The sequence below is a fragment of the Pseudomonas salicis genome, assembly GCF_057128705.1.
This window is the reverse complement of record NZ_JBSKHU010000004.1, coordinates 403701-459990: the sequence shown is the minus strand read 5'-3', so window position 1 is coordinate 459990 and position 56290 is coordinate 403701. Positions and strand designations below refer to the sequence as shown.

Genomic DNA, 56290 nt, shown 5'->3' with positions numbered 1-56290 from the left:
AAAAGTATGACCAGGAATCTCAAATCGGCCCTGTTCAGCGCTGTACTGGTGCTGCTGGTTGCCTACCCGATCCTCGGGCTCAAACTGGACATCGTCGGTGTCAATCTGGCGGTTGTCGGCGCCAGCACCACGACCGTGCTGGTGATCTTCGCCGCTGCATTGCTGATGTTCCTGCGCGTGCTGTTCAACGAACAGATCAGTGCCATGTGGCGTTCGCGCCCTCAAACCCAACTGGTGTCGGACAAGGCCAGCAATTTCCTGACCCTGCCATCGACCCAGCGCTGGTTCCTCGGTGCCATCGTGGTCGTCGCCCTGATCTGGCCGTTTTTCGGCTCGCGCGGCGCGGTGGACATCGCGACCCTGATCCTGATCTACGTGATGCTGGGCCTGGGCCTGAACATCGTGGTCGGTCTGGCGGGCCTGCTTGACCTGGGTTACGTCGGCTTCTACGCCGTCGGCGCCTACACCTACGCGCTGCTGCAACACTACTTCGGCTTCGGTTTCTGGATCTGCCTGCCCCTGGCCGGTCTGGCCTCGGCGACCTTCGGCTTCTTGCTGGGCTTCCCGGTGCTAAGACTGCGTGGTGACTACCTGGCGATCGTGACCCTCGGTTTCGGGGAAATCATTCGTCTGTTCCTGCGTAACCTGACCGACATCACCGGCGGTCCGAACGGCATCAGCAACATCGAAAAACCGACCTTGTTCGGCCTGAGCTTTGAGCGTAAAGCCGCTGAAGGCATGCAGACGTTCCACGAGTTCTTCGGCCTGGAATACAACTCCATCAACAAGGTGATCTTCCTCTACCTGATCGCCCTGCTGCTGGCGCTGTTGGCGCTGTTCGTCATCAACCGCCTGCTGCGCATGCCGATCGGCCGTGCGTGGGAAGCACTGCGTGAAGACGAAATCGCCTGTCGCGCGCTGGGCCTGAACCCGACCGTGATCAAGCTTTCCGCGTTCACCCTGGGTGCTGCGTTCGCCGGTTTCGCCGGCAGCTTCTTCGCCGCGCGCCAAGGGCTGATCACCCCGGAATCGTTCACCTTCCTGGAATCGGCGATCATCCTCGCCATCGTGGTATTGGGCGGCATGGGATCTCAGCTGGGCGTGATTCTCGCGGCGGTCGTGATGATCCTGCTGCCTGAACTGCTTCGCGAATTCAGCGAATACCGCATGCTGGGCTTCGGCGCCTTGATGGTGCTGATGATGATCTGGCGTCCTCAGGGTTTCCTGCCAATGCAGCGTCCCGTCATGAAACTCAAGGGGGAACGCTGATGAGCCGCCCACTTCTGCAAGCCTCGGGCTTGAGCATGCGCTTTGGCGGCCTGTTGGCGGTCAATGGCGTGGGTCTGACCGTCAACGAGAAACAGGTCGTGTCGATGATCGGCCCGAACGGCGCCGGCAAGACCACGGTATTCAACTGCCTGACCGGTTTTTACAAACCGACGGCGGGCACCATCCTGCTGGACGGCGAGCCGATTCAAGGCCTGGCCGGTCACGAAATCGCCCGCAAAGGCGTGGTGCGAACCTTCCAGAACGTGCGCCTGTTCAAGGAAATGACGGCCGTCGAGAACCTGTTGGTGGCCCAGCACCGTCACCTGAACACCAACTTCCTGTCCGGGCTGTTCAAGACCCCGGCCTACCGTCGCAGCGAGCGCGAGGCCATGGAATACGCCGAGCACTGGCTCGAAGCCGTCGACCTGAAAGCCTTCGCCAACCGCCCTGCCGGTACGTTGGCCTACGGTCAGCAACGCCGCCTGGAAATCGCCCGCTGCATGATGACGCGCCCGCGCATCCTCATGCTCGACGAACCGGCCGCCGGTCTGAACCCCAAGGAAACCGAAGACCTGAAAGCGCTGATCGGCGTGCTGCGCAACGAACACAACGCCACGGTGTTGCTGATCGAGCACGACATGAAGCTGGTCATGAGCATTTCCGACCACATCGTGGTGATCAACCAGGGCACGCCTCTGGCCGACGGTACGCCTGAGCAGATCCGTGACAATCCTGAAGTGATCAAAGCCTACCTGGGGGAAGCGTAAATGCTGCAGTTCGACAACGTTTCCACCTTCTACGGCAAGATTCAGGCGCTGCATGGCGTCAGCATCGATGTGCAACAGGGTGAGATCGTCACCCTGATCGGCGCCAACGGTGCGGGCAAATCCACCCTGCTGATGACCCTGTGCGGTTCGCCCCGCGCCCACAGCGGCAGCATTCGCTACATGGGTGAAGAGCTGGTCGGTCTGGAGTCGTCGGTGATCATGCGCAAGAGCATCGCGGTGGTGCCGGAAGGCCGTCGTGTGTTCGCCCGCCTGACCGTCGAAGAGAACCTGGCCATGGGGGGATTCTTCACCGACAAGGGCGATTATCAGGAGCAGATGGACAAAGTCCTGGAACTGTTCCCGCGCCTGAAGGAACGCTTCAACCAGCGCGGCGGCACCATGTCCGGCGGCGAACAGCAAATGCTCGCCATTGGCCGTGCGTTGATGAGCAAGCCAAAAATGCTGCTGCTCGACGAGCCGTCACTGGGTCTGGCGCCGATCATCATTCAGCAGATTTTCGAGATCGTCGAACAGCTGCGACGTGAAGGCGTGACCGTGTTCCTGGTCGAGCAAAATGCCAACCAGGCCCTGAAAATCGCCGACCGCGCCTACGTGCTGGAAAACGGCCGGGTGGTAATGCAGGGCACGGGCGCCGAGCTGCTGGTCGATCCGAAAGTGCGGGATGCGTATCTGGGCGGGTGACAGAGCGCGTTTGCTTGAGAAAGCGGTGCGTCAGTTATAGAGGTATCGACTGACACACCGCGTTCGCTGCCGTCGTACCTCCGGCGGCTCCCACAGGTGATGCAGTGGATCGAAAATCTGTGGCACTTTCCGACAATGCCGTGTCGATCGCCCTCTGCGTAACGCCACAAATCTTGTGGGAGACGCCGGAGGTACGACGGCAGCGAAGCGGTTCGCCTGACACGCCTTGTCTATGAATCTCTTGCTTCAAAGCTTCTCCAACGCCACCGTGCTGCGCTCGAACCACTCCGTCAAATACTCCGCCATCACCTGAATCCGCCTCGGCAAATGCCCTTCGAACGGGTGCACCAGATACAGCGACGACACCGGCGTCTGATAATCGCGCAACAGCCACTCCAACCGCCCGTCATGCAATTCATCGTGAACCATGTACGACGGCAGGCGCGCAATCCCGGCCCCCACCAACGCCGCCCTCTTCAGCAACCCATAGTGATTACTGGCAAAGGTCCCACGTACGTTCACCCGGCTCAATTCGTGGTTCTGGTGATACACCCACGTCTCGCGACCGGCGTAGTGGCTGTTCAACAGACAGCGATGCACCCGCAGCGCTTCGGGGGATTGCGGTTTGCCGTGCTGTTCAAGGTACGCAGGGCTGGCGCAGGTCAGTTCTTGCAGCGACAACAGCGGCTTGGCCACCAGGCGCTCGTCGATGCCGACACTGGAGCGAATCCCCAGGTCAAACCCGTCCCGGCGCATGTCGCGGAACTGATTGTTGAGGTCCAGTTCGACCTGTACGTCGGGGTATTTCGCGCTGAACTCGGTCAGCAGCCCCTCGAAAAACGTCTCGCCCAGTGAGACCGGCACCGTCAGCCGCACCGTGCCTACCAGGCTCTCGCTCAGGTACGCCATCGCGTCACGCACACGATCCCGCTGGGCCAACAACGCCCGCGCTTCGGGCAGCAGAATCGCCCCTGCCGAGGTCAGCGTCAGGCTCCGGGTGGTGCGATGCAACAGCGTCACGCCGAAGCTCTTTTCCAGCTTGCTGATGCGCTTGGACAGCTGGCTGGTGCTGGTGTCCAGCCATTGGGCCGCCAGGGTGAAGCTGTTGGCTTCGACCAGCAGGGCAAACGCCGCCAGATCGTCCATTTCGCTCATGATTGTTTCCTTTCTGACAAACCGGGAATGCCGTTTAGCCCATTTATCTGTGGGAAAAGGCAGCTCACACTGAGCGCCTGATCCATTAACGGAAGGACTGCACTGTGAAAATTCTACTGATTGGCGCTGGCGGAACCATTGGCACGGCCATTGAGAAAGAACTGGCGCCACGCCACGACATCGTTCGCATCGGCCGAAACAGCGGTGACGAGCACGTCGATATTAGTGACAGCGCGTCGATCCGCAAACTGTTCGAACGGGTAGGTCCTTTCGACGCATTGATCTGCGCGGCCGGGAACGTCACCTTCGCACCACTGGCCGACATGACCGAAGACTCGTTCGCGCTGGGGCTGCGCGACAAGCTGATGGGTCAGGTCAACCTGCTGCTGATCGGCCGCGAATTCGCCAACGACGGCGCCTCGTTCACCTTCACCACCGGCATCACCAGTCACGACCCGATCCGCACCGGCGCCTCGGCCAGCCTGGTAAACGGCGCCATCGACGCATTCGTCTGCGCAGCGGCCATCGAGATGCCACGGGGCATGCGGGTCAACTCGGTGAGTCCGAACGTGTTGGTCGAAGCCATGGGCGCCTACGCACCCTACTTCCGGGGTTTCAAACCGGTGTCGGGTGCGGACGTCGCGCTGGCCTACGCCAAAAGCGTCGAAGGCCTGCAGACTGGCCAGACGTATCACGTCGGCTAATCCCCTCTTGTGATGCGCGAGCAGCCTGAGTAACGTGGCGGCACTTGTCTGGAGACCGCCCCATGTTCGCTGCTCGTTCCGTCCTGATGTTCGCCCTCCTGCCTGTTTTTGCGGGCTGTCAGTTGCTGCCCTCGCACACCGAGCCAGCCTCGGTCTCCAAGGCCGGCATGATCCGCATGCAAGGCACTCTCAGCGGCGATAACGGCAGACTGTTTTTCGAACCCTGCAACGAACAACGTCGCTATGCCGTCACTGACAAAGGCAATACCGGCGTGCTGCAGGAAGCCGCCTCCGTGGTGGACAAAAGCGGCAAGGCGTTCGCTGATGTGCGCGGCAACTTCGTCGCGAGTCGGGCGCAGGGCAGTGACGGACAGGCCGATGTCTACCAGCTCTATCGCGTCGAGCGCCCGAACGGTGCCTGCGAAGATGCCAACTTCAAACGCCTGACCATTCATGCCAGCGGCAACGGCCCGAAATGGAACCTCAACGCCAGCGGCAAGGGTCTGGTGCTCGAACGTGAAGGCATGGAGCCATTTGCCGTGCCGTATCTGGAAGAGCAACTGCCAGAGGGCCGCTTCAATCTGGTGACCGATGCCAACGACCAGCATGTCGAGCTGTACGTCGCCCCGCAGCGCTGTGTTGACCCGGCCAACGGCTCGGTGCAGCACCTGACGGCCGAGTTGCGGGTCAATGGGCAGGTACGCCGTGGGTGTGCGTATTTCGGGGCCATGCGCAACGACTGACGCGCCAGCGATACCCAAACCTGTAGGGGTGAGCTTGCTCGCGATAGCGGTGCGTCAGTCAATGGTCATGTGGCTGAAATACTGCTATCGCGAGCAAGCTCACTCCTACAAGGACAATGTGGCTTATAATCGCCGGTTCTTGTAGCGCTGCCGGGCCGATCCTGCGGCCCGAAACCGGACCTTTCAATGTTACGAATCACCGAACTCAAACTGCCGCTGGACCACGCGGACGAAGCGCTGCGTCCTGCGCTCTTGCAACGCCTGGGCATCGACAGTGCCGAGCTGCTGAATTTCACCCTGTTCAAGCGCAGCTACGACGCGCGCAAGAAATCCAGCGAACTGCAATTCATCTACACCATCGACTTCGAAGTCCGTGACGAGGCTGCGTTGCTCACACGCCTGAGCCACGACAAACACGTCACCCCGGCCCCGGACGTCAGCTACAAAGTCGTTGGCCATGCCCCGGCTGATCTGGCCGAGCGGCCCTTGGTGGTCGGTTTCGGCCCGTGCGGCATTTTCGCCGGGCTGCTACTGGCCCAGATGGGCTTCAAGCCGATCATCCTCGAACGCGGCAAGGAAGTGCGTCAGCGCACCAAGGACACCTGGGGCTTGTGGCGCAAGAACGTGCTCAACCCCGAATCGAATGTGCAGTTCGGTGAAGGCGGCGCAGGCACGTTCTCGGACGGCAAGCTCTACAGCCAGATCAAGGACCCGAAATTCCACGGCCGCAAAGTGCTGCACGAGTTTGTGAAAGCGGGCGCGCCGGAAGAAATTCTGTACGTCAGCAAACCCCACATCGGCACCTTCCGCCTGACCGGCGTCGTGGAAAACATGCGCCAGCAGATCATCGCGCTGGGCGGTGAAGTGCGCTTCGAACAGAAGGTCACCGACCTGGTGATCGAAGACGGCCAACTGCAGGGCGTTATGCTGGGCAACGGCGAGCGTATCGACTCGAAACATGTGATCCTCGCGCTGGGTCACAGCGCCCGTGACACGTTCCGCATGCTGCACGGCCGTGGCGTGTACATGGAAGCCAAGCCGTTCTCGGTGGGCTTCCGCATTGAACACCCACAGGGCCTGATCGACCGTGCGCGACTGGGCAAATACGCCGGTCATCCGAAACTCGGCGCCGCCGATTACAAACTGGTGCACCACGCGAAGAACGGCCGTTCGGTCTACAGCTTCTGCATGTGCCCGGGTGGGACCGTGGTGGCCGCGACGTCTGAGCCGAATCGCGTCGTCACCAACGGCATGAGCCAGTATTCGCGCAACGAGCGCAACGCCAACTCGGGCATCGTGGTCGGCATCACCCCGGACGAAGATTATCCGGGCAGCCCATTGGCCGGTATCGAGCTGCAAGAGCGGCTGGAATCCCACGCCTACATCATGGGCGGCGAAAACTACGAAGCCCCTGCGCAGTTGGTCGGTGATTTCATCGCTGGCAAGGCCTCGACTCAACTGGGCGAAGTCGAGCCTTCCTACAAGCCCGGCGTGAAACTGACTGATTTGGCAGACGCCCTACCCGCCTTTGCCATCGAAGCCATCCGTGAAGCGCTGCCCGCGTTCGACAAGCAGATTAAAGGCTTTTCGCAACACGACGCAGTGTTGACGGGCATCGAAACCCGCACCTCATCTCCGCTGCGCATCACCCGTGGCGCGGACATGCAAAGCCTCAACGTAAAAGGCCTGTTCCCTGCCGGTGAAGGCGCGGGTTACGCCGGTGGGATCATGTCGGCAGGTGTCGACGGGATTCGCATTGCCGAGGCGTTGGCCAAGTGCGTGTTGGGGATTGTTGATTAACCGATAGCGCCCTGTTCCCTGAGGACGCGGTATCACCTGTAGGAGCGAATTCATTCGCGAAAAATGTGTCAGGCGATAGAGATGTACTGTCTGTACTGGCAAATCGCGAATGAATTCGCTTCCACAGAATCATGCGTGTGAGACAACTCCGAAGTTTTCGTTCAAAAATCAGAAAATTCCTACAACCCACACCGCTCAAGCCTCGCAGCATCTTGTAACTAAAATTACAGATCTGTTGTATACAGGTTTTAAATCGATTTTTAATAACAAAATCGAATATAACTTTTGTTTTCAGACATAAGAACACAGGGTACGGTGTCGCTCCTTTTGCGCATGTCCATGGAGAGTGACCTTGCCCGTCCGCAATACATTCAAACGTTTCTTCCAGCTCGAAGCGGCTGGCGGTCTGTTGTTGATCGCTGCGGCTGCCTTCGCCCTGATCATCAATAACTCGCCGTTGTCCTGGCTCTACAACGGTTTTCTGGACGTGCCCGTCGTCGCACAGATCGGCGCCTTGAAGATCGCCAAACCCTCACTGCTGTGGATCAACGACGGCCTCATGGCGCTGTTCTTTCTGTTGATAGGGCTGGAGGTCAAGCGCGAAGTGATTCAGGGGCACCTTTCTCGTCCCTCGCAGATCGTTCTGCCGGGTGCTGCCGCGATTGGCGGCATGGTAGTGCCCGCGTTGTTTTTTTGGGTGCTGAACAAAGACAACCCCGCCGCATTGGGTGGGTGGGCGATCCCCATGGCCACCGACATTGCCTTCGCCCTTGGCGTACTGGCCCTGCTCGGCAAACGCGTTCCGGTGTCGCTCAAGCTGTTCCTGATGACCCTCGCGATCATTGATGACCTGGGCGCAATCATCGTCATCGCGCTGTTCTATTCGGGTGAATTGTCCACGCTGTCCCTGACCTTGGCGGCAGCCTCCATCGCCTCATTGATCGCGATGAACCGGCTGGGTGTGGCGAAGCTTGCGCCGTATCTGCTGGTCGGATTGGTGCTGTGGGTCTGCGTGCTCAAGAGCGGCGTACACGCGACGCTGGCGGGGGTGCTCCTGGCGTTCTGCATTCCATTGAAGACCCCGAAAGACGTGCCGTCTCCCTTGCAGCAGCTGGAACACACGCTGCATCCATGGGTGGCTTACGGCATCCTGCCGTTGTTCGCGTTCGCCAATGCGGGGGTGTCGTTGAACGGCGTGACTCTTGAGAGCTTCACCCATCACGTGCCCTTGGGCATCGCGCTGGGTCTGCTGCTGGGCAAGACGCTGGGGGTGTTTGGCTTGACGTGGCTGGCCATCAAGACGGGCATGGCCGCCTTGCCCACCGGCGCAAACTGGGGTCAGGTATTGGGGGTGTCGATTCTGTGTGGAATTGGCTTCACCATGAGCCTGTTCGTGGGCTCACTGGCGTTCGTGCCAGGGCAAAGCGAGTTCGCCGGGATGGACCGCATGGGAATCCTCACCGGCTCAATACTCGCCGCGATCATCGGCTATGGCGTAACGGCCTTGGCCAGTCGAAACGTGTCAGCTGTCGGCACTCAGGCCAAGGTCTGAACGAAAAACGCCCCGACAATGCGGGGCGTTTATTTTGTTAACGGGTGTTACATAAACCCTGCTTCCAGCTGTTCAGCAGGGAAACTGCCTCAGTGGGCAACCCGGCTGGTGCCGTTGACGGTCATGATACGAACACGCTCACCGACCCGGAAAATCTCGTTTTCCTGAACCTGCTGAACATAAGCGCGCATGGTGCCGTCATCTTCACGCACGGTGATTTCAACGCCTTGGGCACGGGTCAGGCCTTCTTCCGTCATCGAACCGAGCAGGCCACCTGCCACAGCACCGATCACGGCTGTAACGATGCTGCCGCGACCGCCGCCAATGGCGCTGCCGCCTACACCGCCCACGATTGCACCGGCGCCAGCGCCGATTGGGGTCTTGGTCCCTTCGATCTTCACAGGACGCAGGGATTCGACGGTGCCCAAACGCACGGTCTGAACCTGGCGAGCTTCATCGCGCGAATACGAGTCGCCGGTCAGGCTCGAAGTACAGCCGCCCAGCGTCAGCGCCATGGCGGTGAACGAAGCAACCAACAGAACAGACTTACGCATAACATTTGCCTCCAAGGGAACAGGTAGCCATTAGACTCCCCGGCACCGAGCGGTGTCACGGGCCTGTTCCGGTAATTTACGTTTATTCAGGCGCTATACAGATTGTCGCCACGTCTATGAGTATGGACGACGGCCCGTTGGATAGATTCAAAGAGTTGCGGCCCTCGCCGCCAAACCGTCAGGGCGCCAGACGCTCGCGCGTCCACTGCCCATCGACCAGACGGTAATTCAGGCGATCGTGCAAACGGCTCGGACGACCTTGCCAGAATTCGATGCGATCCGGCACCAGTCGATAGCCTCCCCAGTGATCAGGACACTCCGGTTGCGTGTCGCTGAAGCGCGCTTCGGTGGCTTTTAGCAAACCTTCCAGTGCTTCACGATCTGCAATCACCTGGCTTTGCGGCGACGCCCAGGCACCCAGGCGACTGCCCAGTGGGCGGACCTGGAAATAGGCGTTGGATTCTTCGTGGGAGACCTTGGCAACACGACCTTCGATACGCACCTGGCGCTCCAGGGTCGGCCAGAAGAAGGTCATGGCAGAGAAAGGCCGGGCTTCCAGCTGCTGACCTTTCGCGCTTTGGTAATTGGTGAAAAAGGTGAACCCCTGGGCATCCAGCCCTTTGAGCAACAGGATTCGGCAGTGAGGGCGACCGTCTGCGTCGACAGTCGCCAGTGTCATGGCATTGGCTTCGACAGGCGCTTGCTCGGTCTTCACCGCTTCGTCGAACCATTGACGGAACAACAAAAAGGGTTCTGCCGGCGCCTGCGATTCGGTCAGACCCTCGCGAGCGTAGTTACGACGCATATCAGCCAGATGCTGGCTCATCACTGCCTTCCTTAATCGGTATCCGGAAACGGGACACCGATATTACCCTCAGTTGGCACTCGCTTGGGCGTCCGCAGCCGGTTTCTTGGCCGCTGCTTTTGCCGGTGCAGGCTTGGCCTTGGCAGGTGCTGCTTTCTTCACCGGGGCTTTTTTCGCGGCAGGCGCTTTGGCAGCGGTCGCCTTTTTCGCAGGCGTTGCGGATTTAGCCGGCGCGGCGGCCGCTGGAGCAGGCGCTACGGCAGGCTTGGCTTGTTGCTGCACGGCCACCAGCGTCGGGGACGGCGGCAGGTTGTACTTGGCCATCAGCGCGACCATGGTGTCCTGCGGCGTCATGATGATTTCGACACGGCGGTTCAGTGCACGACCCGCAGCGCTGTCATCCGCTGCACGAGGCATCACCGCCCCCATGCCGCGCAGGTTCAGACGATTACGCTCAAGACCGCTCAAGCGGAAGATCGCCGCGACCGACTGGGCGCGCTGCTGGCTGATTTTCAGGTTGGTGTCGCTGGCAACATCGCTGTGCCCCAACACCAGAATCGCGGTTTTCTGATCGCCTTCGACGACCTTGGCCATGCGGGTGATCGGGCCAAGGTTGATCGGCAGCAGCATTTCCGGACGATCCGGATTGAAGGTACTGTCCACGGGCGCAGTCACGACCAGCACGTCTTCACGGCGCTCGAACTGGAATTTGCTGTCCTTGATCGCTTCGCGAACTTTTGGCTCGTACTGGTCGAGCCAGGCCTGGGTGACTTTCGGGTCAACCTTGGGAACGGCTGGCGCTGCGTCTTTCTTCGCTTCGCTGGCGCCGAACGGCCACCACCACTTGCCACCATCGTCAGCTTTCGCGACGTCCGGCTTGGCGGCAGGCTGAGTGGCGGCCAGTGCAGGCTGCTTGTCGGTCTTGCCGTGGTCAGAGCCGAACGGCCAGTACCAATGCGAGCCACTCTCGGCTTCGGTTTTGGCCACTTCAGCGACCGCCGGGCTGGGTGCTGGCTTAACAGGTGCGGCGTCTGAGCCTTTGCTGGAGCCGAACGACCACCAGTGATCGTTGCTGGCCGATGAATCCTGAGGGATTTGTGCGCAGCCGGTAACGGCGAGGCACAAGGCAAATGCGAGACTTTTATTGGCAGACATGATGACTCACACAAATAATTGATCAGAAAATGAACGAAGCAGCGCCCATATAACACGCATAAACGCCGATTTGGAAAAGGAAACCGCTCTACGGTTCCGATATGAGCGGTTTAACTGACAGTCGGTAGAACAAGCACTTATCGCCGATAGTTATTGCAAACACTCACCAAGCGTCCGAACCAGACCTTGTGCGCGCGGGTCCATCAGCACATAGGGGCCCAATGTGTTGGTGACGAAGCCAAAGGCCACATCGCGCTCGGGGTCGGCGAACCCTACCGACCCTCCTGCGCCCGGATGACCGAAGGATTTCCCGCCCAGCCCGAACGTGGCATTGGGGACGGTTTGCTGATCGAGCATGCAGCCCAACCCAAAACGTGTCTGGGTGAGCAGGGTCTTGTCCTGACCGATGCTGTGCTCGCGGGTCAGCTCGTTGATCAGGTCGGCTTCCAGCAGGCTGCCGTCAAGCAGCGCGCTGTAAAAACCGGCCAGACTGCGAGCGTTACCGTGGCCGTTGGCAGCCGGTTGTTGCATGCGTCGCCACTCGGGTTTGTTAGTGCTGGTCATCACCGACGGCGGATTGGTGAACGCTCGGGCGGTCATTGACGTAGGTTCGCGCATCGTCGTCTGAACCAGACGCTGAGCAGCCTCGTCACCCATGTTGCCCTTGCCCCGCGCGATGTGTGCGACGCGATGGAATTCCTCGTCCGGCAGGCCCACATGGAAATCCAGGCCCAACGGTCGCGTGATGCGCGCAGCGATGGCCTCACCCGGCCCGCGTCCGTCGGCGCGACGAATCACCTCGCCCACCAGCCAGCCGTATGTGATCGCCGCATAGCCATGGCCCTGCCCCGGCGTCCACCAAGGCTCCTCGGCCGCCAACGCCTCAGTCATGGCCTGCCAGTCGTAAAGCGCTTCGGCCGGCAGCAAGTTGCGAATGGCTGGAAGCCCCGCCTGATGGCAGAGCAACTGGCGCAAGGTGATCGACTGCTTGCCCGCCGCCGCAAACTCGGGCCACAGGCGCGACACTGGTTCATCCAGATTCAGCTTGCCTTCACCCACCATCTGCAGGGCAGTGACAGCGGTAAACGTCTTGGTGCAGGAGAACAGGTTGGCAATCGTGTCGGTGTGCCAGGCCTGCGCGCCGTCCTTGTCTGCCGTGCCCGACCACAGATCGAGAACAGTCTCTCCGCCAATCTGCACGCAGAGTGCCGCGCCGCGCTCCTGAGGATCGTCGAACAGCGCCGCAAACGCGTCGCGCACGGCTTCGAATTGAAGCTCGAAATGACCTTGAATCTGCACGGTGTCACGCTCCGGCTCGGCTGCACAAAAAGGCGTGCATTGTTCCAGCGATTGGTGGATTTGGGAACCGCGCTGCACCGTCAGACGCACAGCACGGGCTGTAGGGGCTGAGGCAGGCGACACCTTTCAGACCCTTAGGAAATTTCCCGTCGAAACGGCGGCAGTGCGTTGAGGATGGCTTTGCCGTAACGCTGGGTCACGACGCGCCGGTCCAGCAGCGTGATGATGCCGCGGTCTTTCTCGGTGCGCAGCAGACGCCCGCAGGCCTGAATCAAACGCAACGAGGCATCGGGCACGGCGATTTCCATGAACGGATTGCCACCCCGCGCTTCGATCCATTCCGCCAGAGCCGCTTCGACCGGGTCGTCGGGCACCGCGAAGGGAATCTTGGCAATGACCACGTGTTCGCAGTAGGCACCGGGCAGGTCGACCCCCTCGGCGAAACTGGCGAGGCCGAACAGCACGCTCTCATCGCCGCCGTCGACCCGCGCCTTGTGCTTGTTGAGGGTCTCTTGCTTGGACAGGTTGCCCTGAATGAACACCCGCTTGCGCCAGTCGCGTTCAAGCCCGTCGAAGACTTCCTGCATCTGCTTGCGCGATGAGAACAGCACCAGCGTGCCTTTGGAGCCTTCGACCAGATCCGGCAACTCGCGAATGATCGCAGCCGTGTGTTCCGCGGCGTTGCGCGGGTCCGCCTTGAGGTCCGGGACCCGCAAGACACCGGCATCAGCGTGATGAAACGGGCTTGGCACCACGGCCGTGACTGCATCTTTGGGCAGACCGGCGCGCATGCGGTAGCGGTCGAACTTGCCCAAGGCGGTCAGCGTCGCGGACGTCACCAGCGCGCCGTAAGCGACATTCCACAGGTTGCGACGGAGCATTTCCGCCGCCAGGATCGGACTGGCATTGACTTCGATGTCGAACAGCGAACCGCTGTCGGCCAACGTCAGCCAGCGCGCCATAGGCGGGCTGTTTTCCGGGTCTTCGGCGGTGAATGCGGTCCACAGCTCCCAGTTACCATGCGCCCGCGCCAACAGGCTGCCGAACAACGGATACCACTCCTCCGCCTGATGGCTGGCTATGCCGATGTTGACCTCGCCGTCCATGCCTTCCTTGAGGAGTTCAGTGAGGCGGGTGAACAGGTCGTCGAGCCGCGCAAAACCCTTCTTCAGCTCGATGCCCATCTCGCGCATGTGCTCGGGCACCACGCCGCCAACGAAACGATGGCGAGGACGCTCACGGCCTTCCATGTCTTCGCCGGCTTTGAAATCGGCCAGTTGCTCGCAGGCGGTGAACATGAATTGTTGATGGGTTTTGATCTCGCGGGCCAGCTCCGGCACCTGCTCGATGAGCTTGCCCAGATCGCCGGGCAGCGGGTGCTGAGCCAGCAATTTGGTGAGGTTTTTGGCGGTCTGTTCAAGCCAGTCGGCGGTGGACCGCAAACGGCTGAAATGGGCGAAATGGCCGATCGCCTTGTCAGGCAGGTGGTGGCCTTCGTCGAACACGTAGAGCGTGTCGCGGGGATCGGGCAGGACGGCACCGCCACCCAGCGCCAGGTCGGCCAGCACCATGTCGTGGTTGGTCACGATCACGTCGACTTTTCCCATGCCTTCACGGGCTTTATAGAAGGCGCACTGCTGAAAGTTCGGGCAGTGCCGGTTGGTGCATTGGCTGTGATCGGTGGTCAGTCGTGCCCAGTCCTGATCCGCGAGTTCCTGGGGCCAGCTGTCGCGGTCGCCGTCCCACTTATTGCCTGCGAGCTTTTCGATCATGGTCGTGAACAGTTTCTGACTGGCCTCGTCGACCTCGATCTTGAAGCCTTCTTCCTCGAACAATTGTGCCGTGGCGCTTTGTGCGTTGCCTTCCTGCAACAACACGTCGAGCTTGGACAGGCACATGTAGCGCCCTCGCCCCTTGGCCAGAGAGAAAGTGAAGTTCAGGCCGCTGTTGCGCATCAGGTCGGGCAGGTCCTTGTGGACAATCTGCTCCTGCAGCGCGACGGTGGCGGTCGCAATGACCAGCCGTTTGCCCGCCGCCTTGGCTGTGGGAATCGCGGCGATGGCGTACGCCACCGTCTTGCCCGTACCCGTGCCGGCCTCAACCGCAACCACCGCAGGGTCACCCGTGCGGCGCCCCTCTTCATCGGTGTCGATGTCCCCCAGCACCTTGGCCACCTCGGCAATCATCAAACGCTGGCCGTAGCGAGGCTTGAGGCTTTTGGCTTCGAGGAAACGCGAATAGGCGCCCTGAATCTGGGATTTGAGTTCGGTACTGATCATGGGCTGGGTCGTTGGCTCGGCATCGCAGGGTGACAGGTGAAAAAACCGCTGGATAAATTATCAGTGGTTGCAGCGGGCGGCTATCATACCGCGCTAAATCCTTCTGCGCAGATCGGAGTTGTCGATGTCACCTGTAGCCTTTGTCTACGTACTGCACGTATTTTCTGCCGTCCTGTGGGTAGGCGGGATGTTTTTCGCCTGGATGATTCTGCGACCAGCGGTCATCGCCGCCCTGGAAGGCCCGGCTCGCCTGAAGCTGTGGGTGCAGGTATTTCCGCGTTTCTTCGTCTGGGTGTGGTGCGCGGTGATTATGCTGCCAGTCACCGGGATCGGCATGATCAACATTAACTTCAGCGGCTTTCAGACCGCGCCTCGCTACGTGCAGGTCATGATCGGGCTGTATGTGGTGATGGTGGCGTTGTTTCTGCGCATTTCAACGCTGAACCTGCCGAACCTGCGCAAAGCCGTCGCGGCGGAGCAATGGGCCGACGGTGCCGCTGCGTTGGGTGGAATTCGGCGGTTGGTGGGGATCAACCTGATCGTGGGGATTGCCGTGATTGCCATTGCGGCGGCACGGCCCGGGTTTTGACTGTCTCGCTAGCCTGCAGACGAACGGTGTGGGAGCGCATTCATTCGCAAATCGAGTTTGCTGGCGGTACATCCCGGTCGGATGTACCGCCCTCTCGCGAATCATTCGCTCCCACAATGAATTGCGGGGTGGCGTTACAGCTTGCGAACGCTGACCGAGCCCGCTGGCCCGGTGGCCCCAGTCTGGCCTTTATCGCCGTTCTTGCCTGACTTGGCGCCATCGGCACGGTAAACCACGCAACCCTTGGAGGCGCCGCCCTTGCCACCGCGACCGCCCTCGCCGCCTGCGCCACCGGCACCGCCTTGCACGTTCACCTTCACGCGGTCGTCCGGAAACGCCTGAGGCAGCTCCAGTCGCACTAAAGCGCCCGGTGCGCCGTCACGGCCATTGCCGCCGTTGTCGCCGTCATAACCCCGGCTCGCCGATCCCCATGTGCAACCAGGGTCCTGGCCATTGCCACCGTCGAGACCGACATACCCCGGAGAACCTGCGCCGCCGCGCGCATCAATCGACAAGACGTCAGCACTCAGTTGCTCAATGCGCACGTTCAGGTTGCGACCCGGCAGCGGCGATTTCTGGAAGGTCCCCGGTGCACCACGGGCGGTGATTTGAGCGCCAGAGCCCAGGTTGCCCTGTTTGACGTCCAGCTTGAACGGTTCCGCGCTTGGCACGATGGCGATGCGCGACTCATGCCCCATCACCAACTGACCGACCTGCACTTCGACCAGACCTGCCGGGATCAGCAAGGTGCCGTAATCGGCCACGTCCAGACGATCCAGCTTCAACACACTGGCGTTGCTGGGCAGGCGCATCAGCGAATGCGGCTCCACCGTGAGAGCCTGGGCCATCACCAGAGAACTGCTCAGGGCCGACAGCAGGCTCGCCGTCATCAGTAACGTGTTACGCATGGTGAACCTCTGCCTGGCGGCGACCGAAGGATTGCAGGTGAAAAATACCGAAAATCAAAATCTGCAAGCGGTCGGACCACGGATGCAAACGCCCCCGCAGGCTGCCGTTGAAGAGAAACAGTTCCATCACATGCGTCAGCAGCAAGAGGCTGCCCGCCAGCTTGAGCAACATACCGAAAGGAACCGGCAAAACGGCGGCCTGACTGACCAGCACCACCGCCCAGAACCCCAACGTCAAGACTTTACCCAACCCCCAAACCACCTTCATGACACGCCCCTGCTGTATTTTTATTGCTGTGCCGAAAAAGCTTTGCGCACAGTACGGCGACGGGAGCGACTATGCCAGAGGATGTTGCCAAATGCCGCAGGTTTGAGAGGTCATCAAGGGATCTTCATCCGAGAATGGATCTGGCGTTCGATCAAGATGTCCCGTGGGAGCGAATTCATTCGCGAAAGGGGGTTTAGACGATAGAGATGCGGCGGTCATGCGCGCCCTTCGCGAATGAATTCGCTCCCACAGTCAGGGCCGTGTGCATGCCTCGAAAGCGCTGTCTTTTCCGGGACTCATCAACCTATCAATCCCAAAAAAGAAAACCCCGACACAACGGTCGGGGTTTTCTTACTAACACCGAGTCAATCAACGATTGATTTTGATCTCGACACGACGGTTCAACGCACGACCTTCAGCCGTTTTGTTGTCCGCTACCGGACGGGCTTCGCCATCGCCTTCAACCGACACGAACGAACTGCGCGCGATACCCGAGCTGATCAGATAATCTGTGACCGAATGCGCACGTTTTTCCGACAGCTTCTGGTTGTAGGCGTCGCTGCCCACGCTGTCCGTGTGACCACTCACGTGCAGCTGCACGTTCGGTGCCTCGGTTTTCAGCTTGGTCGCTACCATGTCCAGCTGTTGTTTGTCGCCTGGGGTCAGGGTTGCTTTGTTGAACTCGAAATGCACATCACGGATCGTGATCACTTCTTCCTTAGGCAGCACGACCGGGGCAGCCGCTGGCTCAGGCGCCGGGGTCACGATCGGGCAACCCGTCGCATCCACTGGCGTACCTTTCGGCGTGTTCGGGCACTTGTCGACGCTGTTCAGCACGCCATCGCCGTCATCATCGCCGTCGCCGTGAGCGTAGCAATACGCGCCGGCCATCACGCCCACTGCCGCGCCGAAACCCGCCGCCACCGAAGCGGACTGGAAGGCGCCGATCGCGGCACCACTCAGCGCGCCACCGGCAGCACACAGAGGCCAGTCGGTCTTTTGCAAGCCGGCACAGCCCGTCAATACACTGGTAACCAAAATCAGAGGTAACGCTGTCCGAATCATGCTCATACAGTTCTTCTCCTTTGGTATCGGCTAAAACCGACTGAAATGCAGTAAAGACGTCGCTGGGGCCATTTGCCACCCTAAAACCGGGGGTTTCTTGGTTTTCAGCGCACTATGTGGCTTGTTCTTTTACAAATAGCCTTTTGCCTTCACTCCGTACGCTTTGTCATGGCGACGGAGAAAAAAGTTCAGGCACTAGGCCATAAAGATTCGGCGCGCTAACCTTGCTGGCTTGATCGAGGGATTCAGATGACCGACAGTTTCTCCACCCGCACGCCCCAGCAAGCGCTCGCCGCCCTGCTCGACCGCTATGCACCCAAGCGTTTGTTGCTGATTGGCGCGACGACTTTTCCTGCGCTGCAAGCGTTTCAGGATGCCCATCCGGACACCGAACTGACGCACGCCGCGCCAGGGGCATTGCCCTCTGACGTCGCCCGTCAGCGTTTTGATCTGGCGCTGACCGTCGATTGCCTCGAACACCTCCCCAAACGCGCGGGTCTGGAATTGCTCGGCGGCATTCGCAACCTCAATGCCAGCCGCATCGCCGTGCTGGCGGACATGACGGCCTGCGGATGGCAAACCACGGATTTCTATTCGCTGGCCTTGCAAGCGAGTGAACGCTTCGCCCGGGACGAGCAGGTGCTGACGCTGTTCACCTACGACCTGCGCGAATACAAACAGGTGCCGGACTGGCTGAACGCGAAGTTCTGGGCCAACCCGGAAAACTTTGGCAAATATTGGTGGTGAGACCTGCATCATGAGCAGTGCAATTTGTCCCTGTGGCAGCGGCGACCTTCTGGATGGCTGCTGCGGTCGCTATCACGCGGGGCTGCCCGCGCCGTGCGCCGAGGCGTTGATGCGCTCGCGGTACAGCGCTTATGTGTTGGGTCTGGTGGATTACCTGCTGGACACGACGTTGCCGGTACAGAAAAACAGCCTGGACCGCGACTCGATTCAGCAGTGGAGCGCGCAAAGCACGTGGTTGGGGCTTGAGGTGGAAAGCGCCGAGTTACTGGGCGGCAAACCCGAGCACGCGTTCGTCACCTTCACCGCACGCTGGCATGACGCGACAGGCGAACACAGCCATCGCGAGCGCTCGGCGTTCGTGCAGAACAATGGCCGCTGGTACTTCATCGACCCGACCGTGCAACTCAAGGCCGGTCGCAACGACGCCTGCCCGTGCGGGAGTGAGCAGAAGTTCAAGAAGTGCTGCTCGGCCTACATGGCCTGAAACGCGCGGTCTTCTGTAGCCGTCCGGATTGCCAGGCTGCTACAGGGTTTGAACTCACGCGAGCTTCAGGTGAGAAATATCCGGCACGATCACATGCTCAACGTGCTTCGCCTGCCCCATGTCACTTCCGGCAGGCGCGAGGCTCAGCCCGGACAAATCCAGCCGAGGCGCAACCGGCGCCGCTTTCGGGTCCTGCACGTTGCGCCCCAGCTCCAACAGTCCGAAGTCCGGCGCTTCGACATCAACGAATGCCGCCATGTAGACATCCCGAGGTTCAAGCTTCGAGGTCTTGCCGGACGTGCCTTCAGGGCCGGATGAAGCACGTGGGCCCCGACGCGTCCAGGTGGGCTCATCCGGGGGTGGTGCCAGCTCGACTTCTTCCACCTCCATCGGTTGAGGCTGCGGCTCACGCTCGGGCTCGGCCTGAACCTGCCCCGCCATTTCCACGACCTCAGCCAACGCCCCTGCCCGTTCCAGCGTGGAACGGTATTTTTCCGCACTGGCCTGGTCGAGATTATTCTTCAGCACCAGACGTCGACCGGAGAACAGCAGTGCGATGCGCTGCGCGTCGGCCTGAAACAATTTGGCCAGGTTGGCTTTGACCCGGTCCAGTTGTGCACCCGGTACCAATTGGCCGGAAAAAACGATTTCGTACAGCTTCATGGGTCAATACTCCTTCGACACATGGCGTGAGTATGGCGCAGGCTTTGTGGAACAGCGAGTTGCCCTGAAATGGCCACTTGGTAGACTGCAAGCCGAACAGGGAGTGAACCCATGGTGTTTCAGGCAAGCATATTCAGAGTCTTCGCCCTTTTCGTGGCGCTGGCGGTGTCGGGCTGCTCGACGTTTTCCAGCAGCGATGTCAGAGACCCGGACGTCAAACTGCTCAAGGTGGACGTGGTCAAGGCCAGGTTACTCAAGCAAGACATGAAACTGCGCTTTCGCATCGATAACCCCAACGACTCCGATCTGTGGGTACGAGGGCTGCGATATAAGGTCATTCTTAACGACATCCTGATTGCGGACGGCGAATACAGCGACTGGTTCATCGTCAAGGCCAACGGCCACAAGAACTTCTCGGTGCCGATCCGCACCAACCTGTGGGAACACCTCAAGGATGTCACCCGGATGCTCGGCAAGCCCAAGCAGCCTATTCATTACCGACTGGAAGGCAAGCTCAAGACCGGATTTTTATTCGGAGACAGCGTGCGTATTGGTCGCGATGGCGACATAATTCCCGGCGATTTGATTCCGGAGTAGCCCCATGAGCAACCAACCCCACGTGCATGGCCCTGATTGCGACCACGATCACGACCACCACGACCACCATCATGACCACGGTCACGTGCACGGCCCGCACTGCAACCACGAGCCTCAAGAGCCTGTGCGCAACGCGCTGAAGGACGTGGGCCGCAATGACCCGTGCCCGTGCGGCAGCGACAAGAAATTCAAGAAATGCCACGGCGCTTGAGGGTCGCTCTGACTTCGCAGCATCCGCTGTAGACGATCTGTTGCCGAGCAAGGTTTCTGTGGGAGCCGGCTCGCTGGCGAATGAGGTCTGTCAGACTGCCTATCCGTAGCTGACCCACCGCCTTCGCGAGCAAGCTCACTCCTACAGGGATTCGCGAAGCTGCCTAAGTTTGAAAAATCCTGAAATAAACTCCCTGCCCCCGCTTGCGTGGCGCCTGCCTGCTCTCTAACGTAGCGCGTTTCCAAACGCCTACCCCCGCAGGAGCTACAACATGGCCTCGCCCGCCCATTCATCCCTGAAGTCGCGACTCAGTACAGCCGCTGCCATGTTGGGGCTGTTGAGCCTTGCAGGCTGCCAGCTGGGCGGCGAAGACCGTGACAACCTGCCGCCCACCAGCGGCGTCTACGCCCTTAAAGGCCTGGCGCAAAACGTGTCCGTGCGGCGCAATAACCTGGGCATGCCGCTGATTGAAAGCAGCACGTTCCACGATGCGTTGTTCACCCTCGGCTATGTCCATGCCAGCGACCGCATCTCACAAATGGTGCAAATGCGCCTGTTGGCTCAGGGCCGCCTGTCGGAAATCGCAGGGCCCGGCGCGCTGAACCTGGACCGCATGATGCGCGCTGCCAACCTCAAGCAAACGGCGGGCGATCTGTACAACGCCTCGTCGCCGCGCTTGAAACGCTTCTTCGAGGTGTATGCACGCGGCGTCAACGCTTACCTGTTCCGATACCGCGACAAGCTGCCGTCCGACCTCGCGGATGCGGGCTACAAGCCGGAATACTGGAAACCCGAAGACTCGGCGCTGATCTTCAGCCTGCTCAATTTCAGTCTGTCGGTGAACCTGCAGGAAGAAATCTCTTCGCTGGTATTGGCGCAAAAGGTCGGCGCGGACAAGCTCGCCTGGCTGCTGCCGACGTATCCGGACGAGGAGCTGCCGTTCGCTGAAGCTGACAAGCTCAAGGGCTTGAACCTCGGCAGCCAGATGCCGGGCCTGAGCGATCTGGACAAGGCCGCGTTGCAACTCTCCGACCTCAACCTGCTGGGCGTTTCAGCGTCCAACAACTGGGTGATCTCGCCGCAACGCTCCCGTGCAGGCAAGAGCCTGTTGGCCACCGACAGCCAACTGCCGGCCACGCTGCCGTCGATGTGGAATTTCGTGCAGATTCGCGCACCGAAATATCAGGCGGCGGGCGCGACGGTCGCGGGACTGCCGTTGGTTCTGTCGGGCTTCAACGGCAAGTTGGCGTGGGGCATGGGCCCGGCCATGGGCGACAATCAGGACCTGTTCCTCGAAAAGCTCAAGCGTGAAGGCAATCGCCTGATGGTCATGGCCGACGGCAAATGGGTCGCGGCAGGCGCTCACGAAGAAACCTATTTCATCAAGGGCCAGAGCCCGGTTCGTGAAGCCGCGTACGAGACCCGTCACGGCGCGCTGCTCAACGGCAGCTCGGCGCAAGTGGCCAACGGCCTGGGCATCGCCTTGCAGACCCCGACAGCCAAGGATGACAAATCCCTCGATGCGCTGTTCGACCTGACCCGCGCACAAAACGTCGAGCGCGCCTTCGACACGACGCGGGAGATTCGTGCGATCACGCTGAACATGGTCTTCGCCGACGCCACCAACACCGGCTGGCAAGTCACGGGACGTTACCCGAACCGCCGCGAAGGCCTGGGCCTGATTCCGTCGCCGGGCTGGGAAGGCCGTTACGACTGGGACGGTTACGCCGACGCGATGCTGCATCCCTATGACCAGGACTCGCAGCAAGGCTGGATCGGCACCGCCAATCAGCGCACCGTGCCAAAAGGCTATGGCATGCAGCTGTCCAATTCCTGGGATTACCCGGAGCGGGCCGAGCGCATTGCCGAACTGGCCAACAGTGGCAAGCAGGACACCCGCAGCACCATCGCCATGCAGTACGACCAGACCACGACCTTCGCGGCCAAGCTGAAAAAAATGTTCGAAGCGCCGGGCATGTCCAAACCGCTGAAGCAGGCCATTGACGCCCTCCCCCCGGCTGACCGCGACAAGGCGCGGGAAGCGTTGAGCCGCCTGATGGCGTTCGACGGGCGTCTGTCGCCGGTGTCGAGCGATGCGGCGATTTACGAGCTGTTCCTGCAAGAAAGCATGAAGCAGATTTTCCTCGACGAACTCGGCCCGGAAAGCAGCCCGGCGTGGAAAGCGCTGGTGCAAAGCGCCGACCTTTCCTACTCGCCACAGGCCGATCACCTGCTGGGGCGTGAGGACAGTCCGTACTGGGACGACGTCAAAACGCCGCAGAAAGAAGACAAACCCGCCATCCTGGCGCGCAGTCTCGCCGCCGCGATCACCGCCGGCGAAAGCCAGTTGGGTGGCGACCACAAAGCCTGGCAATGGGGCAAGTTGCACCAGTACGCCTGGACTTCGCAAAGTGCGCAGTTGACCGCAGCGTTGGGCGGCAGCAAGGCCAGCGTGATCAAGGGTCCGATGGCAGCGGGCGGCGACCACACCACATTGAACGCGTCGGGCTTCCATTGGGGTCAGGACTTCAACGCAGCGGTGATTCCGGCCATGCGCATGATCGTCGACTTCGCCCAGCAAGAGCCGCTGATGGCGCAAAACGCCGCAGGCCAATCCGGCAACCCGTCCAGCCCGTACTTCGCCAACGGCATCGACCCGTGGGTGAAAGGTGTGTACATGTCGATTCCGATGCAGCCCGAGAACCTGGAGAAGGTGTACGGCAAACAGCGCTTGACCCTGACGCCGGGCAAATAAGGCCTCCCTCTCACAGTAATGGTCGGTTGCGCTCGCATGATCGGGCACGCCGCCATACCTGTGGGGGCGAATTCATTCGCGAAGGCGGCGGCAAATCCAAAACATCTCTATCGCCTGAACCTCTTCGCGAATGAATTCGCTCCCACAGGGGGGTTGCGGCGTGTCTGAATCCTGCGAACGACGCAATCCCGCGTCCCACATGGATCAGCGGTGCGCCTATGATTCGGGGACAACCCCATTGCTCCAGAAAACAAACCGAACTTCCCCCAATCCCCACCGCTCTACCTGACAAGCCCCCCATCCGGTCAAATCCATGGACCTTGTCATTGCCCGCCCCGAAGGCCTCTACTGCCCGCCGGGGGATTTCTACATCGATCCCTGGCGCCCGGTCGAACGCTCCGTCATCACCCATGGCCACGGCGATCACGCCCGCACCGGCAACCAGCACTACCTGGCCGCCGCCCCCGGTGAAGGCATTCTGCGTTCGCGACTGGGTCAGGACATCAACCTGCAGACCCTACAATACGGCGAATCCATCACCCATCACGGCGTGAAACTGAGCCTGCACCCCGCCGGGCATGTGCTGGGTTCAGCTCAGGTAAGGCTGGAATACAAAGGCGAAATCTGGGTCGCATCGGGCGATTACAAAGTCGAACCCGATGGCACGTGCGAACCCTTCGAACCCGTGCGCTGCCACACCTTCATTACTGAATCCACCTTCGGCCTGCCGATCTATCGCTGGCAGCCGCAATCGGAAATCTTCACCGGCATCAACGACTGGTGGCGCGCCAACGCCGCCGTCGGCAAGGCCAGCGTGCTGTTCGCCTACTCCTTCGGCAAAGCCCAGCGAATCCTCCACGGCATTGACCCCAGCATCGGCCCGATTCTGGTCCACGGCGCTGTTGAGCCGTTGAACCGGGTGTACCGCGCAGCCGGTGTGCGGATTCCTGAAACGCAATACGCGGGCGACTTCAAAAAAAACCATCCCGCCCTGCGCCAAGCCCTGATCGTCGCGCCGCCTTCCGCAGGCGGCAGCACCTGGATGCGTCGGTTCGGCGACTTCAGCGACGCCTTTGCCAGCGGCTGGATGATGCTGCGCGGCACCCGTCGTCGGCGCGGCGTGGATCGCGGCTTCGCCCTCTCCGACCACGCCGACTGGCCCGGCCTGCTGTGGGCCATCGAGAACACCGGCGCCGAACGAGTGATGGTCACCCACGGCTCGGTGGCGGTGCTGGTGCGCTACCTGCGCGAACTGGGGCTCGACGCCCAAGGCTTCACCACCGAATACGGCGACGAGGAAGACGATGCCCCCGCCAAGCCGGAAACCGCGTCAGAGGAGGCGGCCTCATGAAGGCCTTCGCCGAACTCTACGGTCTGCTGGACGCCACCACCTCCAGCAACGCCAAACTCGCGGCCATGCAGCATTATTTCGCCCATGCCGCCCCGGAAGACGCGGCGTGGGCGGTCTACTTTCTGTCCGGCGGTCGGCCTCGGCAACTGGTCCCGACACGCCTGTTGCGGGAACAGGCAATGCTGCTGTCTGGCCTGCCCGAATGGCTGTTCGAAGAAAGCTATCAGGCGGTGGGCGATCTGGCGGAAACCCTTTCGCTCTTGCTGCCGCAAGCCGAACACAGCTCTGACGAAGGCCTTGCCCTGTGGATGGAAAACAAGCTTCTGCCCCTGCGCGGCCTGCCCCCTGAAGAACTGCTGGAACGGCTGCCGACGTTTTGGGCGCAGCTGGATCGTCAGAGCCTGATGGTCTGTTTGAAGCTGATCACCGGCAGCTTTCGCGTGGGCGTGTCGAAACTGCTGGTCACGCGCGCCCTCGCCGCGCTGGCCAACATCGACAGCAAGCGTGTGGCGCAACGGCTGGTGGGGTACACCGACCTGTCCCATCGCCCCAGCGCCGAAGGTTATCTGAAGCTGATCGCCGCAGAGTCTGAAGATGAACACGCTCAGCGCGGCGGCCAGCCGTACCCGTTCTTCCTCGCTCATGCGTTGCAGCAGCCGGTGGACCAATTCGAAACCCTGCTTGGCCCCGTCGAACGCTGGCAGGTGGAATGGAAGTGGGACGGGATTCGCGCACAGGTGGTCAAGCGCGAGGGACGGCTGTGGATCTGGTCCCGAGGCGAAGAGCTGGTCACCGATCGCTTTCCCGAATTGCACATCCTTGCGCAATGCCTGCCCGATGGCACGGTCATTGATGGCGAAATCGTCGTGTGGAAAGCGCCCACACCTTCCCCGGAAGCGGATGACGACTTTGAACTGAACACACCTGCGCCGGGCACGCCCAATGAAGAGACGCCGTCGGTCCAGCCATTCGCGCTCCTGCAACAGCGCATCGGTCGCAAGACCCTGGGCAAGAAGATCCTTGAAGATGTTCCGGTGGTGGTGCTGGCTTATGACCTGTTGGAGTGGGAGGGCCACGATTGGCGCAGCCGCCCGCAACATGAACGGCGTACGCAATTGGAGCAGGTGATCGCCGAGGCGCGCAGCCCGGTGCTGATGCCGTCTCCAGTGCTCAGCGGCAAGGACTGGCTCGATCTGGGCCAACAGCGCGAGGCATCCCGCAGTCTCGGTGTCGAGGGCATGATGCTCAAGGCCCGGGATTCCTTGTACGGCACCGGCCGAACCAAGGACATGGGCGTCTGGTGGAAGTGGAAGATCGACCCGTTCAGCGTCGACGCCGTGCTGATCTACGCCCAACGCGGCCATGGTCGGCGCGCCAGTCTGTACAGCGATTACACCTTCGCGGTGTGGGACGGGCCGCCGGAATCCAGCGAGCGCACGCTGGTGCCGTTCGCCAAGGCCTATTCCGGGCTGACTGACGAAGAGATGCGCAAAGTCGATGCAATCATCCGCAAGACCACGGTGGAAAAATTCGGCCCGGTGAGAAGTGTTACCCCGACCCTCGTTTTTGAGCTGGGGTTCGAGGGCATTGCGCTGTCGAAACGCCACAAGAGCGGGATTGCGGTACGGTTCCCCCGCATGCTGCGCTGGCGACTGGACAAGCCCGTGGCCGAAGCTGACAGCCTGGCGACGCTGCAGGATTTGCTCGCCTGAGCACCAACATGGTGCGTGGCGCCCTCTTGGCATGCCCTTTCTAGCAGCACGGATTGCCAGCGTTGATCTATCCGGGATCGCTACCGACAGCGGGCGGACTGCTACGAATCTAAGCAGCCTCGTCGCCGGCGGCCGCTGCGCCGTGGAAAACAGGAATTTTTACCGCGCCCTTTTTGATCGTTTCGGCTACTCTCCCCCTGCCTCCGGCGCCCTGAAAAAAGACAAGAGATGGCCCAAAGTCATCATTGCGACAACTCCGTACATTTAAAACGCACGTTCGTCTCTTTGGTTCGGAAATTGCTATCTTTTTGCGGTCTGGCACCTGCCGGTAGCAAGCCTTCGCGTGTTCCCAACGCTCAATTTGGTTTTAAGGACTGAACGATGAAAAAAGCATGGCTGACCCTTTCCGCACTCGCCATCTGTCTGGCCGCTGGCAACGCAATGGCCAAGGAATACAAGGAGCTGCGTTTCGGCGTCGATCCTTCGTACGCGCCCTTCGAATCGAAAGCCGCTGACGGCAGCCTGGTAGGCTTCGACATCGATCTGGGTAACGCGATCTGTGCTGAACTGAAGGTCAAGTGCAAATGGGTCGAGAGCGATTTCGACGGCATGATTCCTGGCCTGAAAGCCAACAAGTTCGACGGCGTGATCTCCTCCATGACCGTGACCACAGCGCGCGAGAAAGTCATCGACTTCTCCAGCGAACTGTTCTCCGGCCCGACCTCGCTGGTTTACAAAAAGGGTTCCGGCATCTCGGCTGACACCGCTTCGCTGAAAGGCAAGACCGTCGGTTACGAGCAAGGCACCATCCAAGAAGCCTACGCCAAGGCCGTTCTGGACAAGGCTGGCGTGAAAACCCAGGCCTACGCCAACCAGGACCAGGTTTACGCTGACTTGGTATCGGGTCGTCTGGACGCTTCCGTACAAGACATGCTGCAAGCCGAACTGGGCTTCCTGAAGTCGCCACAAGGTGCTGATTACGAAGTCAGCAAGCCAATCGACGATCCACTGCTGCCAGCCAAAACGGCCGTCGGCATCTCGAAAGGTAACAAAGACCTGAAAGCGCTTTTGGATAAAGGTATCAAAGCGTTACACGACGACGGCAAGTATGCCGAGATCCAGAAAAAGCACTTCGGTGATCTGAATCTGTACAGCGGTAAATAAGTAAACTAACGCCCATCGACTTCAGAGGTCATCCGAATCCCCCTCTGATATCGATGGGCGTTTTTATTGACTGTATAGGTTCCACATGCTCGATACTCTCCTGCAAAACCTGGGACTGTCCGCGTTCAGTCTCAAGGGCTTCGGCCCGTTGCTGCTTCAGGGCACCTGGATGACCGTCAAATTATCGGTAATGTCGCTGCTGCTGGCCATCGTGCTTGGCTTGCTGGGCGCCAGTGCCAAACTGTCGAAAAGCGCCGTGCTGCGCGTTCCGGCGCAAATCTACACCACGCTGATTCGGGGCATTCCCGACCTGGTGTTGATGCTGCTGATCTTCTACAGCCTGCAAACCTGGCTCACGAGTCTGACCGAAATCATGGAATGGGATTACATCGAAATCGATCCCTTCGCCGCAGGCGTCATCACCCTGGGCTTCATCTATGGTGCGTACTTCACCGAGACGTTCCGTGGCGCGATCCTCGCCGTGCCCCGTGGACAGGTCGAAGCCGCCACGGCCTATGGCCTGAGCCGCTCTCAGCGGTTCCGCTTTGTGGTCTTCCCGCAGATGATGCGCTTTGCCCTCCCCGGCATCGGCAACAACTGGCAAGTGGTGCTCAAAGCCACGGCGCTGGTGTCGATCATCGGCCTGGCTGATCTGGTCAAAGCGTCGCAGGACGCCGGCAAAAGCACGTATCAACTGTTCTATTTCCTGGTGCTCGCGGCATTGATCTATCTGGTCATCACCAGCGTCTCCAACTTCGCCCTGCGCTGGGCCGAACGGCGTTACGCCGCTGGCAGCCGGGAGGCTCAACGATGATCGAATTGCTGCAAGAGTACTGGCGCGCCTTCCTTTATACGGATGGCCAGAACATCACCGGGCTGGCCATGACGATGTGGTTGCTCAGCGCGTCCATCGCCATCGGCTTCATCGTGTCGATCCCGCTGTCCATTGCTCGCGTGTCGCGCAATCCGCTGGTTCGCTGGCCGGTGCAGTTCTACACCTACCTGTTCCGGGGCACGCCGCTCTACATCCAGTTGCTGATCTGCTACACCGGCATCTACAGCATTGCCGCCGTACGCGAACAGCCGATGCTGGGCGCGTTCTTCCGTGACGCGATGAACTGCACCATCCTCGCCTTCGCCCTCAATACATGCGCGTACACCACCGAGATTTTCGCCGGTGCGATTCGCAGCATGAACCACGGCGAAGTCGAGGCGGCCAAGGCCTACGGCCTGACCGGCTGGCGCCTGTACACCTACGTGATCATGCCGTCGGCGCTGCGTCGTTCGCTGCCGTACTACAGCAACGAAGTGATCCTGATGCTGCATTCGACGACGGTGGCCTTCACCGCCACGGTGCCGGACATCCTCAAGGTGGCCCGCGACGCCAACTCCGCGACCTTCATGACATTTCAGTCGTTCGGCATCGCCGCGCTGATCTACCTCACGGTCACGTTCATTCTGGTGGGCCTGTTCCGCCTGGCCGAGCGCCGCTGGCTGGCCTTCCTCGGCCCGTCTCACTAGGACCTGCCCATGCGACACCAGACTCATGACTTGCTGTCGCCGGTGCCAGGCACTGCGCGACAGATCCACAGCTTTCATTACGGCCCCGAAAACGGCGCCTGCAAGATTTACATCCAGTCCTCCCTGCACGCCGACGAACTGCCCGGCATGCTGGTGTCGTGGTATTTGAAGCAGCGCCTGGCCGAGCTTGAAAAGGCCGGTCAACTGCTCGGGGAAATCGTCATCGTGCCGGTCGCCAACCCGACAGGGCTGGAACAGGTGCTGATGGACATTCCGCTGGGCCGCTATGAGTTGGAAAGCGGACAGAACTTCAATCGCTGGTTCGTCGATGTTGCGCAACAGGTGGGCGATGAAGTCGAGCCGCTCCTGAACGACGACGCCGAACGCAACGTCAGGCTGATCCGCACGCACCTGCGGGCCGCCCTGCTCGCCCGCACTGGCGCCACTCAGCTGGAATCGCAACGCCTCGCCCTGCAACGACTGGCCTGTGATGCGGACATGGTGTTGGACCTGCATTGCGATTTCGAATCGGTGGAACACCTGTACACCACGCCGGAAGCCTGGTCGCAGGTCGAGCCGCTGTCCCGTTATCTGGGCGCGCAAGCCAGCCTGCTGGCCACCGACTCGGGCGGGCAGTCGTTCGACGAGTGCTTCACGCTGGTCTGGTGGCAGTTGCAACAACGCTTCGAAAAGCGCTTCCCGATTCCGTTGGGCAGCTTTTCGGTGACCCTGGAATTGCGCGGTCAAGGAGACGTGAGTCACGCCCTTGGCAGCCGCGACTGTCAGGCGATCATCAGCTACCTGATGCATTACGGCGCGATTGCCGGAGAGCCGGTGGCGCAACCCGAACTGATTTATCCGGCGACGCCTCTGGCGGCGGTCGAACCGGTTGCCACGCCTGTCGGCGGCCTGCTGGTGTTCTGCACCTTGCCGGGCGAGTACGTCGAAGCGGGGCAACTGATCGCTGAGGTCATTGACCCGATCAGCGATGACGTGACCCCGATCCACGCGGCCAACGCCGGCCTCATGTACGCCCGCTCCTTGCGACGCATGGCAACCGCCGGCATGGTCATCGCCCATGTCGCCGGTACCGAGCCCTTCCGCAGCGGCTACTTACTTTCTCCTTAAGGATTGCCAGTCATGTACAAACTGACCATCGATGGCCTGCACAAAAGCTACGGTGACCACGAGGTGCTCAAAGGCGTGTCGCTCAAGGCCAACGTCGGTGACGTGATTTGCCTGATCGGCGCCAGCGGCTCGGGCAAAAGCACCTTCTTGCGCTGCATCAACTTTCTCGAACAACCCAACGACGGCGCCATGAGCCTCGACGGCCAGCAGGTCCGCATGGTCAGTGACGCCACCGGCATGCGCGTGGCGGACCCGGCCGAGCTGCAACGTATCCGCACCCGCCTGGCGATGGTGTTCCAGCATTTCAACCTGTGGAGCCACATGACGGTGCTGGAAAACATCACCATGGCCCCGCGCCGGGTGTTGGGCGTGTCCAAGGTTGAAGCCGAAGACCGCGCGCGCAAGTACCTGGAAAAAGTCGGCCTGCCTGCGCGCGTGGCCGATCAGTACCCGGCGTTCCTGTCCGGCGGCCAGCAGCAGCGCGTGGCGATTGCCCGGGCGCTGGCGATGGAGCCTGAAATCATGCTCTTCGACGAACCGACGTCGGCCCTCGACCCGGAGCTGGTGGGCGAAGTGCTGAAGGTGATTCAGGGCCTGGCCGAAGAAGGCCGCACGATGATTCTGGTGACCCACGAAATGGGCTTCGCCCGAAAAGTGGCGAATCAGGTGGTGTTCCTGCACCAGGGCCAGATCGAAGAAATCGGCCACCCGGACGACGTGCTGGGCAGCCCGAAGAGCGAGCGGTTGAAGCAGTTTTTGAGTGGGAATCTGAAGTAATACCTCAACGGTAGGAGCGTGGCTTGTCCCGCGATCGGCGGGGAACCCGTCGCAAATACTGCCAACACGGTATGCCTGCGAGGCCGTGTTCGTTGAGTTTGCTACCGCTTCGCGGCAGATCGCGGGACAAGCCGAGCTCCTACAGATTGGGGATATCGTTAATGCCACCAAACTAATCCCCTCCCCCAACGGTCTCTGACTTAAACCCCATCAGAGCCCGCGCATGCCCAAGACCGTGAATTTTGCCCAGCGCTGGTTCGACACACGTGGCTGGAAACCCTTCCCCTTCCAGAAAGAAGTCTGGGCAGCAGTCGCCCGGGGAGAGTCTGGGTTGCTGCACGCCAGCACTGGCGCGGGCAAGACCTACTCGGTATGGTTCGGCGCCCTCAACCGCTTTGCCAGAATTCCTACAGAAAACGCGGAAAAACCGCGCAAACGCAAAGCGCCGCCGACGCCGTTGACGGTCCTGTGGATCACCCCCATGCGCGCCCTGGCCGCTGACACGGCTCGCGCACTCGAAGCACCGCTGACGGACCTGCAAATTCCCTGGAGCGTCGGCTTGCGCACCGGCGACACCAGCAGCAGCCAGCGGGCCAAACAGGGACGACGCCTGCCGACCGCGCTGATCACGACGCCTGAAAGCCTCACCCTGCTGCTGACCCGCGCTGACGCGGAGGCGACGTTCTCGACGCTGAAAATGATCGTCGTCGATGAGTGGCACGAACTGATCGGCAACAAACGCGGCGTGCAACTGCAATTGGCGATCGCCCGACTGCGTCGATGGAATCCGGCCCTGATCGTGTGGGGGCTTTCCGCGACGCTGGGCAACCAGACCCACGCACAGCAGGTCTTGATCGGCGACAACGGCACGACCGTCCAAGGCAAAGTGGTTAAAGAGCTGATCATCGACACCCTCATTCCCCAGGGCATCGAACGTTTCCCATGGGCCGGGCACATGGGGCTGAAGATGCTGCCCCAAGTGCTGGCCGAGGTGGACAGCAGCACCAGTTGCCTGCTGTTCACCAACACCCGGGCGCAGTCGGAAATCTGGTATCAGGCGCTCCTGGAAGCCCGTCCGGACTGGGCCGGACTGATCGCGCTGCACCATGGCTCGCTGTCCCGCGAGGTGCGTGACTGGGTTGAACGCGCGCTGAAGGAAGGGCATCTCAAAGCCGTGGTCTGCACCTCCAGCCTCGATTTGGGGGTGGACTTTCTGCCCGTGGAGCGGGTGTTGCAGATCGGCTCGGCCAAAGGCGTCGCACGCCTGATGCAACGCGCCGGACGTTCAGGCCATGCCCCCGGTCGACCTTCCCGCGTGACGCTCGTGCCGACACACAGTCTGGAGCTGGTGGAAGCGGCCGCCGCCCGCGACGCTGTGAATGCGCGCCTGATCGAACCCAGGGAATCCCCCCACAAACCGCTGGACGTGCTCGTACAGCATTTGGTGAGCATGGCGCTCGGCGGCGGGTTTATGCCTGACGAACTGCTGGCCGAAGTCCGCACCGCATGGGCCTACCGCGACCTCACGCAAGCGGAATGGGAATGGGCGTTAGCCTTTATCCGGCATGGCGGCCTGTCATTGACGGCCTACCCGGATTACCGACGCGTCGAGCCCGACGAACACGGGGTCTGGCGTGTGCCGGATGCGCGTCTGGCCCGGCGTCACCGCATGAGCGTCGGCACCATCGTCAGCGACGCCAGCATCAACGTGAAGTATTGGAGCAAAGGTGGCGGGGGCGGCTCGCTGGGCAGTGTCGAAGAGGGATTCATCGCCCGCCTGAAACCGGGCGACGGCTTTCTCTTCAGCGGCCGCTTGCTGGAACTGGTGCGCGTGGAAAACATGACCGCCTATGTGAAACGGGCGACGAGCAAAAAAGCCGCCGTCCCACGCTGGAATGGCGGACGGATGCCACTCTCCAGCGAATTGGCGGACGCGGTGGTCGACAAATTCGACGCCGCCGCTCATCACCATTACGACAGCCCGGAAATGCACACCGTCAGCCCCTTGCTGGAAGTGCAGCGGGAATGGTCAGCCCTGCCTCGAAAGGACACCCTGCTGGCAGAAGTCTTGAAGTCTCGCGAAGGGTGGCACCTGTTTCTGTACCCATTCGCGGGGCGCCATGTGCACCTGGGGCTGGCGAGCCTGCTGGCGTGGCGGCTGAGTCGCGACACGCCGTTGACCTTCTCCATCGCCGTCAACGACTACGGCTTCGAGCTGCTGAGCGCAACAGAGGTGGATTGGTCGCAACGCATGAGCGGCGGGCTGTTCAGCGAGGACAATCTGCTGGCGGACATCATAGCCAGCCTGAACGCGGGCGAACTGGCCCTTCGCCGTTTCAGAGAGATCGCCCGAATCGCCGGGTTGGTGTTTTCTGGTTACCCCGGCGCCCCCAAAAGCAATCGTCAGCTGCAGGCCTCCAGCGGATTGTTCTTCGAAGTGTTCAAGCAGTACGACGCCGGTAATCTGCTGCTGACCCAAGCCCAGGAAGAAGTGTTGCGTCAGGAATTGGACGTGAGCCGACTGGAACACACGCTCCGCCGCATCAATGGCAAAACGCTGGACCTGCATGTGATCAAGCGCCCGACGCCCATGGCGTTTCCGTTGCTGGTGGAGCGCATGCGGGAAAGCCTGAGCTCTGAAAAGCTGTCCGATCGCATCGCGCGCATGGTGCAGGACCTGGAAAAAGCCGCAGGACCTGAGGTAACCGTTTGAGACCCTATTTATCGATTCAACTGGCCGATGCTGAGCTGTGGCTGTTGGCGGATAAAGCCGTGTACTACCCCGCCGAACGTGCGCTGCTGATTGCCGACGCGCATTTCGGCAAGGCCGCTGCCTATCGCCGGCTCGGGCAGCCTGTTCCCCATGGCACGACTGACGACAACCTCCAACGGCTCGATGCCTTGCTGGCGGGGTACGACTGCGACCACCTGATTTTTCTCGGCGATTTCTTGCACGCCCCGGAATCCCACGCGGCAGGGACTCTCTCGGCGATACACGCATGGCGCGAGCGGCACGAGGGACTGGCCATCACATTGATCCGGGGTAACCATGACAAACGGGCGGGCGACCCTCCTCCCACGCTGGCGATCAACGTCGTACCCGAGCCCCTGTTGCTGGGCCGGTTTTCGCTGCAGCATGAACCCGACCCGCACCCCTCGCACCATGTGCTCGCAGGCCACGTGCATCCTGCCTACAGGCTTTTCGGACGGGGACGACAACGGCTGCGGCTGCCCTGCTTTTACGTTCAGCCACACGTCAGCCTGCTGCCTGCGTTCGGTGCGTTTACCGGCGGGATGAATATCGAGAGAGCAGAGGGCAGCAGGGTTTATGTCGTCGGAGACGGCGCAGTGTGGGAAGTGTCTGAATAACGCGTCGGACTGGAAGTTTGAAGCAGGTCCTGCCGGTACCGGAGCACCGGCAGGAGGCTTCGTTATGCGACGGGGGCAGGCGGCGGCTGATCAGGTTCAGTAGGCGATCCTGGCTCTTCCGGCTGAGGAAATTCGTTGGGGGTATCAGGGTTCGGCTGACCGGGAATGCCCCCGGCAACCATGTTGTTCAGATGAGGATGCGCTAACAGCGACCATGCCAGCAGCCCGACTTGATTCTGTCCCGGGTCGGATTCCTTGGTGCTGGTCTTGATTTGTCTCTTCATAGGGCACTCCTGAGCGTTGGCCCCATCCGCCTGGTGCGGATGGGAACGGTTCAGTCAGTAGAGTGCAGTTTTCGAGACTAATTCAGTTTCGAGATGACCAACGGCGAAAATCAGGTGCGTGGCAAAGTGACACCGCGCTGCCCCTGGTACTTGCCGCCGCGGTCCTTGTACGAGACTTCGCATTCTTCGTCAGATTCGAGGAACAGCATCTGTGCGACGCCTTCGTTCGCGTAGATCTTGGCTGGCAGCGTGGTGGTGTTGGAGAACTCCAGAGTCACGTGGCCTTCCCATTCCGGCTCCAGCGGCGTCACGTTGACGATGATGCCGCAGCGAGCGTAGGTGCTTTTCCCCAGGCAGATGGTCAGCACGTTGCGTGGAATGCGGAAGTATTCGACAGTGCGCGCCAGTGCGAAGGAGTTCGGCGGGATGATGCAGACGTCGCTCTTGATGTCGACAAAACTTTTTTCATCGAAATTCTTCGGATCGACGGTCGCCGAGTTGATGTTGGTGAACACCTTGAATTCGTCGGCGCAACGCACGTCGTAGCCGTAGCTGGAGACGCCGAAGGAGATCAGACGGTCGGCGCCCTCGCCGCGCATCTGGCGTTCGACGAAGGGCTCGATCATGCCGTGCTCTTGCGCCATGCGGCGAATCCACTTGTCCGATTTGATGCTCATGGCGGTGTCCTGAATAGCGAGGTGAAAAAAGATGTCCGGCATCTTACCGGGCTGGGGCGCAGGGTTCAAAGATTGCGCGCGGCGAGGGGTGCAAACCGTCGGTCATCCTCCGAAATAAACGTCGACCAACCATTGGCACACTCTGGAAAAAGGGTTAAGGTGGCGCCACTGTGTTGCTTGTGTCACTGAGAATCTCTACACGATGTTGAATTTCGATCCAACCATCTCCATGAATTTTCCTGCTCTTTGCACTCAGTCTCGGCCAGGGCTCTTCCTGAGTCGCAGTTAACTTTGTCCAAGGAGATACACCATGTCCAATCGCCAAACCGGTACCGTTAAGTGGTTCAACGATGAAAAAGGCTTCGGCTTCATCACTCCACAATCCGGTGACGACCTGTTCGTACACTTCAAAGCTATCCAATCCGACGGCTTCAAAAGCCTGAAAGAAGGCCAACAGGTTTCTTTCATCGCTACCCGCGGTCAGAAAGGCATGCAAGCTGAAGAAGTTCAAGTTATCTAACTTGTACTGAATCGCTTCAAAAAACCCTGCTCTCAAGGCGGGGTTTTTTTATGCCTGCCAATAACAGCTCCGCAAAAAACTGTGGGAGCGAATTTATTCGCGATAGGTCAGTGCATCCGACGCATTCCTGTCGTCTGTACCAACGTCTCGCGAATGAATTCGCTCCCACAGGGTTCAGCACGCCACCTGCAATCAATCGTCGCTGACGGAAATGTTCGGCATCGCAGGCGACGCAGCTTCCTGCAACACAATGCGCGCCCCTACGTGACGCGCCAGTTCCTGATAGACCATGGCAATCTGGCTTTCCGGTTCGGCAATCGCTGTCGGCTTGCCGCCGTCCGCCTGTTCGCGAATCAGCATCGACAACGGCAACGATGCCAGCAACTCTACGTCGTATTGCGACGCCAGCTTTTCGCCACCGCCTTCACCGAACAAGTGCTCGGCATGGCCGCAATTCGAGCAGATGTGCACCGCCATGTTCTCGACGACGCCCAGCACTGGAATGTTCACCTTGCGGAACATTTCCACGCCCTTTTTCGCATCCAGCAATGCCAGATCCTGAGGAGTGGTGACGATGACGGCGCCCGCAACCGGGACCTTTTGCGCCAGGGTCAACTGGATATCGCCCGTGCCCGGCGGCATGTCGATGACCAAGTAATCCAGGTCATTCCACGCTGTCTGGGTGATGAGCTGCAACAGCGCCCCGGAGACCATCGGACCTCGCCAGACCATCGGCGTGTTGTCGTCGGTCAGGAACGCCATCGACATCACTTCGATGCCATGGGCCTCGACCGGCACGAACCATTTCTGGTCTTTGACCTTCGGCCGCGTGCCCTCGGGAATGCCAAACATCACGCCTTGGCTCGGGCCGTAGATGTCGGCATCGAGAATCCCCACCCGCGCGCCCTCGCGGGACAGCGCCAGCGCCAGGTTGGCGGCCGTGGTGGATTTGCCCACCCCGCCCTTGCCCGAAGCGACGGCGACGATGTTCTTGACGTTGGCCAGGCCCGGAATTTGCCCTTGCGCCTTGTGCGCAGTGATCAGAGTATCGATCCGGACGTTGGCGGACGAAACGCCTTCCAGGCTCTCAATGGCCATTTGTAGCATCTGCGCCCAACCGTTCTTGAACAGCGCGGCGGCGTAGCCCAGCTCCAGCTGCACGCTGACGCGATCACCCTCGATGTCGATGGCTCGCACGCAACCGGCGCTGACCGGGTCTTGGTTCAAATAAGGATCGGTGTACTGGCGAAGGACGGCTTCCACCGTTGCGCGATTCACAGCGCTCATGGGTCACTCCCGAAAAAGACTGAGTAAAACAGGCGGCTATCCTACCGCGTCTGTCGGATCAGAGGGGGTGGCTTTTACTTTCACGTGGCGGGGCGAATTCCGACACGCTGTGCGGGATGAAAAAAAACGTTCAGACCTTTATAGTGGCCGATCTTCGTTTCACTTCAAGTAGCCGAGCCCCATGTCCGAGCCACGCAAGATCCTCGTCACCAGCGCCCTGCCCTATGCCAACGGTTCCATTCACCTTGGCCACATGCTCGAATACATCCAGACCGACATGTGGGTGCGTTTCCAGAAGCACCGCGGCAATCAGTGCATCTATGTGTGCGCAGACGATGCCCATGGCTCGGCGATCATGCTCCGCGCAGAAAAAGAAGGCATCACCCCGGAACAACTCATCGCCAACGTCCAGGCCGAACACAGCGCCGACTTTGCCGACTTCCTGGTGGACTTCGACAATTTCCACTCGACCCACGCCGAAGAAAACCGTGAGCTGTCGAGCCTGATCTACACCCGTCTGCGCGACGCCGGGCACATCGCCACGCGTTCCGTGACCCAGTATTTCGACCCGGAAAAGAAAATGTTCCTGGCCGACCGCTTCATCAAGGGCACCTGCCCGAAATGCGGCACCGAAGATCAGTACGGCGATAACTGCGAAAAATGCGGCGCCACCTACGCACCGACCGACCTGAAAGACCCGAAATCGGCGATTTCCGGCGCAACCCCGGTGCTCAAGGACTCCAAGCACTTCTTCTTCGACCTGCCCGCTTTCGACGCCATGCTGAAGAGCTGGACCCGCAGCGGCACTCTGCAAGACGCGGTCGCGAACAAGATCGCCGAATGGCTGGATTCAGGCCTGCAACAGTGGGACATCTCCCGCGACGCCCCGTATTTCGGTTTCGAGATTCCGGACGAGCCGGGCAAGTACTTCTACGTCTGGCTGGACGCGCCCATCGGCTACATGGCCAGCTTCAAGAACCTGTGCGACCGTACGCCGGACCTTGATTTCGACGCGTTCTGGAACAAAGACTCGACCACCGAGCTGTATCACTTCATCGGCAAGGACATTGTCAATTTCCACGCGCTGTTCTGGCCCGCGATGCTGGAAGGCTCGGGCTTCCGTAAACCAAGCGGCATCAACGTCCACGGCTACCTGACCGTCAACGGCCAGAAAATGTCCAAGTCCCGAGGCACCTTCATCAAGGCGCGCACGTACCTTGAGCACCTGTCGCCGGAATACCTGCGTTATTACTACGCAGCCAAGCTGGGCCGTGGCGTCGACGACCTGGACCTGAACCTCGAAGACTTCGTGCAGAAGGTCAACTCCGACCTGATCGGCAAGGTCGTGAACATCGCCAGCCGTTGCGCCGGTTTCATTCATAAAGGCAACGCGGGTGTGCTGGTGGCGGGCAATGCCGCGCCAGAGCTGACCGACGCGTTCCTGGCGGCCGCGCCGAGCATCGCAGAAGCCTACGAAGCGCGTGATTTCGCCCGTGCCATGCGTGAAATCATGGCCCTGGCTGATCGCGCCAACGCCTGGATCGCCGACAAGGCCCCGTGGTCGCTGGCCAAGCAGGACGGCAAACAGGACGAAGTCCAGGCCATCTGCGCGTTGGGCATCAACCTGTTCCGCCAACTGGTGATTTTCCTCAAGCCGGTGCTACCGAATCTGGCCGCCGATGCCGAACAGTTCCTCAACGTCGCGCCGCTGACATGGAACGACCATTTGACCCTGCTCAGCACTCATCAGTTGAACCCGTTCCAAGCCCTGATGACCCGCATAGACCCGGCCAAGGTGGAAGCCATGACCAACGCCTCTAAAGAAGACCTGACCGCCAGCGCCACCGACACGGGCGCCGTGCCGCAGGGCAATGGCGAACTGAGCAAAGACCCGCTGTCGCCGGAAATCGACTTTGATGCCTTCGCGGCCATCGACCTGCGCGTGGCCTTGATCGAGAAGGCTGAACACGTCGAAGGGGCGGACAAGCTGCTGCGCTTGACGCTCGACATCGGTGACGAGAAGCGCAATGTGTTCTCCGGAATCAAAAGCGCCTACCCGAACCCGGCCGAGCTGGAGGGCCGCCTGACCATGATGATCGCCAACCTCAAGCCTCGGAAAATGCGTTTTGGCATTTCTGAGGGCATGGTGATGGCGGCCGGTCCTGGCGGTGAAGAGATCTACCTGTTGAGCCCTGACAGCGGCGCCAAGCCGGGCCAGCGCATCAAGTAACCGTGAACGTGATCGACGCCCTGCCAGAGCGTCGGTCGAGTCAAAGCATGAACCTGATTCAGCGGATTGACGCCTTGCTGCCGCAAACCCAGTGCGGCAAATGCGGCCACCCTGCTTGCAAGCCCTATGCCGAAGGGATTGCTAACGGCGAAGCCATCAACAAATGCCCGCCTGGCGGCGATGAAAGCATCGAGGCGTTGTCGCGCCTCCTTAATGTGCCCGTCATTCCACTCGATACCGAACGGGGCAGCGCTCTCCCTCAGGTCGCCTTCATCCGTGAAGCCGAATGCATTGGTTGCACCAAGTGCATTCAGGCCTGCCCGGTAGACGCCATCGTCGGCGCCGCCAAACTGATGCACACCGTGATCATCGACGAATGCACCGGTTGCGACCTGTGCGTCGCCCCTTGCCCGGTCGATTGCATCGACATGCTGCCGCTGCCATCCCCCGCTGTCGTGGCCATTGTGGGCGGCCTGGCGTTCGATGAAGCCCAGCGATTGGCTCGGGCGTCCAAACGCGGCCACGCCCGTCAGCGATTCGAAGCCCGCAACACACGCCTGCAACGTGAAGAGCAGCAGCGTCAGGCTGAACGTCTTGCACGCCAACGCAAGCCGGAAAGCCTTGCCCCGGCCAACGCCGATCCTGTCCAGGCGGCATTGGCGCGGCTGAGGACACAAAAGGCTGCCGACCACGATGCCGCGCTGAAACAAGCACGCGTCAATCTCGCCATGAGCCGTGCTCAGTTGAATAAGTCGCTAAAAGCCTTTGGCCACCCACCCATCGCGGAGCAGGCTGCGCGGCTGGTGGAGTTGCAGAGAGAGTTTGAAGAGGCTGAACAGGCGCTGGTCGGGACTCAACAGGCTGCACCGCTGACTCCAGGCCCTTCAGCCACGCCATCGGCTGAGGAAAAACCTGCCGGCAAACCCGACAATGCAGCGCTGAATCGCGCCAAAATCCAGCTGGCCATGCGCCGGGCAGCCTTGAGCAGGGCTCAAGCCGCCGGTCTGCCTGCTGAAGAGATTGCCGTGTTGAGCGCTGAGGTTGCTCAGGCGCTGCAGGCACTGAACGTTCTGGACGGGTCTTAAACGTCCTGTCGCCACAGTCGGGCATTCCGCACCACTTGATCTGATCGTACCCAGGGAACGCGCACTTCATGAATGCAGCAAAACGTCTGGAAATCTTTCGCCGTCTTCACGAGGACAATCCTGATCCTAAAACGGAGTTGTCCTACAGCTCTCCCTTTGAGTTGCTCATTGCAGTCATTCTTTCGGCGCAAGCGACTGATGTCAGCGTCAATAAGGCCACAGCGCGCCTCTACCCGGTCGCCAACACCCCTCAAGCCATTTACGCGCTAGGGGTTGAGGGCCTTTCGGACTACATCAAAACCATCGGGCTCTATAACAGCAAGGCAAAGAACGTGGTCGAGACCTGCCGCATGCTGGTCGAGCTTCATGGCGGCGAGGTGCCGCAGACGCGTGAAGCGTTGGAAGCCCTGCCTGGCGTGGGCCGCAAGACGGCCAATGTGGTGCTCAATACGGCTTTCAGGCAGTTGGCGATGGCGGTTGATACGCATATTTTCCGAGTGAGCAACCGGACAGGCGTTGCGCCCGGAAAGAATGTCGTTGAGGTCGAGCATAAGCTCATGAAGTTTGTGCCAAAGGACTATCTGCTGGACGCCCATCACTGGCTGATCCTTCACGGCCGATACGTGTGTGTGGCGCGCAAGCCTCGCTGCGGCAGTTGTCGGATCGAGGACCTGTGCGAATACAAGGCAAAAACCTCCGACGATTGAGCGATAGCGTTTTTGTTCTTCAATCGATTGAAAAAATCTTTTTTACCCGCTCGATGTTTGTCGCTATAAGGTCCGCCAAAGACAGTCTCAGCTGGAGTCAACTTTATGAGCGATGACAAAGAGCAGTTGGACGTAGACGACGACTTCGTGCCCGGAGACTCCGACGAAGCCGCGCAAGTACCGGTAGAAACTGCAAAGACCAATCTCAGCAAGCGCCGCACTATCGACAACCTGCTGGAAGAGCGTCGACTGCAAAAACAGCTGGCAGACTACGATTTCGATCTCTGATCAGCCTTCCGTTCAAAGCCTCTCCATGACGTGAGAGGCTTCAGCCGTTCGGCAGGAATTCTCAATTGAAACAAACTGTGCTCTCTCGATAAGGCTTGGCGGTCCCGGGGCCCCTGCCGCCGCTAGACAAGCCCGTTACGCTGCGCGAGCTCAATCAGATCGACCAGTGAATGAGCGTTGAGCTTTAACAAAAGACGCGTCTTGTAGGTGCTGACAGTCTTGTTGCTCAGAAACATACCGTCCGCGATTTCCTTGTTCGTCCTGCCCCTCGCGAGTTGCTGCAACACCATCATTTCCCGCCCTGACAGCCGATCAACCATCTCAGCTTCACTGGCGTTGCCCAGGCTGGATCGAACGGTGTGCAGCGCCTGGTTAGGGAAATAGCTGTAACCCGACAATACCGCCTTGATAGCGCTCAGCAGCTCGGTCAAGTCCTGCTGCTTGCAAACGTAGCCAGCGGCCCCTGCCTGCATGCACCGCATCGAAAAGTGCCCCGGTGACTGAGAGGTCAGGATCAGCACTTTGAAGGGCAGCGTCATGGCTGTGAGCCGGGCAATGACCTCCAACCCATCCAGCTTGGGAATACCAATGTCCAGAATGACGATATCGGGCAGATGCTCACGGGCCAGTTGCAGCGCGTCTACCCCGTTGTCCGTTTCCGCGATGACCTCATACCCGTGCCGCTCCATCAGCATGCGTACGGCAAGCCGAATGACCGGGTGATCATCTACGATCAACACTTTATTCATGTGCAGTCCATTCTTTTGCTGTTCGAATTTTCAGAGCACGCACAATAGCTTAGTCGTTTAGTGCTTTGCATGGCGCTCCTCCCTATGGACTAGCAGGCAAAGACCTTTCCTACTCAAGCAACAGAAAAGTCCTACAAAACCCGCCTCATCCGGTTTCACTTGTGGATACTTCGTCAACTTTGGCCTACCGATCATGCATCGCCCAGTCCAAGAATGTGAATACGTGCTGGCGCAAGTGCTGCAACCAATCATTACAACGCATCGATGCCTTTACCGTGAATCGGGTCGCGCTATCCGTCTCGACGCAACATCCTGACAAGCGTGTCGAGCGCGCTGCTCGGGCAAAAATTCGCTCGCAGGATATGCCTCCTACCCTCCACGCACCGAAAATGCCAATCCCGTACATACGATTTGTTACGCTCCCGTCAGCGCATGACGAACAGCGTGACTGATCTTCAGAATATCCCGAACCTTCAGACATACCATAACGTATCAATCATAAAACATTGCTAATTACAACTGATTCAACAAACAAGATAGGGTTTTAAAATATACGTTCAAATATATAGTTTCCTATATATAAATATTTAGCGAAATATCCTACGCGGATATCAGCAACGTCTGAAGCACCAGCCCCGTCTAGCAGAAAGGTTAGCAGCCTCTCTGCAATCCGACAGGAACGTTCCTCAACACCTTCAAATGACAACGAGGAGAGCCCTCAAATGACAGTATTGCGGCGATCATTTTGAGGGTATATGCCGACCAGAGTTCTTCCGCCTTTCACGTAATACCATATCGACTTATAAATCCAGCCAACTTCCGACAAACCAGAAAAATACTACAGCACTAGAAGACTGTAATGCCGCCCATGTAAGACCTCAAAGTAATTACAGAAACAAATAGTAGATTTTGTATTTTTTACTTGCCAAAGCCCCAACCAATGGTTACTTTTTTCTTCAGCCAGCCTTTAAGTTTCAGCCAATAAATACAACTGCGCGCCCCCATTAATTACTGGGCACTTCTCGCCGCCATCTACTTACTTCCTCGCCTGGCACCCACGCGCGAGCTGCGCCCGGCTGAATTGCATCCGGCGTGCCCGGCTTGAAACTCAGTTGATCAAGGACGCGGGCCCCGACGTGGCGCCGTATATATCAACACGTTCAAAGGCATTAACCATGACTAAGAAAACAGGAGTTTCTCCAGCAACTAACCTTCCTCCACTTAAATTGGCGGAAGCCATCGAAGCCTATATGGCCCAAGGCGGAACCATCGACGTCGTGCCAGAAGGAGAATCAGGTGAAACGGCTCTGGAGGCCGATAAAAAAGGCACCGACGCCGACCTACAAGCGCAACTGGCCTCAAAGGTGGAGCAACTCAAAGGGCTGGTCGCCAAAGGCGCGGGGGTATCGGCGCTTCAATACACGCTGCGCATGAACCGCAAGGAGATCAAGCGTCTGGCGAACGAACACGGTTTAAAGATTCGTTACAGCCGTCCCGTCAGGGGGTCGCGCATCCCTCGCGGGGGAGAAATGCCGCCAATCGATGACACGATCGCCGGTCACGCCATGCACTTTTCAACCCTTGGCTACACCGTGCCTGAGATCGCTCAGCTGTTGGACCTGAGTGTGAGAGATGTCTGGAATATGGGTAAGGCCTATCGGTTCGAATTTAAAAACGCCCCCATTATCGACGCCCCTTCTCCTCCGCTCACCGAGGCACCGGAATCATGAACTCGACGACTTGTCGCGTTGCCACCCATGTCCACCGAAGGCCGGCGAATGAGTGCTTTCGCGCGCCACTGATACTCGGCTCGGAAACATGAGACGCAGGAGGCTAAAGGACGAGACCGCAGCAAGGTAGGCTGACTGGGGCTCTGAACGGCGCAGCCCCGAATGGAGCTGCGCCTGAAGACCACGACGCGATCAGAACAGCTTGCGGTTCTTGTTCGCGGCAATACGCATGCGCAACGCATTGAGCTTGATGAAGCCCGCCGCGTCGGCCTGGTTGTACGCACCGCCGTCTTCTTCGAAGGTCGCGATGTTGGCATCGAACAGCGAATCGTCGGACTTGCGGCCCGTGACGATCACATTACCTTTGTACAGTTTCAGGCGAACGACACCGTTCACGTGAGCCTGGGAAGCGTCGATCATCTGTTGCAGCATCAGACGCTCAGGGCTCCACCAGTAACCGGTGTAGATCAGGCTGGCGTATTTCGGCATCAGCTCGTCTTTGAGGTGGGCGACTTCGCGGTCCAGGGTGATCGACTCAATGGCGCGGTGAGCCTTGAGCATGATGGTGCCGCCCGGGGTTTCGTAGCAGCCACGGGACTTCATGCCGACGTAACGGTTCTCGACGATGTCCAGACGACCGATGCCGTGCTCGCCGCCGATTTTGTTCAGGGTCGCCAGAACGGTGGCCGGGGTCATTTCGACGCCGTCCAGCGCAACGATGTCGCCGTTGCGGTAGGTCAGCTCCAGGTACTGCGCCTTGTCCGGAGCGTTTTCAGGTGAAACGGTCCAGCGCCACATGTCTTCTTCGTGCTCGGTCCAGGTGTCTTCCAGCACGCCGCCTTCATAGGAGATGTGCAGCAGGTTGGCGTCCATGGAGTACGGGGATTTCTTCTTGCCATGACGCTCGATCGGGATCGCGTGCTTCTCGGCGTAGTCCATCAGCTTCTCGCGGGACAGCAGGTCCCACTCGCGCCACGGAGCGATGACCTTCACGCCTGGCTTCAGTGCATAGGCGCCCAGCTCGAAACGCACCTGGTCGTTACCCTTGCCGGTCGCGCCGTGGGAAATGGCGTCGGCACCGGTTTCGTTGGCGATTTCGATCAGGCGCTTGGCGATCAGCGGACGCGCGATGGAGGTACCCAGCAGGTACTCGCCTTCGTAGACGGTATTGGCGCGGAACATCGGGAACACGAAATCACGCACGAATTCTTCGCGCAGGTCGTCGATGTAGATTTCTTTGACGCCCATGGCTTGCGCCTTGGCGCGTGCTGGCTCGACTTCTTCGCCCTGACCCAGGTCAGCGGTAAAAGTTACCACTTCGCAGTTGTACGTATCTTGCAGCCACTTCAGGATCACCGAAGTATCCAGGCCACCGGAATACGCGAGAACTACCTTGTTAACGTCCGCCATGCCATCACTCCAACGCGTTGTACGGAAAACCGCTGATTCTACCGTTCAAACACGTGGATTTACAGTGTCGCGACAGCTTCTGACGACGAAGCGACAGAATCTGTCGAACACACGACCCGTTTACACCTTCGGCGCGTTGTTTCCAGCGGCGGCCGTGGGGGCGGGTGTCGCTGCCGGGGCCGGGACGGGAGGCGGCGGGGTGATTGGCGCTGGGGCTGCCGTCGGCGCAACGGCCGGTTTTTGCTCGGCGACGCGATCAAGGTGAATGTTTACCCGACGGTTGCGGGCGCGGTTGGCGTTGTTGGTGTTGGGCACCAGCGGGTACTGCTCGCCGTGGAAACGCAGGGTGATCTGCTCTTCCGGCACGCCTTGGGCCTTGAGGTAATCCATGACCGCCAGCGCACGACGCCGCGACAGGTCGCGGTTGGTCAGACGGTTGCCGCTGTTATCGGAGTGCCCGTCCAGCTCCACCCGATTGACCGTCGGATCAGCCTTCATATAGGCCAGCACGGTGTCGAGGCGACGCTTGGCCTGGGCATCGAGGTCGATTCCCCCACCGGGAAAGCCGATCTCCGCCTGACGGACCTGCTCGAAGTTCATGGGTAGCAGTTTCGCGGTGCACAGCTGAAAGTCGCTGTACGCCTGGCTGAATTTCACTGGCAGGAGACGGACTTCCATCGCACCGCCACCGTCGCGCAGCGCATGACGAATGACCGGACTGCGGCCTTCCATCAACCCTGCGATCAATCGGCCGGCCTGCGCCTGGCTGGTGTTGAACGGAATATTGCCGTTACTGACCTTGACCGCCCCGAGGTTGAGATCTCCCCTTCCCGGCTGCCAAGGTGCTGCCGCTGCGATCAGCGTCGCAGACCCTGAGGCCAGGCTGTAACCGTTAGCCTTCAGTCGGAAAGTCGACTGCTCACCCGCACGACGCACGAACTCGCCCGCACCGAAGTCGGTGATCGGTTGAGTCAGACGACACTCGAATTGGTCGCCCTCTACCTTCCACTCGATATTCTCCAGACGCGTCTGGAAAGTGAGAGCCACGGCCGGCAGGCTGGCAAACACGCTGAGCAGGGCTAGATATCGCTGGCGCACGGGAGGCTCCACTAAAAAATTCACCGCGTAACAATTTATCGCTTACACGTGTCTATCGGTTACTTCCTACAAAACTTGATAGCGAGTGCCTGGATGAGTCTTTTCCGGTAGCATTCCCAGCGAGTTTGCCCGCCTGGAATCCCCCAATGTCCGACCGCCTGACCCTCCTGCGCCCCGACGACTGGCATATCCATCTTCGTGATGGCGCTGTTTTGCCCCACACCGTCGCTGACGTTGCGCGCACCTTTGGCCGCGCCATCATCATGCCGAACCTCGTGCCGCCGGTACGCAACGCGGAGCAAGCCGATGCCTATCGCCAGCGCATCCTCGCTGCCCGTCCGCAAGGCAGCCGCTTCGAGCCGCTGATGGTGCTGTACCTCACCGACGTGACGCAGCCCGAAGACATCCGCGCCGCCAAGGCCAGTGGCTTCGTCTATGCCGCCAAGCTGTACCCGGCTGGCGCCACCACCAACTCCGATTCGGGCGTGACCAGCGTCGACAAGATTTTCCCGGTCCTCGAAGCGATGGCCGAAGTCGGCATGCCGCTGTTAATCCACGGCGAAGTGACCCGTGGCGACATCGACGTGTTCGACCGCGAGAAAATCTTTATCGACGAGCACATGCGTCGTGTGGTCGAGCGTTTCCCGACGCTGAAAGTCGTGTTCGAACACATCACCACCGGCGATGCCGTGCAGTTCGTCAACGAGGCTTCGGCCAACGTCGGCGCAACCATCACCGCGCACCATTTGCTGTACAACCGCAATCACATGCTGGTGGGCGGGATTCGTCCGCACTTCTATTGCCTGCCGATCCTCAAGCGCAACACCCACCAGGTCGCGCTGCTGGACGCCGCCACCAGCGGCAGCAAAAAATTCTTCCTGGGCACCGACTCGGCGCCGCACGCGCAGCATGCCAAAGAGGCCGCCTGCGGTTGTGCTGGCTGCTACACGGCGTACGCTGCGATCGAGCTGTACGCCGAAGCGTTCGAACAACGCAACGCGCTGGACAAGCTCGAAGGGTTCGCCAGCCTCAACGGCCCGGCGTTCTACGGCCTGCCCGCCAACACCGACACCATTACTCTGGTCCGCGAAGAATGGACCGCCCCTGCCAGCCTGCCGTTTGGCGAGCTGTCGGTCATCCCGCTGCGCGCCGGTGAAAAACTGCGCTGGCGCTTGCTGGAGGAACACGCGTGAGTGAAGACCATTACGACGACGAACAGGAAGGTTCTGGCGGCGGTACAGGCTCCAGGCATCCGATGGCAGCACGCTTTCGTGGCTACCTGCCGGTCGTCGTCGACGTAGAAACCGGTGGCTTCAATTCGGCCACCGATGCGTTGCTGGAAATTGCCGCGACCACCATCGGCATGGACGAAAAGGGTTTCGTGTTCCCGGAGCACACCTACTTCTTCCGCGTCGAGCCGTTCGAGGGCGCCAACATCGAAGCCGCGGCGCTGGAGTTCACCGGTATCAAGCTTGATCACCCGCTGCGCATGGCTGTGAGTGAAGAAACCGCGCTGAATGACATCTTCCGTGGCGTACGCAAGGCGCTGAAAGCCAATGGCTGCAAGCGGGCGATTCTGGTCGGCCATAACGCCAGCTTCGATCTGGGCTTTCTGAATGCCGCCGTTGCGCGACTGGACATGAAGCGCAACCCGTTTCACCCCTTCTCCAGTTTCGACACGGCGACGCTCGCGGGCTTGGCATACGGCCAGACCGTGCTGGCCAAGGCCTGTCAATCGGCGGACATCGACTTCGACGGTCGCGAAGCCCACTCGGCTCGTTACGACACCGAGAAAACGGCTGAGCTGTTCTGCGGCATCGTCAACCGCTGGAAAGAAATGGGCGGCTGGCACGACTTCGACGATTGATATCTCCTTCTCGTGCGTAAAGACCGGCCCGCGTGGCCGGTTTTTTTTGGGCTCAACCCTCCATGTCAAGACAGTTGTCATTTGACCATTCATCGGCCTTCAGCAGATGTTCAGGAAGTAGTTTTGACAAGCATTCTCATTAACATTAGTATCCGTCGCACATGAGCAAATAACTCAACGACGGTCTTTTATTTATGTATGTCTGCCTTTGCCAAGGTGTTACCGACGGACAGATCCGCGAAGCAATCATGGAAGGATGCTGCAGTTACCGTGAAGTGCGCGAGACCCTGGGTGTCGCCAGCAAATGTGGGAAATGTGCCTGCCTGGCGAAGGAAGTGGTGCGTGAAACCCTGACAGAACTGCAAACGTCACAAGCCGCTCTTGCCTATCCCGCGGAATTTTCTGCTGCGTGATTCAACGAATTAAAAGAAACCGGACCTGTGTCCGGTTTTTTTATGCCTGTAATTCAAGCGCTTAGCGATAAGATGCGGAACACAAACATTCTTATTCCTATTTATTTTCACTTATTATTCAATAACTTAGGTTTGACAGGGGATTATTCGAAGCTCAAACTTGCGGCTTATATACGAACATCTTCGACAGGACCTCGATCATGAAAGGCGACATTACAGTCATCCAGCATCTCAACAAGATCCTCGGAAACGAGCTGGTCGCGATCAACCAGTATTTTTTGCATGCGCGCATGTACGAAGATTGGGGCCTGAACAAGCTGGGCAAGCACGAGTACAAAGAATCCATCGACGAGATGAAACACGCTGACAAGCTGATCAAGCGCATCCTGTTCCTGGAAGGCCTGCCCAACCTGCAAGATCTGGGCAAAATCCTCATCGGCGAGCACACCAAGGAAATGCTGGAGTGCGACCTGAAGATCGAGCGTAAAGGCCACGCAGATCTGAAAGCCGCGATCGCTCACTGCGAAACTGTTGGCGACTTCGGCAGCCGTGAGCTGCTGGAAGACATTCTTGAGTCCGAGGAAGAACACATCGACTGGCTGGAAACCCAGCTGGGTCTGATCGACAAGGTCAGCATCGAGAACTACCTGCAATCGCAGATGGGCGAAGAAGACTGATCTCAGCCTGACCCTCTCAAAAAAGCCCCGCTCGGTGATGAACCTGGCGGGGCTTTTTGTTGGGTGTCGAACACTGCTCGGGAAGCACCCACAAAAAAGCCCCGTATCTCCTGAAAGACCGGGGCTTTTTACCAACAACCCAATCAGGCCGTTGCGTTCTTCTCGACCGCAGCCTTGATCAAGGGCTGCAGTTCGCCTGCTGCGTGCATCTCGATGATGATGTCACTGCCGCCGACCAGCTCGCCGTCTACCCACAGCTGCGGGAACGTCGGCCAGTTCGCGTATTTCGGCAGGTTGGCGCGAATCTCAGGGTTCTGCAGGATATCGACGTACGCGAACTTCTCGCCACACGCCATCAAGGCTTGGGACGCCTTCGCCGAAAAGCCGCACTGCGGGGCATTCGGGGCGCCTTTCATGTAAAGCAGAACGGTGTTTTTGGCAATCTGGTCTTTGATCGTTTCGATGATATCCATGGAGCACCTCGGCTTAACTTTACGACTGTATGAGTCGACACGGTGGCGCATTCTAACCGATTCCCTAGCGTAACGCTCGGTCTTGGCTTTAATCGGCCTCATAAATATGATGAGCGTCATGCCGCCGCGACAGTCACCGGCACCCCGTTCAGCGCAGCGTTCCCGGACAGCGTGTCCATCTGCCGCTCGTCAGTCAGGTCGTTTGCACTCTCCCCCGGCTGATCGCGGGCAATGTCCATTTGCACCCCCGGCCGCCCATGCCCCCACCCATGAGGCAGGCTCACCACACCGGGCATCATGTCGGCGCTGCCCATCACCTCGACCTCGATCATTCCCACCCGAGAACTCACCCGCACGCGCTGCCCGTCGCTCAGGCCACGGGTCGCAAGGTCGTCCGGGTGCATCAGCAATTGATGGCGTGGCTTGCCTTTCACCAGCCGGTGGTAGTTGTGCATCCACGAATTATTGCTGCGAACATGACGCCGTCCAATCAGCAACAGCTCATCCACTGACGGCATTGCAGCGGTGGCAAAGCGCACCAGATCGGCCAGGATCACCTCCGGTGCTGCCTGAACGCGCTGATTGGGCGTTTTCAGCCGCGTGGTGAGATTAGGTTTGAGCGCGCCCAGGTCCAGCCCATGAGGGTGGTCATGGAGCGTTTCCAATGACAGCTTCATCGCCGAGGCATCGCCATAAAAGCCTGCGCGCAATCCACGATCCACCATTTGAGCCGGAGGAATCGTGGGTTTCAGCTCACGCTCGGCGCGCGCGGCGAAGGCCTTGGCCAGCCCGACGAAAATCTCCCAGTCATGCAGCGCCCCCTCAGGCTTGGCGAGAATGGCGCGATTGAAACGGGTGACGTTGCGCACGGCGAACATGTTGAACGTTGTGTCGTAATGATCGTTTTCCAGCGCCGAGGTCGAGGGCAGAATCAGATCGGCGTGGCGCGTGGTTTCATTGATATAGAGATCGACACTGACCATGAACTCCAAGCCATCCAGCGCCTGATCGAGCTGACGACCATTGGGCGTCGACAACACCGGATTGCCGGCTACCGTGATCAACGCCTTCACCTGCCCTTCGCCTTCGGTGAGCATTTCTTCCGCCAGCGCCGACACCGGCAACTCGCCGCTGTATTCGGGCAGGCCTGAGACGCGGCTCTGCCAGCGATTGAAACCGCCGCCCGAGGTCGAGGCCACCAGATCCAGTGCAGGCTCAGTGCACAGCGCGCCGCCGACCCGGTCAAGGTTGCCAGTCACCAGATTGATCAACTGCACCAGCCAATGACACAGCGTGCCGAACGCTTGCGTCGAAATACCCATCCGCCCGTAACACACCGCGCTTTTCGCACCCGCGAAATCCCGCGCCAGTTGCCGGATGTCTTCGGCAGGCACCCCGCAACCCAGGCTCATGGCGCCCGCGTCCATGTGCGCGATGGCGGCCCGCACTTCTTCAAGGCCATCGACCGGCAGATGGGTGTCGCGGGTCAGGCCTTCAGCGAACAGCGTGTGCAGCACGCCGAACAGCAGCGCCGCGTCGCCACCGGGGCGGATGAACATGTGTTGGTTGGCGATGGCAGCCGTTTCGCTACGCCGAGGATCGACCACCACGACTTTGCCGCCCCGCGCCTGAATCGCCTTCAAGCGCTTCTCGACGTCGGGGACCGTCATGATGCTGCCGTTGGAGGCGAGCGGGTTGCCGCCCAGAATCAGCATGAAATCGGTGTGGTCGATGTCGGCGATGGGCAACAACAGGCCGTGGCCATACATCAGGTAGCTGGTGAGGTGATGGGGCAATTGGTCGACGGATGTCGCGGAGAATCGGTTGCGGGTTTTCAGCAGGCCAAGGAAGTAATTGCTGTGGGTCATCAGCCCGTAATTGTGAACGCTCGGATTGCCCTGATAGACCGCAACGGCGTTTTGCCCGTGGCGCTGCTGGATGTCCAGCAGGCGTTCGGCCACCAGTTCGAACGCGTCCTGCCAGGCGATGGGGTGCCACTCGCTGCCGATACGGCGCATGGGCTGTCGCAGGCGATCGGGGTCGTTCTGGATGTCTTGCAAAGCCACCGCTTTCGGGCAGATATGCCCTCGGCTGAACGTGTCTTGCGCGTCGCCCTTGATCGAGCTGATGCGCACGCTGGCATCGTCCTCAAGGGTGGTCTCGATGGTCAGGCCACAGATGGCCTCGCACAGGTGACAGGCACGGTGGTGGAGAGTCTTGGTCATCGCCAGTCTCATGTTTTTGTGTGGCGATCGGCGCGATCGCGGAAACAAAACTATGGAGCCTGGCGCGGCACTTCGCCAGAAACGTCAGTGCCGTGAATCGGACAGCATCAGGCGAGCCGATAGCTCACCTGAGCAAAGGAACGGGGATCAGGAAGCCGAACCGCCGATGGGCGTGACCACCTTGCGCTTCAGCTGAATCTCATGAACGGTCTCGACCTGCTCCTGGGAGACCTGCACGCCCGTCAGTTCGCCAATCAAACGCCAATGGTCATCCAGTCCGGCACTGATGGTGGCCATGCGGTCGATCATGCGGCGTCCTGCCGAACGGGTCACTTCATCTTCACTGCGCATCAGCTCGAACGACATCGACGTCATGGAAGCAGTGAGGTGCGTGAGGGTGCGAGCCGTAAGCCCGAGCAGTTCCGTCAGTTGTTTCTCTTTTGAATCCATTCCCCACCCCTTCTGGAGGACATAAGCGGCCTTTATAACCCACGCCACACGTTTAGGAAACGTCCCGGTTTCCACGGCGTGAAGCATGTCGCATTAGGTTCAGCAGCATTTTGAAACTGTTGCAAAAACGGCAGTAATTGCCAGTGTCCAGCGAAGCGGTGTACAACCTTTGCCCTTCGCGGTGGACGCAGATGGCGAATTGCCTTCGCCGCGTACGCAACTGTAGCACTTCGTTACATGAAAAGCGTCCTGACCACGCCATTTTCAAGCGACCGGACGTCTGACATTTTTTTTCGAACATGCCGGGCCTTGGCACGAGGCGACATTTTCTTATACCCTCGCGCCTTCCCTATTCGTCGCCCCGTGCGGCTTTTGCCGCAGGTCTCGCCCGTTTTCCCGATAAAACCCGGCTTAGAGGATCTGCGGTCTGTTGCAGACAAGGTAGTTAATGATGATCACCAGGCACTTTCTCTCGATGATGGATTACACGCCAGACGAACTGGGCGCCGTGATCCGTCGAGGCATTGAGCTGAAGGACTTGCGAAATCGAGGCGTGTTGTTCGAGCCGCTGAGAGGTCGAGTGCTGGCCATGATCTTCGAGAAATCTTCGACTCGGACTCGCGTTTCGTTCGAAGCAGGCATGATCCAGCTCGGCGGTCAGGCCATCTTCTTGTCGCCTCGCGACACCCAACTGGGGCGTGGCGAGCCAATTGCCGACGGCGCGCGCGTCATGTCGCGCATGGTCGATGCGGTCATGATCCGCACGTTCGCCCACAGCAACCTCATCGAATTCGCTGCAAATTCCCGGGTGCCTGTGATCAACGGCCTGTCCGACGATCTGCACCCGTGCCAGTTATTGGCCGACATGCAGACCTTCCTCGAACATCGCGGTGCGATCAAGGGCAAGACCGTGGCCTGGATCGGCGACGGCAACAATATGTGCAACAGCTATATAGAAGCGGCGATCCAGTTCGACTTCCAACTGCGCGTCGCCTGCCCTGAAGGCTACGAGCCGAGCCCACGCTTCCTGGCGCTGGCCGGCGACCGCGTGACCGTGACCCGCGACCCGAGTGAAGCGGTCAAGGGCGCGCATTTGATCAGCACCGACGTCTGGACCTCCATGGGCCAGGAAGAGGAAACCGCCAAGCGCATAGCGCTGTTCAAGCCTTTCCAGGTCACTCGCGAACTGCTCGATCTGGCCGCTGACGACGTGTTGTTCATGCACTGCCTGCCTGCCCACCGTGGTGAGGAGATCAGTGAAGACCTGCTCGACGACTCGCGTTCAGTGGCGTGGGATCAGGCGGAAAACCGTTTGCATGCGCAAAAGGCGCTGCTCGAATTCCTGGTGGCGCCTGCCTACCAACCCGCATGAGTGAGCCGATGCTGCTGCAACTGCGTGACCTCGCCTGCGGTTATCAAGACCAACGCGTGGTGCAGAACCTGAATCTGCACCTCAACGCCGGAGACATCGGTTGCCTGCTCGGCTCGTCGGGCTGCGGCAAGACCACCACGTTGCGCGCCATCGCCGGTTTCGAACCGGTGCACGCGGGTGAAATCACCCTCGCGGGCGACGTCATCTCCAGACCCGGCTTCACCCTCGCGCCCGAGAAGCGCCGGATCGGCATGGTGTTTCAGGACTACGCGCTGTTCCCGCACCTGACCGTCGCGGACAACATCGCCTTCGGCATTCGGAATCATCCGCGCCTGGCACAGGTGGTCGAGGAAATGTTGGCGCTGGTCAACCTCGCCGCGCTGGGCAAGCGGCATCCCCATGAACTCTCCGGCGGCCAGCAACAACGCGTCGCACTGGCGCGGGCATTGGCACCGGAGCCGCAACTGCTGCTGCTCGACGAACCTTTTTCCAACCTCGATGGCGAGCTGCGCCGACGTTTGAGCCATGAGGTGCGCGATATTCTCAAGGCCCGGGGCACCAGCGCGATTCTGGTGACCCACGATCAGGAAGAAGCCTTCGCCGTCAGCGATCAGGTGGGGGTGTTCAAGGAAGGACGCCTTGAACAATGGGATACGCCTTACAACCTTTATCACCGACCGGCTACGCCCTATGTCGCCAGTTTTGTCGGGCAGGGCTACTTCATCCCTGGGCAAATGATCGATGCGCAATCGGTGCAGACCGAACTCGGCGTACTGCGTGGAACCTGTGCCCGTGATCCTGTAGGCACGGTCGATGTGCTGCTGAGACCAGACGATATCGCCTACGCGTCGGACAGCCCGGTGAAAGCACGAGTGATCAGCAAAACCTTTCAGGGCGCCGCGACGCTGTATCGCTTGCAGCTGCCAAGCGGGACGCCACTGGAAGCCTTGTTCCCCAGCCATGCTGATCTGCACGCGGGAGATGACGTCGGTATTTGCGTAACGGCTCAGAATCTGGTGCTGTTTCCTGCGTCCTGACGAACACCCATCGCTGGGGTTGCGAACACAGCCCCCTGTAGGAGCGAATTCATTCGCGAATAGATCGTGCAATCGATGACGATCCATCGCCTGCACCGCCCTCTCGCGAATGAATTCGCTCCTACAGAGGACGCGGCGGTGAACTCACCCGACCGTCAACACCCCACTCGCCACCAGCGTCGCATAGCCGCCAATCTTCACCCGATCTCCCTCCAGACGACAGAACAACTCGCCCCCTCGCGCCGAACTTTGATGGGCTGTCAGGCTGAATTTGTTCAGGCGTGCCGACCAGTACGGAATGAGGCTGCAATGGGTCGAGCCGGTCACCGGGTCTTCGGGAATGCCGTTCCCCGGCGCGAAATAGCGAGAGACAAAATCATGCACGTCGCCATCACTTTTCGCAGTAATGATCACGCCCGGCCATGGCAGCCGGGCGATGGCAGCCATGTCAGGCTTGCAATCGCGAACCGCCTGCTCGGACTCCAGCACCACCAACAGCGCCGCCGCGCCCAGCGCGTCGACGACTTCGGTGTTCAGCGCGCGTTCGATATCCACCGTCACGCCCACTTCACTCGGCGGCAAAGAGGGAAAATCCAGCAACAGGCGTCCGTTCTCGCGGCTGACGCTCAGCGGCCCTGATTGGCTGATGAACTGAATGGTGTCAGACGTTTCGCCATATTTTTCATACAGCACATAGGCGCTGGCCAACGTCGCATGCCCGCACAGCGGGACTTCATTGGTGGGCGTGAACCAACGGATATGCCAGCCCTGCGCCTCACGCACAACAAAAGCGGTTTCGGACAGGTTGTGTTCCGTCGCAATGCGCTGCATCAGCTCATCCGACAGCCAGGCATCGAGGCGATACACCATCGCAGGGTTGCCTGCGAACGGTCGGTCACTGAAGGCATCGACTTGATGAAATTCAAGCTGCATGGAAGGCATCCCCAATCGTTATTGTTCGAGCGCCCTGCCCTGCGTCAGCCTAAGTGACTACAGCAAGACACGGCATATCTGACGATGCATCCGGATCATTCGCGGCCAATCTGAGCAAACGTCGCACCGGTATGTTGAGCAAGTACCGCCGCCGACAGTTCCACCTCAAGCCCTCGACGACCAGCGCTGACAAAAATGGTCGCGAACGGTTGGGCGGACACATCAATGAACGTCCTCAGCCGTTTCTTTTGACCCAACGGGCTGATCCCGCCCAACAGATAACCTGTGGCCCGTTGCGCGGCGGCGGGGTCGGCCATCTCGGCTTTCTTCGCGCCTGCCGCATGGGCCAGGGCCTTGAGGTCCAGCGAACCCACCACCGGCACCACGGCCACCAGCAACTCGCCCTTTTCAGTGCTGGCCAGCAGCGTCTTGAAGACTTGAGCGGGTTGCAAGTTCAGCTTTTCTGCGGCTTCCAGGCCATAGGACGCGGCCTTGGGGTCATGTTCATAACTGTGGACACGGTGTTCGGCGCGAACTTTTTTCAGCAAATCCAATGCGGGGGTCATGCAGCACTCCAGACGACCAGGGTGTTTCGTGTTGGCTGTCGCTACTTTAGGCCATCTGCTGTCGAAACGCCTCTGTTCAGCGGCTGTCCCAGCGTGAAATCGTTAGGCCCTGAAAAACA

General features: G+C 59.9%; 56 protein-coding genes (1 of these 56 running past the window's edge). 35 read left to right on the top strand and 21 right to left on the bottom strand.

Translation table 11 applies throughout. From position 1 onward, the window contains the following. The 4 genes in view from livH to ACWKWE_RS16885 are tightly spaced (each overlapping or abutting the next) and all read left to right on the top strand, a layout consistent with a single transcriptional unit that may run on beyond the window. On the top strand, positions 1-10 hold the 3' end of the coding sequence (livH, locus tag ACWKWE_RS16900) for a high-affinity branched-chain amino acid ABC transporter permease LivH (protein ID WP_166593419.1). Its footprint begins 920 nt before the window's first position; 10 of the gene's 930 nt are visible here — the last part of the coding sequence; its start codon lies beyond the left edge, outside the window; it ends in the stop codon at positions 8-10. Next, entirely contained in the window at positions 7-1269 is a 1263-nt protein-coding gene (locus ACWKWE_RS16895; protein ID WP_166593420.1) for a high-affinity branched-chain amino acid ABC transporter permease LivM, read from the top strand. The genes livH and ACWKWE_RS16895 overlap by 4 nt, the downstream gene beginning before the upstream one ends. Next, positions 1269-2036, top strand: coding sequence for a high-affinity branched-chain amino acid ABC transporter ATP-binding protein LivG (gene livG, locus ACWKWE_RS16890; protein WP_166593421.1), 768 nt, complete (start codon positions 1269-1271; stop codon positions 2034-2036). The genes ACWKWE_RS16895 and livG overlap by 1 nt, the downstream gene beginning before the upstream one ends. Further along, on the top strand, positions 2037-2738 hold the full coding sequence (locus ACWKWE_RS16885; protein ID WP_166593422.1) for an ABC transporter ATP-binding protein: 702 nt from the start codon (positions 2037-2039) through the stop codon (positions 2736-2738). A 246-nt stretch (positions 2739-2984) separates the two neighbouring features. On the opposite strand, the gene ACWKWE_RS16880 is transcribed toward ACWKWE_RS16885, so the two are convergent. Further along, a complete protein-coding gene (locus tag ACWKWE_RS16880) occupies positions 2985-3893 on the bottom strand; it encodes a LysR family transcriptional regulator (protein ID WP_483851160.1) in 909 nt (302 codons plus the stop codon). A 104-nt stretch (positions 3894-3997) separates the two neighbouring features. Here ACWKWE_RS16880 and ACWKWE_RS16875 point away from each other — a divergent pair, with 104 nt between their 5' ends. From ACWKWE_RS16875 to nhaA, 4 genes are all read left to right on the top strand, one after another. Continuing rightward, on the top strand, positions 3998-4597 hold the full coding sequence (locus tag ACWKWE_RS16875) for a short chain dehydrogenase (protein WP_341959528.1): 600 nt from the start codon (positions 3998-4000) through the stop codon (positions 4595-4597). 62 nt (positions 4598-4659) lie between these two features. Next, a complete protein-coding gene (locus ACWKWE_RS16870; RefSeq protein ID WP_483851159.1) occupies positions 4660-5340 on the top strand; it encodes a COG3650 family protein in 681 nt (226 codons plus the stop codon). A 186-nt stretch (positions 5341-5526) separates the two neighbouring features. Further along, positions 5527-7140 carry an NAD(P)/FAD-dependent oxidoreductase gene (locus ACWKWE_RS16865; RefSeq protein ID WP_483851158.1) on the top strand — a complete coding sequence of 538 codons (1614 nt, stop codon included), beginning with the start codon at positions 5527-5529 and terminating at the stop codon, positions 7138-7140. A 352-nt stretch (positions 7141-7492) separates the two neighbouring features. Next, on the top strand, positions 7493-8692 hold the full coding sequence (gene nhaA / locus ACWKWE_RS16860; protein ID WP_483851157.1) for a Na+/H+ antiporter NhaA: 1200 nt from the start codon (positions 7493-7495) through the stop codon (positions 8690-8692). A gap of 89 nt (positions 8693-8781) precedes the next feature. Here nhaA and ACWKWE_RS16855 read toward each other — a convergent pair whose 3' ends face one another. From ACWKWE_RS16855 to dinG, 5 genes are all read right to left on the bottom strand, one after another. Further along, positions 8782-9246, bottom strand: a complete 465-nt coding sequence (locus ACWKWE_RS16855) for an outer membrane lipoprotein (protein ID WP_166593428.1) — start codon at positions 9244-9246, stop codon at positions 8782-8784. 178 nt (positions 9247-9424) lie between these two features. Then, positions 9425-10072 carry a pyridoxamine 5'-phosphate oxidase gene (gene pdxH / locus ACWKWE_RS16850; protein WP_483851156.1) on the bottom strand — a complete coding sequence of 216 codons (648 nt, stop codon included), beginning with the start codon at positions 10070-10072 and terminating at the stop codon, positions 9425-9427. 48 nt (positions 10073-10120) lie between these two features. Further along, complete coding sequence (locus tag ACWKWE_RS16845) at positions 10121-11206, bottom strand: OmpA family protein (protein ID WP_483851155.1); 1086 nt, start codon at positions 11204-11206, stop codon at positions 10121-10123. A gap of 150 nt (positions 11207-11356) precedes the next feature. Beyond that, positions 11357-12505 (bottom strand): serine hydrolase domain-containing protein, encoded by a 1149-nt coding sequence (locus tag ACWKWE_RS16840; RefSeq protein WP_401141812.1) that lies wholly within the window; start codon positions 12503-12505, stop codon positions 11357-11359. A gap of 134 nt (positions 12506-12639) precedes the next feature. Further along, complete coding sequence (dinG, locus tag ACWKWE_RS16835) at positions 12640-14784, bottom strand: ATP-dependent DNA helicase DinG (RefSeq protein ID WP_166593432.1); 2145 nt, start codon at positions 14782-14784, stop codon at positions 12640-12642. Positions 14785-14908: 124 nt separating this feature from the next. On the opposite strand from dinG, the gene ACWKWE_RS16830 reads away from it, so the two are divergent. Next, entirely contained in the window at positions 14909-15373 is a 465-nt protein-coding gene (locus ACWKWE_RS16830; protein ID WP_166593433.1) for a CopD family protein, read from the top strand. A 134-nt stretch (positions 15374-15507) separates the two neighbouring features. Here ACWKWE_RS16830 and ACWKWE_RS16825 read toward each other — a convergent pair whose 3' ends face one another. The 3 genes from ACWKWE_RS16825 to ACWKWE_RS16815 all read right to left on the bottom strand — a co-directional run bounded on the left by ACWKWE_RS16825 (position 15508) and on the right by ACWKWE_RS16815 (position 17620). Further along, the gene (locus ACWKWE_RS16825; protein ID WP_166593434.1) at positions 15508-16281 is read right to left on the bottom strand and encodes a collagen-like protein; all 774 of its coding nucleotides are present in this window, start codon (positions 16279-16281) and stop codon (positions 15508-15510) included. Then, a complete protein-coding gene (locus tag ACWKWE_RS16820) occupies positions 16274-16549 on the bottom strand; it encodes a DUF1145 domain-containing protein (protein ID WP_341959537.1) in 276 nt (91 codons plus the stop codon). Before ACWKWE_RS16820 ends, ACWKWE_RS16825 begins: the two co-directional genes overlap by 8 nt. A 369-nt stretch (positions 16550-16918) precedes the next feature. Beyond that, complete coding sequence (locus tag ACWKWE_RS16815; protein ID WP_166593436.1) at positions 16919-17620, bottom strand: PA1041 family peptidoglycan-binding anchor lipoprotein; 702 nt, start codon at positions 17618-17620, stop codon at positions 16919-16921. 243 nt (positions 17621-17863) lie between these two features. Between ACWKWE_RS16815 and ACWKWE_RS16810 the strand changes: the two genes are divergently transcribed. Next, positions 17864-18361 (top strand): DUF6231 family protein, encoded by a 498-nt coding sequence (locus ACWKWE_RS16810; protein WP_483851154.1) that lies wholly within the window; start codon positions 17864-17866, stop codon positions 18359-18361. Between the two features lie 10 nt (positions 18362-18371). Continuing rightward, on the top strand, positions 18372-18845 hold the full coding sequence (locus ACWKWE_RS16805; protein ID WP_166593438.1) for a YchJ family protein: 474 nt from the start codon (positions 18372-18374) through the stop codon (positions 18843-18845). 54 nt (positions 18846-18899) lie between these two features. Here ACWKWE_RS16805 and ACWKWE_RS16800 read toward each other — a convergent pair whose 3' ends face one another. Further along, positions 18900-19508 (bottom strand): hypothetical protein, encoded by a 609-nt coding sequence (locus tag ACWKWE_RS16800; RefSeq protein ID WP_483851153.1) that lies wholly within the window; start codon positions 19506-19508, stop codon positions 18900-18902. Positions 19509-19619: 111 nt separating this feature from the next. On the opposite strand from ACWKWE_RS16800, the gene ACWKWE_RS16795 reads away from it, so the two are divergent. The 12 genes from ACWKWE_RS16795 to pdeM all read left to right on the top strand — a co-directional run bounded on the left by ACWKWE_RS16795 (position 19620) and on the right by pdeM (position 34093). Continuing rightward, positions 19620-20105, top strand: a complete 486-nt coding sequence (locus ACWKWE_RS16795) for an LEA/WHy family protein (protein ID WP_166593440.1) — start codon at positions 19620-19622, stop codon at positions 20103-20105. A gap of 4 nt (positions 20106-20109) precedes the next feature. Further along, a complete protein-coding gene (locus tag ACWKWE_RS16790; RefSeq protein WP_166593441.1) occupies positions 20110-20316 on the top strand; it encodes an SEC-C metal-binding domain-containing protein in 207 nt (68 codons plus the stop codon). A gap of 271 nt (positions 20317-20587) precedes the next feature. Continuing rightward, entirely contained in the window at positions 20588-23071 is a 2484-nt protein-coding gene (locus tag ACWKWE_RS16785; protein WP_483851152.1) for a penicillin acylase family protein, read from the top strand. 313 nt (positions 23072-23384) lie between these two features. Continuing rightward, complete coding sequence (locus tag ACWKWE_RS16780; protein ID WP_483851151.1) at positions 23385-24422, top strand: ligase-associated DNA damage response exonuclease; 1038 nt, start codon at positions 23385-23387, stop codon at positions 24420-24422. Further along, entirely contained in the window at positions 24419-26134 is a 1716-nt protein-coding gene (locus tag ACWKWE_RS16775; RefSeq protein WP_483851150.1) for an ATP-dependent DNA ligase, read from the top strand. The genes ACWKWE_RS16780 and ACWKWE_RS16775 overlap by 4 nt, the downstream gene beginning before the upstream one ends. Before the next feature lie 381 nt (positions 26135-26515). Continuing rightward, positions 26516-27298 carry a transporter substrate-binding domain-containing protein gene (locus ACWKWE_RS16770; RefSeq protein ID WP_166593445.1) on the top strand — a complete coding sequence of 261 codons (783 nt, stop codon included), beginning with the start codon at positions 26516-26518 and terminating at the stop codon, positions 27296-27298. Between the two features lie 85 nt (positions 27299-27383). Then, complete coding sequence (locus tag ACWKWE_RS16765) at positions 27384-28112, top strand: ABC transporter permease (RefSeq protein WP_166593446.1); 729 nt, start codon at positions 27384-27386, stop codon at positions 28110-28112. After that, on the top strand, positions 28109-28819 hold the full coding sequence (locus ACWKWE_RS16760; RefSeq protein ID WP_166593447.1) for an ABC transporter permease: 711 nt from the start codon (positions 28109-28111) through the stop codon (positions 28817-28819). The genes ACWKWE_RS16765 and ACWKWE_RS16760 overlap by 4 nt, the downstream gene beginning before the upstream one ends. Before the next feature lie 9 nt (positions 28820-28828). Beyond that, positions 28829-29947 carry a succinylglutamate desuccinylase/aspartoacylase family protein gene (locus tag ACWKWE_RS16755; RefSeq protein ID WP_483851149.1) on the top strand — a complete coding sequence of 373 codons (1119 nt, stop codon included), beginning with the start codon at positions 28829-28831 and terminating at the stop codon, positions 29945-29947. Positions 29948-29959: 12 nt separating this feature from the next. Continuing rightward, the gene (locus ACWKWE_RS16750; RefSeq protein ID WP_166593449.1) at positions 29960-30724 is read left to right on the top strand and encodes an ABC transporter ATP-binding protein; all 765 of its coding nucleotides are present in this window, start codon (positions 29960-29962) and stop codon (positions 30722-30724) included. Between the two features lie 223 nt (positions 30725-30947). After that, positions 30948-33437, top strand: a complete 2490-nt coding sequence (locus ACWKWE_RS16745; RefSeq protein WP_483851148.1) for a ligase-associated DNA damage response DEXH box helicase — start codon at positions 30948-30950, stop codon at positions 33435-33437. After that, a complete protein-coding gene (gene pdeM, locus ACWKWE_RS16740) occupies positions 33434-34093 on the top strand; it encodes a ligase-associated DNA damage response endonuclease PdeM (protein ID WP_483851147.1) in 660 nt (219 codons plus the stop codon). The genes ACWKWE_RS16745 and pdeM overlap by 4 nt, the downstream gene beginning before the upstream one ends. Positions 34094-34155: 62 nt before the next feature. Here the strand turns inward: pdeM and ACWKWE_RS16735 are convergent, their stop codons facing one another. Both ACWKWE_RS16735 and dcd read right to left on the bottom strand, forming a co-directional pair. Beyond that, positions 34156-34377 carry a hypothetical protein gene (locus ACWKWE_RS16735; protein ID WP_166593452.1) on the bottom strand — a complete coding sequence of 74 codons (222 nt, stop codon included), beginning with the start codon at positions 34375-34377 and terminating at the stop codon, positions 34156-34158. A 110-nt stretch (positions 34378-34487) separates the two neighbouring features. Beyond that, complete coding sequence (dcd, locus tag ACWKWE_RS16730; RefSeq protein ID WP_017126297.1) at positions 34488-35054, bottom strand: dCTP deaminase; 567 nt, start codon at positions 35052-35054, stop codon at positions 34488-34490. Positions 35055-35364: 310 nt separating this feature from the next. Here dcd and ACWKWE_RS16725 point away from each other — a divergent pair, with 310 nt between their 5' ends. Next, on the top strand, positions 35365-35574 hold the full coding sequence (locus ACWKWE_RS16725; protein WP_002554837.1) for a cold-shock protein: 210 nt from the start codon (positions 35365-35367) through the stop codon (positions 35572-35574). A gap of 192 nt (positions 35575-35766) precedes the next feature. Here ACWKWE_RS16725 and apbC read toward each other — a convergent pair whose 3' ends face one another. After that, positions 35767-36861, bottom strand: a complete 1095-nt coding sequence (gene apbC, locus ACWKWE_RS16720; protein ID WP_483851146.1) for an iron-sulfur cluster carrier protein ApbC — start codon at positions 36859-36861, stop codon at positions 35767-35769. A gap of 181 nt (positions 36862-37042) precedes the next feature. Here apbC and metG point away from each other — a divergent pair, with 181 nt between their 5' ends. From metG to ACWKWE_RS16700, 4 genes are all read left to right on the top strand, one after another. Continuing rightward, complete coding sequence (metG, locus tag ACWKWE_RS16715) at positions 37043-39091, top strand: methionine--tRNA ligase (protein ID WP_166593454.1); 2049 nt, start codon at positions 37043-37045, stop codon at positions 39089-39091. Positions 39092-39138: 47 nt separating this feature from the next. Beyond that, entirely contained in the window at positions 39139-40176 is a 1038-nt protein-coding gene (gene rsxB, locus ACWKWE_RS16710; protein WP_483851145.1) for an electron transport complex subunit RsxB, read from the top strand. Positions 40177-40244: 68 nt separating this feature from the next. Continuing rightward, positions 40245-40883 (top strand): endonuclease III, encoded by a 639-nt coding sequence (gene nth, locus ACWKWE_RS16705; RefSeq protein ID WP_166593456.1) that lies wholly within the window; start codon positions 40245-40247, stop codon positions 40881-40883. 105 nt (positions 40884-40988) lie between these two features. Then, the gene (locus ACWKWE_RS16700) at positions 40989-41171 is read left to right on the top strand and encodes a PA3496 family putative envelope integrity protein (protein ID WP_166593457.1); all 183 of its coding nucleotides are present in this window, start codon (positions 40989-40991) and stop codon (positions 41169-41171) included. A gap of 122 nt (positions 41172-41293) precedes the next feature. Here the strand turns inward: ACWKWE_RS16700 and ACWKWE_RS16695 are convergent, their stop codons facing one another. Beyond that, positions 41294-41920, bottom strand: coding sequence for a response regulator transcription factor (locus ACWKWE_RS16695; RefSeq protein WP_166593458.1), 627 nt, complete (start codon positions 41918-41920; stop codon positions 41294-41296). A gap of 1175 nt (positions 41921-43095) precedes the next feature. Here ACWKWE_RS16695 and ACWKWE_RS16690 point away from each other — a divergent pair. Further along, complete coding sequence (locus tag ACWKWE_RS16690; RefSeq protein WP_341959554.1) at positions 43096-43650, top strand: hypothetical protein; 555 nt, start codon at positions 43096-43098, stop codon at positions 43648-43650. 192 nt (positions 43651-43842) lie between these two features. On the opposite strand, the gene ACWKWE_RS16685 is transcribed toward ACWKWE_RS16690, so the two are convergent. Beyond that, on the bottom strand, positions 43843-45060 hold the full coding sequence (locus ACWKWE_RS16685) for an argininosuccinate synthase (RefSeq protein ID WP_166593460.1): 1218 nt from the start codon (positions 45058-45060) through the stop codon (positions 43843-43845). Between the two features lie 120 nt (positions 45061-45180). Next, positions 45181-46158 carry a flagellar protein MotY gene (locus ACWKWE_RS16680; RefSeq protein ID WP_483851144.1) on the bottom strand — a complete coding sequence of 326 codons (978 nt, stop codon included), beginning with the start codon at positions 46156-46158 and terminating at the stop codon, positions 45181-45183. A gap of 146 nt (positions 46159-46304) precedes the next feature. Here ACWKWE_RS16680 and pyrC point away from each other — a divergent pair, with 146 nt between their 5' ends. The 4 genes from pyrC to bfr all read left to right on the top strand — a co-directional run bounded on the left by pyrC (position 46305) and on the right by bfr (position 49115). Next, positions 46305-47351 (top strand): dihydroorotase, encoded by a 1047-nt coding sequence (pyrC, locus tag ACWKWE_RS16675; protein ID WP_483851143.1) that lies wholly within the window; start codon positions 46305-46307, stop codon positions 47349-47351. Beyond that, on the top strand, positions 47348-48025 hold the full coding sequence (gene rnt / locus ACWKWE_RS16670; RefSeq protein ID WP_166593463.1) for a ribonuclease T: 678 nt from the start codon (positions 47348-47350) through the stop codon (positions 48023-48025). Before pyrC ends, rnt begins: the two co-directional genes overlap by 4 nt. A 194-nt stretch (positions 48026-48219) precedes the next feature. Further along, complete coding sequence (locus tag ACWKWE_RS16665; RefSeq protein ID WP_166593464.1) at positions 48220-48438, top strand: bacterioferritin-associated ferredoxin; 219 nt, start codon at positions 48220-48222, stop codon at positions 48436-48438. A gap of 200 nt (positions 48439-48638) precedes the next feature. Then, a complete protein-coding gene (bfr, locus tag ACWKWE_RS16660) occupies positions 48639-49115 on the top strand; it encodes a bacterioferritin (protein WP_166593465.1) in 477 nt (158 codons plus the stop codon). 143 nt (positions 49116-49258) lie between these two features. Here bfr and grxD read toward each other — a convergent pair whose 3' ends face one another. The 3 genes from grxD to ACWKWE_RS16645 all read right to left on the bottom strand — a co-directional run bounded on the left by grxD (position 49259) and on the right by ACWKWE_RS16645 (position 52263). Beyond that, positions 49259-49588, bottom strand: a complete 330-nt coding sequence (grxD, locus tag ACWKWE_RS16655; protein WP_166593466.1) for a Grx4 family monothiol glutaredoxin — start codon at positions 49586-49588, stop codon at positions 49259-49261. A gap of 116 nt (positions 49589-49704) precedes the next feature. After that, the gene (locus ACWKWE_RS16650) at positions 49705-51813 is read right to left on the bottom strand and encodes a molybdopterin oxidoreductase family protein (protein ID WP_483851142.1); all 2109 of its coding nucleotides are present in this window, start codon (positions 51811-51813) and stop codon (positions 49705-49707) included. 147 nt (positions 51814-51960) lie between these two features. Next, the gene (locus tag ACWKWE_RS16645) at positions 51961-52263 is read right to left on the bottom strand and encodes a hypothetical protein (protein ID WP_166593468.1); all 303 of its coding nucleotides are present in this window, start codon (positions 52261-52263) and stop codon (positions 51961-51963) included. 451 nt (positions 52264-52714) lie between these two features. Here ACWKWE_RS16645 and argF point away from each other — a divergent pair, with 451 nt between their 5' ends. Both argF and ACWKWE_RS16635 read left to right on the top strand, forming a co-directional pair. Beyond that, positions 52715-53635, top strand: coding sequence for an ornithine carbamoyltransferase (argF, locus tag ACWKWE_RS16640; protein WP_166593469.1), 921 nt, complete (start codon positions 52715-52717; stop codon positions 53633-53635). Then, the gene (locus tag ACWKWE_RS16635) at positions 53632-54672 is read left to right on the top strand and encodes an ABC transporter ATP-binding protein (RefSeq protein WP_483851141.1); all 1041 of its coding nucleotides are present in this window, start codon (positions 53632-53634) and stop codon (positions 54670-54672) included. The genes argF and ACWKWE_RS16635 overlap by 4 nt, the downstream gene beginning before the upstream one ends. Positions 54673-54816: 144 nt before the next feature. Here ACWKWE_RS16635 and ACWKWE_RS16630 read toward each other — a convergent pair whose 3' ends face one another. Together ACWKWE_RS16630 and ybaK are read right to left on the bottom strand one after the other, a co-directional pair. Beyond that, positions 54817-55605: a PhzF family phenazine biosynthesis protein gene (locus tag ACWKWE_RS16630; RefSeq protein ID WP_166593471.1), complete on the bottom strand. Its 789-nt coding sequence runs from the start codon at positions 55603-55605 to the stop codon at positions 54817-54819. Between the two features lie 95 nt (positions 55606-55700). Beyond that, positions 55701-56171: a Cys-tRNA(Pro) deacylase gene (ybaK, locus tag ACWKWE_RS16625; RefSeq protein WP_166593472.1), complete on the bottom strand. Its 471-nt coding sequence runs from the start codon at positions 56169-56171 to the stop codon at positions 55701-55703. Between the last annotated feature and the right edge of the window lie 119 nt (positions 56172-56290).

Excerpts from the sequence above, each read along its gene's own strand:
- ACWKWE_RS16895 (WP_166593420.1), top strand. The coding sequence starts at position 7 with ATGACCAGGAATCTCAAATCGGCCCTGTTCAGCGCTGTACTGGTGCTG.
- livG (WP_166593421.1), top strand. The coding sequence starts at position 1,269 with ATGAGCCGCCCACTTCTGCAAGCCTCGGGCTTGAGCATGCGCTTTGGC.
- ACWKWE_RS16885 (WP_166593422.1), top strand. The coding sequence starts at position 2,037 with ATGCTGCAGTTCGACAACGTTTCCACCTTCTACGGCAAGATTCAGGCG.
- ACWKWE_RS16880 (WP_483851160.1), bottom strand. The coding sequence starts at position 3,893 with ATGAGCGAAATGGACGATCTGGCGGCGTTTGCCCTGCTGGTCGAAGCC.
- ACWKWE_RS16870 (WP_483851159.1), top strand. The coding sequence starts at position 4,660 with ATGTTCGCTGCTCGTTCCGTCCTGATGTTCGCCCTCCTGCCTGTTTTT.
- ACWKWE_RS16865 (WP_483851158.1), top strand. The coding sequence starts at position 5,527 with ATGTTACGAATCACCGAACTCAAACTGCCGCTGGACCACGCGGACGAA.
- ACWKWE_RS16855 (WP_166593428.1), bottom strand. The coding sequence starts at position 9,246 with ATGCGTAAGTCTGTTCTGTTGGTTGCTTCGTTCACCGCCATGGCGCTG.
- pdxH (WP_483851156.1), bottom strand. The coding sequence starts at position 10,072 with ATGAGCCAGCATCTGGCTGATATGCGTCGTAACTACGCTCGCGAGGGT.
- ACWKWE_RS16845 (WP_483851155.1), bottom strand. The coding sequence starts at position 11,206 with ATGTCTGCCAATAAAAGTCTCGCATTTGCCTTGTGCCTCGCCGTTACC.
- dinG (WP_166593432.1), bottom strand. The coding sequence starts at position 14,784 with ATGATCAGTACCGAACTCAAATCCCAGATTCAGGGCGCCTATTCGCGT.
- ACWKWE_RS16830 (WP_166593433.1), top strand. The coding sequence starts at position 14,909 with ATGTCACCTGTAGCCTTTGTCTACGTACTGCACGTATTTTCTGCCGTC.
- ACWKWE_RS16825 (WP_166593434.1), bottom strand. The coding sequence starts at position 16,281 with ATGCGTAACACGTTACTGATGACGGCGAGCCTGCTGTCGGCCCTGAGC.
- ACWKWE_RS16820 (WP_341959537.1), bottom strand. The coding sequence starts at position 16,549 with ATGAAGGTGGTTTGGGGGTTGGGTAAAGTCTTGACGTTGGGGTTCTGG.
- ACWKWE_RS16815 (WP_166593436.1), bottom strand. The coding sequence starts at position 17,620 with ATGAGCATGATTCGGACAGCGTTACCTCTGATTTTGGTTACCAGTGTA.
- ACWKWE_RS16810 (WP_483851154.1), top strand. The coding sequence starts at position 17,864 with ATGACCGACAGTTTCTCCACCCGCACGCCCCAGCAAGCGCTCGCCGCC.
- ACWKWE_RS16805 (WP_166593438.1), top strand. The coding sequence starts at position 18,372 with ATGAGCAGTGCAATTTGTCCCTGTGGCAGCGGCGACCTTCTGGATGGC.
- ACWKWE_RS16800 (WP_483851153.1), bottom strand. The coding sequence starts at position 19,508 with ATGAAGCTGTACGAAATCGTTTTTTCCGGCCAATTGGTACCGGGTGCA.
- ACWKWE_RS16795 (WP_166593440.1), top strand. The coding sequence starts at position 19,620 with ATGGTGTTTCAGGCAAGCATATTCAGAGTCTTCGCCCTTTTCGTGGCG.
- ACWKWE_RS16790 (WP_166593441.1), top strand. The coding sequence starts at position 20,110 with ATGAGCAACCAACCCCACGTGCATGGCCCTGATTGCGACCACGATCAC.
- ACWKWE_RS16785 (WP_483851152.1), top strand. The coding sequence starts at position 20,588 with ATGGCCTCGCCCGCCCATTCATCCCTGAAGTCGCGACTCAGTACAGCC.
- ACWKWE_RS16780 (WP_483851151.1), top strand. The coding sequence starts at position 23,385 with ATGGACCTTGTCATTGCCCGCCCCGAAGGCCTCTACTGCCCGCCGGGG.
- ACWKWE_RS16775 (WP_483851150.1), top strand. The coding sequence starts at position 24,419 with ATGAAGGCCTTCGCCGAACTCTACGGTCTGCTGGACGCCACCACCTCC.
- ACWKWE_RS16770 (WP_166593445.1), top strand. The coding sequence starts at position 26,516 with ATGAAAAAAGCATGGCTGACCCTTTCCGCACTCGCCATCTGTCTGGCC.
- ACWKWE_RS16765 (WP_166593446.1), top strand. The coding sequence starts at position 27,384 with ATGCTCGATACTCTCCTGCAAAACCTGGGACTGTCCGCGTTCAGTCTC.
- ACWKWE_RS16760 (WP_166593447.1), top strand. The coding sequence starts at position 28,109 with ATGATCGAATTGCTGCAAGAGTACTGGCGCGCCTTCCTTTATACGGAT.
- ACWKWE_RS16755 (WP_483851149.1), top strand. The coding sequence starts at position 28,829 with ATGCGACACCAGACTCATGACTTGCTGTCGCCGGTGCCAGGCACTGCG.
- ACWKWE_RS16750 (WP_166593449.1), top strand. The coding sequence starts at position 29,960 with ATGTACAAACTGACCATCGATGGCCTGCACAAAAGCTACGGTGACCAC.
- ACWKWE_RS16745 (WP_483851148.1), top strand. The coding sequence starts at position 30,948 with ATGCCCAAGACCGTGAATTTTGCCCAGCGCTGGTTCGACACACGTGGC.
- ACWKWE_RS16735 (WP_166593452.1), bottom strand. The coding sequence starts at position 34,377 with ATGAAGAGACAAATCAAGACCAGCACCAAGGAATCCGACCCGGGACAG.
- dcd (WP_017126297.1), bottom strand. The coding sequence starts at position 35,054 with ATGAGCATCAAATCGGACAAGTGGATTCGCCGCATGGCGCAAGAGCAC.
- ACWKWE_RS16725 (WP_002554837.1), top strand. The coding sequence starts at position 35,365 with ATGTCCAATCGCCAAACCGGTACCGTTAAGTGGTTCAACGATGAAAAA.
- apbC (WP_483851146.1), bottom strand. The coding sequence starts at position 36,861 with ATGAGCGCTGTGAATCGCGCAACGGTGGAAGCCGTCCTTCGCCAGTAC.
- metG (WP_166593454.1), top strand. The coding sequence starts at position 37,043 with ATGTCCGAGCCACGCAAGATCCTCGTCACCAGCGCCCTGCCCTATGCC.
- rsxB (WP_483851145.1), top strand. The coding sequence starts at position 39,139 with ATGAACCTGATTCAGCGGATTGACGCCTTGCTGCCGCAAACCCAGTGC.
- nth (WP_166593456.1), top strand. The coding sequence starts at position 40,245 with ATGAATGCAGCAAAACGTCTGGAAATCTTTCGCCGTCTTCACGAGGAC.
- ACWKWE_RS16700 (WP_166593457.1), top strand. The coding sequence starts at position 40,989 with ATGAGCGATGACAAAGAGCAGTTGGACGTAGACGACGACTTCGTGCCC.
- ACWKWE_RS16695 (WP_166593458.1), bottom strand. The coding sequence starts at position 41,920 with ATGAATAAAGTGTTGATCGTAGATGATCACCCGGTCATTCGGCTTGCC.
- ACWKWE_RS16690 (WP_341959554.1), top strand. The coding sequence starts at position 43,096 with ATGACTAAGAAAACAGGAGTTTCTCCAGCAACTAACCTTCCTCCACTT.
- ACWKWE_RS16685 (WP_166593460.1), bottom strand. The coding sequence starts at position 45,060 with ATGGCGGACGTTAACAAGGTAGTTCTCGCGTATTCCGGTGGCCTGGAT.
- pyrC (WP_483851143.1), top strand. The coding sequence starts at position 46,305 with ATGTCCGACCGCCTGACCCTCCTGCGCCCCGACGACTGGCATATCCAT.
- ACWKWE_RS16665 (WP_166593464.1), top strand. The coding sequence starts at position 48,220 with ATGTATGTCTGCCTTTGCCAAGGTGTTACCGACGGACAGATCCGCGAA.
- bfr (WP_166593465.1), top strand. The coding sequence starts at position 48,639 with ATGAAAGGCGACATTACAGTCATCCAGCATCTCAACAAGATCCTCGGA.
- grxD (WP_166593466.1), bottom strand. The coding sequence starts at position 49,588 with ATGGATATCATCGAAACGATCAAAGACCAGATTGCCAAAAACACCGTT.
- ACWKWE_RS16650 (WP_483851142.1), bottom strand. The coding sequence starts at position 51,813 with ATGACCAAGACTCTCCACCACCGTGCCTGTCACCTGTGCGAGGCCATC.
- ACWKWE_RS16645 (WP_166593468.1), bottom strand. The coding sequence starts at position 52,263 with ATGGATTCAAAAGAGAAACAACTGACGGAACTGCTCGGGCTTACGGCT.
- argF (WP_166593469.1), top strand. The coding sequence starts at position 52,715 with ATGATCACCAGGCACTTTCTCTCGATGATGGATTACACGCCAGACGAA.
- ACWKWE_RS16635 (WP_483851141.1), top strand. The coding sequence starts at position 53,632 with ATGAGTGAGCCGATGCTGCTGCAACTGCGTGACCTCGCCTGCGGTTAT.
- ACWKWE_RS16630 (WP_166593471.1), bottom strand. The coding sequence starts at position 55,605 with ATGCAGCTTGAATTTCATCAAGTCGATGCCTTCAGTGACCGACCGTTC.
- ybaK (WP_166593472.1), bottom strand. The coding sequence starts at position 56,171 with ATGACCCCCGCATTGGATTTGCTGAAAAAAGTTCGCGCCGAACACCGT.